At 59.5% G+C, this 56,867-nt stretch carries 54 protein-coding genes and 1 pseudogene (2 of these 55 cut by a window edge); 28 read left to right on the top strand and 27 right to left on the bottom strand.

Annotated elements, in window-relative coordinates; translation table 11 throughout:
- The 3 genes from holA to QFW87_RS25850 form a co-directional block, all read left to right on the top strand.
- Positions 1-995, top strand: the 3' portion of a protein-coding gene (gene holA / locus QFW87_RS25840; protein WP_046055544.1) for a DNA polymerase III subunit delta. It extends 43 nt beyond the left edge of the window; only the last 995 of its 1,038 coding nucleotides appear in the window; the start codon falls outside the window, past its left edge; it ends in the stop codon at positions 993-995.
- Between the two features lie 118 nt (positions 996-1,113).
- Positions 1,114-1,278, top strand: coding sequence for an alternative ribosome rescue factor ArfA (gene arfA / locus QFW87_RS25845; protein WP_283189191.1), 165 nt, complete (start codon positions 1,114-1,116; stop codon positions 1,276-1,278).
- A gap of 62 nt (positions 1,279-1,340) precedes the next feature.
- The gene (locus QFW87_RS25850) at positions 1,341-2,663 is read left to right on the top strand and encodes a lytic murein transglycosylase (RefSeq protein ID WP_283189192.1); all 1,323 of its coding nucleotides are present in this window, start codon (positions 1,341-1,343) and stop codon (positions 2,661-2,663) included.
- Between the two features lie 122 nt (positions 2,664-2,785).
- Here the strand turns inward: QFW87_RS25850 and QFW87_RS25855 are convergent, their stop codons facing one another.
- From QFW87_RS25855 to QFW87_RS25915, 13 genes are all read right to left on the bottom strand, one after another.
- Positions 2,786-3,736, bottom strand: coding sequence for an LD-carboxypeptidase (locus QFW87_RS25855; RefSeq protein WP_283189193.1), 951 nt, complete (start codon positions 3,734-3,736; stop codon positions 2,786-2,788).
- A 177-nt stretch (positions 3,737-3,913) separates the two neighbouring features.
- The gene (lipA, locus tag QFW87_RS25860) at positions 3,914-4,912 is read right to left on the bottom strand and encodes a lipoyl synthase (protein ID WP_162247454.1); all 999 of its coding nucleotides are present in this window, start codon (positions 4,910-4,912) and stop codon (positions 3,914-3,916) included.
- A 25-nt stretch (positions 4,913-4,937) separates the two neighbouring features.
- On the bottom strand, positions 4,938-5,585 hold the full coding sequence (gene lipB, locus QFW87_RS25865) for a lipoyl(octanoyl) transferase LipB (RefSeq protein ID WP_283189194.1): 648 nt from the start codon (positions 5,583-5,585) through the stop codon (positions 4,938-4,940).
- Entirely contained in the window at positions 5,585-5,860 is a 276-nt protein-coding gene (locus QFW87_RS25870) for a DUF493 domain-containing protein (RefSeq protein ID WP_283189195.1), read from the bottom strand. Before QFW87_RS25870 ends, lipB begins: the two co-directional genes overlap by 1 nt.
- Before the next feature lie 80 nt (positions 5,861-5,940).
- Positions 5,941-7,098, bottom strand: a complete 1,158-nt coding sequence (locus QFW87_RS25875) for a D-alanyl-D-alanine carboxypeptidase family protein (protein WP_283181799.1) — start codon at positions 7,096-7,098, stop codon at positions 5,941-5,943.
- Positions 7,099-7,278: 180 nt separating this feature from the next.
- Entirely contained in the window at positions 7,279-8,292 is a 1,014-nt protein-coding gene (locus QFW87_RS25880) for a septal ring lytic transglycosylase RlpA family protein (protein WP_283181800.1), read from the bottom strand.
- The gene (gene mltB, locus QFW87_RS25885) at positions 8,292-9,302 is read right to left on the bottom strand and encodes a lytic murein transglycosylase B (RefSeq protein ID WP_283181801.1); all 1,011 of its coding nucleotides are present in this window, start codon (positions 9,300-9,302) and stop codon (positions 8,292-8,294) included. Before mltB ends, QFW87_RS25880 begins: the two co-directional genes overlap by 1 nt.
- 17 nt (positions 9,303-9,319) lie before the next feature.
- Positions 9,320-10,423, bottom strand: a complete 1,104-nt coding sequence (rodA, locus tag QFW87_RS25890) for a rod shape-determining protein RodA (RefSeq protein ID WP_283184636.1) — start codon at positions 10,421-10,423, stop codon at positions 9,320-9,322.
- A gap of 31 nt (positions 10,424-10,454) precedes the next feature.
- Positions 10,455-12,350 (bottom strand): penicillin-binding protein 2, encoded by a 1,896-nt coding sequence (gene mrdA / locus QFW87_RS25895; RefSeq protein ID WP_283189196.1) that lies wholly within the window; start codon positions 12,348-12,350, stop codon positions 10,455-10,457.
- A 10-nt stretch (positions 12,351-12,360) separates the two neighbouring features.
- On the bottom strand, positions 12,361-12,828 hold the full coding sequence (gene rlmH, locus QFW87_RS25900) for a 23S rRNA (pseudouridine(1915)-N(3))-methyltransferase RlmH (RefSeq protein ID WP_283189197.1): 468 nt from the start codon (positions 12,826-12,828) through the stop codon (positions 12,361-12,363).
- 9 nt (positions 12,829-12,837) lie between these two features.
- On the bottom strand, positions 12,838-13,332 hold the full coding sequence (rsfS, locus tag QFW87_RS25905) for a ribosome silencing factor (protein ID WP_033054148.1): 495 nt from the start codon (positions 13,330-13,332) through the stop codon (positions 12,838-12,840).
- A 72-nt stretch (positions 13,333-13,404) separates the two neighbouring features.
- A complete protein-coding gene (nadD, locus tag QFW87_RS25910) occupies positions 13,405-14,094 on the bottom strand; it encodes a nicotinate-nucleotide adenylyltransferase (protein WP_259696405.1) in 690 nt (229 codons plus the stop codon).
- A gap of 1 nt (position 14,095) precedes the next feature.
- Positions 14,096-15,367: a glutamate-5-semialdehyde dehydrogenase gene (locus tag QFW87_RS25915; RefSeq protein ID WP_283189198.1), complete on the bottom strand. Its 1,272-nt coding sequence runs from the start codon at positions 15,365-15,367 to the stop codon at positions 14,096-14,098.
- A 189-nt stretch (positions 15,368-15,556) separates the two neighbouring features.
- Here QFW87_RS25915 and QFW87_RS25920 point away from each other — a divergent pair, with 189 nt between their 5' ends.
- Complete coding sequence (locus QFW87_RS25920; RefSeq protein ID WP_283181805.1) at positions 15,557-16,252, top strand: DNA-3-methyladenine glycosylase; 696 nt, start codon at positions 15,557-15,559, stop codon at positions 16,250-16,252.
- Positions 16,253-16,296: 44 nt separating this feature from the next.
- Positions 16,297-17,613, top strand: coding sequence for a bifunctional DedA family/phosphatase PAP2 family protein (locus QFW87_RS25925; protein ID WP_283189199.1), 1,317 nt, complete (start codon positions 16,297-16,299; stop codon positions 17,611-17,613).
- Here the strand turns inward: QFW87_RS25925 and QFW87_RS25930 are convergent, their stop codons facing one another.
- The 3 genes from QFW87_RS25930 to QFW87_RS25940 are packed head-to-tail and all read right to left on the bottom strand — an operon-like array spanning position 17,614 to position 19,290.
- Positions 17,614-18,204: an LON peptidase substrate-binding domain-containing protein gene (locus tag QFW87_RS25930; RefSeq protein WP_017341006.1), complete on the bottom strand. Its 591-nt coding sequence runs from the start codon at positions 18,202-18,204 to the stop codon at positions 17,614-17,616.
- 10 nt (positions 18,205-18,214) lie between these two features.
- Entirely contained in the window at positions 18,215-18,931 is a 717-nt protein-coding gene (locus QFW87_RS25935; protein ID WP_283181807.1) for an LrgB family protein, read from the bottom strand.
- A complete protein-coding gene (locus QFW87_RS25940; RefSeq protein WP_129440876.1) occupies positions 18,928-19,290 on the bottom strand; it encodes a CidA/LrgA family protein in 363 nt (120 codons plus the stop codon). Before QFW87_RS25940 ends, QFW87_RS25935 begins: the two co-directional genes overlap by 4 nt.
- A 195-nt stretch (positions 19,291-19,485) precedes the next feature.
- Here QFW87_RS25940 and QFW87_RS25945 point away from each other — a divergent pair, with 195 nt between their 5' ends.
- The 3 genes from QFW87_RS25945 (at position 19,486) to QFW87_RS25955 (ending at position 22,441) form a co-directional block, all read left to right on the top strand.
- On the top strand, positions 19,486-19,941 hold the full coding sequence (locus tag QFW87_RS25945; RefSeq protein ID WP_123367685.1) for a MaoC family dehydratase: 456 nt from the start codon (positions 19,486-19,488) through the stop codon (positions 19,939-19,941).
- Between the two features lie 112 nt (positions 19,942-20,053).
- Positions 20,054-21,772, top strand: coding sequence for a C13 family peptidase (locus tag QFW87_RS25950; protein WP_283189200.1), 1,719 nt, complete (start codon positions 20,054-20,056; stop codon positions 21,770-21,772).
- A gap of 27 nt (positions 21,773-21,799) precedes the next feature.
- Positions 21,800-22,441: an oxidoreductase gene (locus QFW87_RS25955; RefSeq protein ID WP_283181809.1), complete on the top strand. Its 642-nt coding sequence runs from the start codon at positions 21,800-21,802 to the stop codon at positions 22,439-22,441.
- 155 nt (positions 22,442-22,596) lie between these two features.
- Here QFW87_RS25955 and QFW87_RS25960 read toward each other — a convergent pair whose 3' ends face one another.
- The 4 genes from QFW87_RS25960 to QFW87_RS25975 all read right to left on the bottom strand — a co-directional run bounded on the left by QFW87_RS25960 (position 22,597) and on the right by QFW87_RS25975 (position 27,033).
- Positions 22,597-22,881: a YceK/YidQ family lipoprotein gene (locus QFW87_RS25960; protein ID WP_283181810.1), complete on the bottom strand. Its 285-nt coding sequence runs from the start codon at positions 22,879-22,881 to the stop codon at positions 22,597-22,599.
- Entirely contained in the window at positions 22,874-23,506 is a 633-nt protein-coding gene (gene ubiX / locus QFW87_RS25965) for a flavin prenyltransferase UbiX (RefSeq protein ID WP_283181811.1), read from the bottom strand. The genes QFW87_RS25960 and ubiX overlap by 8 nt, the downstream gene beginning before the upstream one ends.
- Positions 23,503-24,852 carry a UDP-N-acetylmuramate:L-alanyl-gamma-D-glutamyl-meso-diaminopimelate ligase gene (mpl, locus tag QFW87_RS25970; protein ID WP_283189201.1) on the bottom strand — a complete coding sequence of 450 codons (1,350 nt, stop codon included), beginning with the start codon at positions 24,850-24,852 and terminating at the stop codon, positions 23,503-23,505. The genes ubiX and mpl overlap by 4 nt, the downstream gene beginning before the upstream one ends.
- Positions 24,853-25,119: 267 nt before the next feature.
- Positions 25,120-27,033, bottom strand: a complete 1,914-nt coding sequence (locus tag QFW87_RS25975; RefSeq protein ID WP_283189202.1) for a sigma-54-dependent Fis family transcriptional regulator — start codon at positions 27,031-27,033, stop codon at positions 25,120-25,122.
- 432 nt (positions 27,034-27,465) lie between these two features.
- Here QFW87_RS25975 and QFW87_RS25980 point away from each other — a divergent pair, with 432 nt between their 5' ends.
- The 9 genes from QFW87_RS25980 (at position 27,466) to QFW87_RS26020 (ending at position 36,724) form a co-directional block, all read left to right on the top strand.
- Positions 27,466-28,986: an aldehyde dehydrogenase family protein gene (locus QFW87_RS25980; protein WP_033054129.1), complete on the top strand. Its 1,521-nt coding sequence runs from the start codon at positions 27,466-27,468 to the stop codon at positions 28,984-28,986.
- Between the two features lie 117 nt (positions 28,987-29,103).
- A complete protein-coding gene (gene eat, locus QFW87_RS25985) occupies positions 29,104-30,552 on the top strand; it encodes an ethanolamine permease (RefSeq protein WP_283181814.1) in 1,449 nt (482 codons plus the stop codon).
- A gap of 53 nt (positions 30,553-30,605) precedes the next feature.
- Positions 30,606-32,000, top strand: coding sequence for an ethanolamine ammonia-lyase subunit EutB (locus QFW87_RS25990; RefSeq protein ID WP_283189203.1), 1,395 nt, complete (start codon positions 30,606-30,608; stop codon positions 31,998-32,000).
- A gap of 8 nt (positions 32,001-32,008) precedes the next feature.
- Complete coding sequence (eutC, locus tag QFW87_RS25995) at positions 32,009-32,833, top strand: ethanolamine ammonia-lyase subunit EutC (protein ID WP_283181816.1); 825 nt, start codon at positions 32,009-32,011, stop codon at positions 32,831-32,833.
- 118 nt (positions 32,834-32,951) lie between these two features.
- Positions 32,952-33,413 (top strand): GNAT family N-acetyltransferase, encoded by a 462-nt coding sequence (locus tag QFW87_RS26000; RefSeq protein ID WP_095130795.1) that lies wholly within the window; start codon positions 32,952-32,954, stop codon positions 33,411-33,413.
- 218 nt (positions 33,414-33,631) lie between these two features.
- Entirely contained in the window at positions 33,632-34,288 is a 657-nt protein-coding gene (locus tag QFW87_RS26005; RefSeq protein WP_283181817.1) for a DedA family protein, read from the top strand.
- A 6-nt stretch (positions 34,289-34,294) separates the two neighbouring features.
- Positions 34,295-35,107, top strand: coding sequence for a zinc-dependent peptidase (locus QFW87_RS26010; RefSeq protein WP_283189204.1), 813 nt, complete (start codon positions 34,295-34,297; stop codon positions 35,105-35,107).
- Positions 35,108-35,220: 113 nt separating this feature from the next.
- Entirely contained in the window at positions 35,221-35,748 is a 528-nt protein-coding gene (gene ppa, locus QFW87_RS26015) for an inorganic diphosphatase (RefSeq protein ID WP_028620880.1), read from the top strand.
- 223 nt (positions 35,749-35,971) lie between these two features.
- Positions 35,972-36,724, top strand: a complete 753-nt coding sequence (locus QFW87_RS26020) for a S24 family peptidase (protein ID WP_283189205.1) — start codon at positions 35,972-35,974, stop codon at positions 36,722-36,724.
- 589 nt (positions 36,725-37,313) lie between these two features.
- Here QFW87_RS26020 and QFW87_RS26025 read toward each other — a convergent pair.
- Positions 37,314-37,658 (bottom strand): hypothetical protein, encoded by a 345-nt coding sequence (locus QFW87_RS26025; RefSeq protein WP_283189206.1) that lies wholly within the window; start codon positions 37,656-37,658, stop codon positions 37,314-37,316.
- 50 nt (positions 37,659-37,708) lie between these two features.
- On the opposite strand from QFW87_RS26025, the gene QFW87_RS26030 reads away from it, so the two are divergent.
- The 4 genes and pseudogenes from QFW87_RS26030 to QFW87_RS26050 all read left to right on the top strand — a co-directional run bounded on the left by QFW87_RS26030 (position 37,709) and on the right by QFW87_RS26050 (position 40,843).
- Positions 37,709-38,371 (top strand): restriction endonuclease, encoded by a 663-nt coding sequence (locus tag QFW87_RS26030; protein WP_283189207.1) that lies wholly within the window; start codon positions 37,709-37,711, stop codon positions 38,369-38,371.
- Positions 38,372-38,537: 166 nt separating this feature from the next.
- Positions 38,538-39,117: pseudogene (locus tag QFW87_RS29875) on the top strand (DarT ssDNA thymidine ADP-ribosyltransferase family protein).
- A complete protein-coding gene (locus tag QFW87_RS26045) occupies positions 39,114-39,758 on the top strand; it encodes a DUF4433 domain-containing protein (RefSeq protein WP_283189210.1) in 645 nt (214 codons plus the stop codon). The pseudogene QFW87_RS29875 and the gene QFW87_RS26045 overlap by 4 nt, the downstream one beginning before the upstream one ends.
- Positions 39,755-40,843 carry a macro domain-containing protein gene (locus tag QFW87_RS26050; protein WP_283189211.1) on the top strand — a complete coding sequence of 363 codons (1,089 nt, stop codon included), beginning with the start codon at positions 39,755-39,757 and terminating at the stop codon, positions 40,841-40,843. Before QFW87_RS26045 ends, QFW87_RS26050 begins: the two co-directional genes overlap by 4 nt.
- A gap of 133 nt (positions 40,844-40,976) precedes the next feature.
- Here the strand turns inward: QFW87_RS26050 and QFW87_RS26055 are convergent, their stop codons facing one another.
- Genes QFW87_RS26055 through QFW87_RS26080 form a run of 6 tightly spaced genes read right to left on the bottom strand, consistent with a single transcriptional unit; the run spans position 40,977 to position 51,170 of the window.
- Positions 40,977-41,792, bottom strand: a complete 816-nt coding sequence (locus QFW87_RS26055; RefSeq protein WP_283189212.1) for a DUF2135 domain-containing protein — start codon at positions 41,790-41,792, stop codon at positions 40,977-40,979.
- A 3-nt stretch (positions 41,793-41,795) separates the two neighbouring features.
- Positions 41,796-43,415, bottom strand: a complete 1,620-nt coding sequence (locus QFW87_RS26060; RefSeq protein ID WP_283189213.1) for a DUF2300 domain-containing protein — start codon at positions 43,413-43,415, stop codon at positions 41,796-41,798.
- A gap of 1 nt (position 43,416) precedes the next feature.
- Positions 43,417-47,982, bottom strand: coding sequence for an alpha-2-macroglobulin (locus QFW87_RS26065; protein WP_283190956.1), 4,566 nt, complete (start codon positions 47,980-47,982; stop codon positions 43,417-43,419).
- Positions 47,979-48,596, bottom strand: coding sequence for a DUF1175 family protein (locus QFW87_RS26070; RefSeq protein ID WP_283190957.1), 618 nt, complete (start codon positions 48,594-48,596; stop codon positions 47,979-47,981). Before QFW87_RS26070 ends, QFW87_RS26065 begins: the two co-directional genes overlap by 4 nt.
- A 32-nt stretch (positions 48,597-48,628) precedes the next feature.
- A complete protein-coding gene (locus QFW87_RS26075; protein WP_283189214.1) occupies positions 48,629-50,341 on the bottom strand; it encodes a DUF2138 domain-containing protein in 1,713 nt (570 codons plus the stop codon).
- 37 nt (positions 50,342-50,378) lie between these two features.
- The gene (locus tag QFW87_RS26080) at positions 50,379-51,170 is read right to left on the bottom strand and encodes a DUF2135 domain-containing protein (protein WP_283181823.1); all 792 of its coding nucleotides are present in this window, start codon (positions 51,168-51,170) and stop codon (positions 50,379-50,381) included.
- Positions 51,171-51,173: 3 nt separating this feature from the next.
- On the opposite strand from QFW87_RS26080, the gene QFW87_RS26085 reads away from it, so the two are divergent.
- From QFW87_RS26085 to dxs, 7 genes are all read left to right on the top strand, one after another.
- A complete protein-coding gene (locus QFW87_RS26085) occupies positions 51,174-51,311 on the top strand; it encodes a hypothetical protein (RefSeq protein ID WP_283189215.1) in 138 nt (45 codons plus the stop codon).
- Between the two features lie 136 nt (positions 51,312-51,447).
- Complete coding sequence (locus tag QFW87_RS26090) at positions 51,448-52,575, top strand: Fic family protein (RefSeq protein WP_283181824.1); 1,128 nt, start codon at positions 51,448-51,450, stop codon at positions 52,573-52,575.
- Between the two features lie 112 nt (positions 52,576-52,687).
- The gene (locus QFW87_RS26095) at positions 52,688-53,995 is read left to right on the top strand and encodes an AAA family ATPase (RefSeq protein WP_283189216.1); all 1,308 of its coding nucleotides are present in this window, start codon (positions 52,688-52,690) and stop codon (positions 53,993-53,995) included.
- A complete protein-coding gene (locus tag QFW87_RS26100; RefSeq protein ID WP_283189217.1) occupies positions 53,988-54,578 on the top strand; it encodes a hypothetical protein in 591 nt (196 codons plus the stop codon). Before QFW87_RS26095 ends, QFW87_RS26100 begins: the two co-directional genes overlap by 8 nt.
- Before the next feature lie 103 nt (positions 54,579-54,681).
- A complete protein-coding gene (locus tag QFW87_RS26105) occupies positions 54,682-54,924 on the top strand; it encodes an exodeoxyribonuclease VII small subunit (protein ID WP_056743654.1) in 243 nt (80 codons plus the stop codon).
- The gene (locus QFW87_RS26110; protein ID WP_283189218.1) at positions 54,921-55,808 is read left to right on the top strand and encodes a farnesyl diphosphate synthase; all 888 of its coding nucleotides are present in this window, start codon (positions 54,921-54,923) and stop codon (positions 55,806-55,808) included. The genes QFW87_RS26105 and QFW87_RS26110 overlap by 4 nt, the downstream gene beginning before the upstream one ends.
- 92 nt (positions 55,809-55,900) lie before the next feature.
- On the top strand, positions 55,901-56,867 hold the 5' portion of the coding sequence (gene dxs, locus QFW87_RS26115) for a 1-deoxy-D-xylulose-5-phosphate synthase (protein ID WP_283189219.1). 932 nt of this gene lie beyond the right edge of the window; only the first 967 of its 1,899 coding nucleotides appear in the window; it begins with the start codon at positions 55,901-55,903; its stop codon lies beyond the right edge, outside the window.

Below are 56,867 nucleotides of genomic sequence, written 5' to 3' on the forward strand. Positions count from 1 at the left end.
CCCTCGCGCCGGTCTACATCATCAGTGGCGATGACCCACTGCTGTGTCAGGAAGCCGCCGACGCCATTCGTGCCGCCGCCCGCCAACAGGGATTCGACGAGCGCCAGGTCTTCGCCGCCGACGCCAGTTTCGACTGGGGAACGTTGCTGCAAGCCGGCGCGAGCATGTCTCTGTTCGCCGAAAAGCGCCTGCTGGAACTGCGTCTGCCGTCCGGCAAACCCGGAGACAAAGGCGCTGCCGCGTTTATCGAGTACTGTTCACGGCCCGCCGAAGACACGGTGTTGCTGATCAGCCTGCCGAAACTTGATGGCAGTGCGCAGAAAACCAAGTGGGGCAAGGCGCTGGTCGAAGGTCAGCAGACCCAGTTCGTGCAAATCTGGCCGATAGAGGCCAACCAGTTGCCTAGCTGGATCCGTCAACGGTTGTCCCAGGCCGGGCTTTCCGCCAGCCAGGACGCTGTCGAACTGATCGCCGCACGGGTCGAGGGCAACCTGCTGGCAGCAGCCCAGGAAATCGAAAAGCTCAAACTGATGGCCGAAGGTGGTCAGATCACCGTCGAAACTGTGCAAGCGGCCGTCGCTGACAGTGCGCGCTTCGATGTCTTTGGCCTGACCGATGCGATTCTCAACGGCGAAGCGGCTCATGCCCTGCGCATGCTCGAAGGGCTGCGCGGTGAAGGCGTCGAACCACCCGTGATTCTCTGGGCGCTGGCCCGGGAGCTGCGCCTGCTGGCCAACCTGTCACTGCAATACAGCCAGGGCGTGCCACTGGACAAAGCCTTTAGCTCTGCCCGACCGCCGGTCTGGGACAAACGCAAACCACTGATGAGCAAAGCCCTGCAACGCTACTCGGCGCAACGCTGGGCGCAGCTATTGCTGGAAGCTCAGCGCATCGATGCACAGATCAAAGGCCAGGCCGCCGGTTCGCCGTGGATGAGCCTCAGTCGATTGTCGTTGTTGATGGCGGGCCAACGCCTGACCTTGCCTGCCGAGTAAACACGCCAGCTGCTATGTTCGATCGGAGAAAGGTCCTACGCAATGTGGGGACTAGACAGATCACCGACTTCGGCCGATGATTTGCCCCGCAAAACCCACACACTTGCGAGAAATCATCATGAGCAAAAAGCCATCGAAGCGTGGCCCCAACAAGGCCAAATCCATCATCGCCCAGCCACTGTTCCGCAGCCGTCAGGAACCCGCCGGCAAGGGCAAAGGCAGCTACCGCCGCGAAGCCTTCCAGTCTAATAGCTGGGAGGCTTCTTACTTTCTGGCGGCCTGAAAGGCAAGCGCTCGCTCAACATGTTAAGGTCTGCACCTGATTCGTACTCTCTGGACCCGTGCATGCCCCTTTGTATTTCCCGTCGTTGGCCCCTGCGCCAACTGATAGCTGCCTCCAGCCTCATTTTGCTTGTTGCCTGCGCGGAAAAACCCACCGCAGCCGACGCCAAGCCGCTTCAGACCCTACCCGTCGCGACAGCCCCTGCGATCATTCCGCCTGTGGTTCCGACCGGTGAAAACCTCGACATCCAGCCCACCCAGACCTTCGCCGAATGGCAGGCGGGTTTCCGCAAGGACGCTCTGGCCGCCGGTATCCGCGCCGACCTGTTCGACCGCGCCTTCGCCAATGTCAGCCTCGACACCAGCGTGATCCGTGCCGACCGCAGCCAGCCAGAATTCTCCCGTCCGGTGTGGGAATACCTCGACGGCGCTCTTTCGCCGCTGCGGGTACACAAAGGCCAGGCGCTGGTCAGCCAGTACGCCGACATCCTGCAAAGCATCGAACAGCGCTACGGCGTCGATCGTCAGGTACTGGTCTCGGTGTGGGGCATGGAAAGTAACTTCGGGCAGTTCCAGGGCAACAAGTCGGTGATTAATTCCCTGGCGACCTTGGCCTATGAAGGTCGGCGTCCCGGGTTTGCCCACGCGCAACTGATCGCCGCCCTGCAGATCCTGCAACAGGGTGATATCGAGCCTGAGAAAATGCTTGGTTCCTGGGCCGGCGCCATGGGCCAGACCCAGTTCATCCCAACCACCTACAACACCCACGCCGTGGACTTCGATGGCGATGGTCGCCGCGACATCTGGGGCAGCCCTGCCGACGCGCTGGCCTCGACGGCGCACTACCTGCAAAGCTCAGGCTGGCAAAAAGGCCAGCCGTGGGGCTTTGAAGTGCAGCTTCCGGGCAGTTTCAACTACGCCCTGGCCGATGGCACGATTCGCAAGAGCGTCGCTGAATGGCTGCAACTGGGTGTCACCCTGCCCAATGGCGGCCTGGTTCCGCCAGGCTCCGAACACCTGTCAGCCGCCCTGTTGCTGCCGGCCGGTTACCGTGGCCCGGCGTTCCTGGTCCTCGACAACTTCCGCGCGATCCTCAAGTACAACAACTCGTCGTCTTACGCCTTGGCCGTTAGCCTGTTGTCGGAGCGTTTCAACGCCGCCGGCCTGATCAACGGCACATGGCCGAAAGATGATTTGCCGCTGAGCCGTACCGAGCGGATCGAACTGCAAAGCTTGCTGAGCGCGCAGAACTATGACGCTGGCAATGCTGACGGCATTATCGGCGCCAACACCCGCAAGGCGATCCGCAGCGCCCAGCAGTCGTTTGGCTGGCCGGCGGATGGGTATCCGACGCACAAGTTACTCGAAGGCCTGCGTAACCGCTAAAAAAGCTTCGCGAGCAGGCTCGCTCCCACATTTGATCTTCAGTAAATACAGCATTTGTATTCGACGCAGATCAGTGTGGGAGCGAGCCTGCTCGCGAAGACTGACTATCAGACGACCAAGCTCTAAGCCTTGACCACCACATCCTGCTCCAACACCAACTCCTTGTTCCCCGCATCCAGCCTCACCAGCGCGCCCATCGGTAACGTCAGGTTCGGATCGCAATGCCCGCTGCGCCACCCGGCCAGCACCGGGATGCGCAACGGCTCAAAGGTCTGCTTGAGCAAACACTCCAGCGCACCCCCATCTACCCCCGCCACATCCCCCACCAGAACCCCGCGCAGTTTGTTCAACGTGCCCGCCAGACGCAGATGAGTCAGCAGCCGGTCAATGCGATACAGCGGCTCGTTAATGTCCTCGATGAACAGGATGACGCCCTCGGCATCCATCTCATACGGTGTGCCCATGGTCGCGGCGATCAGCGACAGATTGCCCCCCAGCAAACGCCCGTGAGCGATACCAGGCTCGATTGTGGTCAACGGGTAGGCCACCGGGTGCGCCAGCACGCTACCGGCCTTCACCTGTCCTCTGAGCATGTTGAAGAACGAAGACTCGGTAGGTTTTTGCTTGTCACCCAGCAGGTCGGCGTTGAGCATCGGGCCATGAAAGGTCACGAAGCCCGCATAACGGCTGATCGCCAAGTGCAGCGCAGTGATGTCGCTGTAGCCGATGAACGGCTTGGCATGGTTGCGCAGCAGTTCAAAGTCGATGCGATCCAGCAACCGCGGTGTACCGTAACCCCCACGCAAGCAAATGATGGCGTCGACCTCACTGTCGGCGAACGCTGCGTGCAGGTCATTGAGCCGTACATCATCACTGCCGGCCAGGTAATCATCTTTCTCGTACACGCCAGAGAAAACCCGCAGTGAATATCCGCGAGCGCGCATCCAGGCGATGGCTTTATCGGTGTCCAGCGCTGCGGGACCGGCGGGCGCGATGACGCCAATCAGCCCTTGCGACGGCAAGGCCGGAACGGGTGCGTGAGGACAAAGGGTGTGGGTCGGTCGAACGGTCATCCATGAATCTCCCTGCGTGAAAGCGTCAAGCACACAGTAGTCAGGAACGGGGACAAACAGAAGAGGGTCAGTCGCCCCGCAGGTTGCAGGAAAAGACGGTCATGCCCGTAGGGCAAGGCAAAAAAATGCCCGCAAGGCCGGATAAACGTTGCGGGCGCCTTTTTTACTGGCAGCTGATCAGGACGACATCAGCTCAGCTTTAACCAGTTTCGCCTGCTCATCGGCGTGGTACGAGGAACGTACCAGCGGGCCGGAAGCGACGTTCTTGAAGCCCATCTTATAACCTTCCTCGGCGAACCAGGCGAACACGTCTGGATGCACAAAACGCTGCACCGGCAAGTGGCTGCGGGATGGTTGCAGGTACTGGCCCAGGGTCAGCATGTCGATGTCGTGTTCGCGCATACGCTTCATGACTTCGATGACTTCTTCGTCGGTCTCGCCCAGACCCAGCATCAGGCCGGACTTGGTCGGAATGTGCGGCATCATCTGCTTGAAGCGTTGCAGCAGGGTCAGCGACCACTGGTAATCCGAACCCGGACGCGCAGCCTTGTACAGGCGCGGCACGGTTTCCAGGTTGTGGTTGAACACATCCGGCGGCTCGGCAGCGGTGATTTCCAACGCAACGTCCATGCGGCCACGGTAGTCCGGAACCAGGGTTTCGAGCTGCACATTCGGCGACAGTTTGCGGATCTCGCGGATGCAGTCGGCAAAGTGCTGGGCACCGCCGTCACGCAGGTCATCGCGGTCAACCGAGGTGATCACCACGTACTTGAGTTTCAGGTCGGCGATGGCGATGGCCAGGCTTTCCGGCTCGTTGGTGTCCAGTGGCTTCGGACGACCGTGGCCAACGTCGCAGAACGGGCAGCGACGGGTGCAGATGTCACCCATGATCATGAAGGTCGCGGTGCCGCCGGAGAAGCATTCGCCCAGGTTCGGGCAGGATGCTTCTTCGCAAACGCTGTGCAGCTTGTGTTTGCGCAACAGGGCCTTGATGCGGTCGACTTCCGGGGAAACCGGGATACGCACGCGAATCCAGTCAGGTTTCTTCGGCAGTTCGGTGGTCGGAATGATCTTCACCGGGATACGTGCAACCTTCTCGGCGCCGCGCAGCTTGACGCCGGCTTCAACCTTGGCACGCGGGGCCGGACGCTCGGTGACATCCAGCGTCGGGATCATGGTTTGCACTGCATCAGTAGTCATATCAGTCGATTCCGCCCGTTAGGGTCGTCTGCTCAGCATAGTCGAGGTGTTTGACGAGCTGCGCGCGCAGCCGGGCACTTACCTCGGCAAATTCAATCGATCCTGCGTGTTCGCTCAGCTGGGTCATCGCCAGCCCGGCGTAGCCGCAGGGATTAATTCGTCGAAACGGTTCCAGGTTCATGTCCACATTCAGGGCCAGTCCATGAAAGGAGCAACCGTGGCGGATCCGCAGACCCAGAGAAGCGATTTTTGCCCCATTGACGTAGACACCCGGTGCGTCCGGCTTGGCCACTGCGGTTACGCCATAGCTGGCCAGCAACTCGATCAGGCATTGTTCCATGCGGCTGACCAGGTCACGCACGCCGAAACCCAGCTTGCGTACGTCGAGCAACAGGTAGGCCACCAACTGGCCGGGACCGTGATAAGTCACTTGACCACCGCGATCAACCTTTACTACCGGAATATCTCCCGGGAGTAACACGTGCTCCGCCTTGCCGGCCTGCCCTTGGGTGAACACCGGTGGGTGCTCGACCAGCCAGATCTCGTCCGCGGCATCGCTGCCGCGTTCGTTGGTGAAGCGTTGCATGGCATGCCAGACCGGCTCGTAAGCCATCTGGCCGAGCTCGCGAAAGCCCACCGCGGCAGACATCACAGCACCATGTGCACGAAACCGGTCGCCCGCAACTCGCTGTTGATGTCGTACAGCTGTTCTTGACCGGTGGCGATGATGTGCATCTGGATAGTCGTGTACTTGCCGTTGGTACTCTGGCGCTCGGCCAGGGTCTTGTGGTCAACGGTCGCGTGTTTCTCAAGGATTGCGATGATCTTGTCCTTGAAACCCACGCCAGTGTCGCCGATCACCTTGATAGGGTAATCCGCGCAGGGGAATTCGATTTTTGGCGCCTTTACTTCGTTGTCTGTCATGGCGTAACGGCCTCGTAAGCCGTGGCAACGGACATGGCCCCGTTCCGGATTGGAACAGGGCCATGCAGGTCCACACTAATTCAGTTGAACAAGCCGTAGAAGAATAGACGGATGCTATCCCACATGCGGCGGAAGATACCACCCTCGTCGACCGCGTCCAGAGCGATCAGATCAGCGCTATGCACGACTTTGTCGTCCAGCTTCACTTCGACTTTACCGATTACGTCGCCCTTGGCGATTGGCGCAATCAGTTGCGGGTTCATGGTCATGCTGGCGGCGAGCTTTTTCAGCTGGCCTTTTGGCAGGGTCATGGTCAGGTCTTGAGCCAGGCCGGCCTTGACTTGATTGGTGGTGCCTTTCCAGACAGGAGCCTGAGCCAGCTCGGCGCCTTTCTGATAGAACGTCTGGGTTTCGAAGAAGCGGAAACCGTAGGTCAGCAGCTTCTGGGTTTCGGAAGCGCGAGCCACTTCGCTGTTGGTGCCAAACACCACGGCGATCAGGCGCATGCCATCACGTACAGCCGAAGACACCATGCAATAGCCGGCTTCGTCGGTGTGGCCGGTTTTCAGGCCGTCGACCGTCTTGTCGCGCCACAGCAGCAGGTTACGGTTAGGTTGTTTGATGCCGTTCCAGAAGAACTCTTTCTGCGAGTAGATCGCGTAGTGAGCCGGGTCTTCGTGGATGATCGCGCGAGCCAGCACGGCCATGTCGTGAGCCGACGAGTAGTGCTCAGGGTTCGGCAGACCGGTCGGGTTCATGAAGTGGCTGTTGGTCATGCCCAGATCGGCCACGGTTTTGTTCATCATGTCAGCGAAGGCGTCTTCGCTGCCGGCGATGTGCTCAGAGAGCGCAACGCTGGCGTCGTTACCCGACTGAATGATGATGCCGTGCAGCAGGTCGCTGACAGTGACTTGCGAGCCGACCTTGATGAACATCCGCGAACCGCCGGTACGCCAGGCGTTCTCGCTGACGGTCACCGGATCGTTTTCACCGATCTGGCCACGACGGATTTCCAGGGTCGCGATATACGCGGTCATCAGCTTGGTCAGGCTGGCCGGAGGCAGACGCTGGTCACCGTTGTTCTCCACCAGCACGTTGCCGCTGCTGGCATCCATGAGTACGTAGGCTTTGGCGGCCAGTTGCGGTGGCGACGGCATCATCTCGACCGCGAAAGCGGCAGGCGAGAGGAGCAGCGGGACTAGCAGGCACAGGCGTTTGGCAAAGGTGGTGATGTTCATCCGTCTCTCGAAATCGCTAATGGAAACTGCCCAAGGGCAAAACTAATCAGATGACCTTCTAACGGGTCATCGCGTGTTCAGCTGTTCACTCAGACCCTTGCCGGGCTTTTGTTCTTCAACGAGCCAACAACCAGGTCCACCCCCCAAACCGCAAGCGAACCGTCAATCAAGTACTACGTATTACTCGGCAGTGACCAGGCTCGGCGAACCGAGATTGGCCAGGCGCACACTGTTCTGCACTTGCTGGATTTCACCCGGCGAGCCGATCGGCCCCAGGCGCACCCGATGCAGCGTCTGTTGATTGCGCACGATCGAACTGATGAACACCGGAGCGCTCACCATCCCGCTGAGCTTCGATCTCAGGAGTTCTGCAGCGTCCGGGTTGGCGAACGCGCCCACCTGCAGATACTGGCCAGAGGCTGCTACAGAAGCGTTTTTTTTTGCATCGATCGGCACAGGCACAACGGCAGCGGCGTGCTGCTGCGGCGGTGGCGTCCATTGTTCGACGGTGCCGGCCGAAGCCGTAATCGTCGGGGCGCTATTTTGCGAGATTTGCGGCTCGTTAAGCATCAAAGGCGCCGGACGGCCTTTGGCTGCCCACCATTGCTGCGGGTCGATGCCTTCGACCTTGACCCGCGCGGTACCGGTTTCGGCATAGCCGAGCTTCTTGGCAGCCGCGTAGGACAAGTCGATGATTCGATCCGAGTAGAACGGCCCGCGGTCGTTGACTCGCAGGACTACGCTCTTGTTGTTGTCCAGGTTGGTCACCCGAACGTAACTTGGCAGTGGCAAGGTCTTGTGAGCAGCACTCATGCCGTACAGGTCGTAAACCTCGCCATTGGCGGTGTTCTGACCGTGGAACTTGGTGCCATACCAGGACGCAGTGCCCGAGGCGACGTAGGACTTGGATTCCTGCTGCGGGAAGTAAGTCTTGCCCAGCACGGTGTACGGATTGGCTTTATAAGGACCGCTGTGCAAGGTCGGCGTGGCGTCCGGGATGCGCGAGACGTCGACATCCCACCATGGCGCGCCATCCTTGTGCGCGCGGTTGATATCCAGGCCTGGCGTTGCGCGCACGGCGGTGGGAGAAGACTTTTGCGCCGGCGCGCGGCTGGTCGAACAACTGGCGACCAGCACCGCCAACGCGGCGAATGCCATCAGCTTCAGGGGTTTATTCATAGGCAATGCCCGCATTACTTGACGCCCCGTGCTTGGACCAGCTGTTCAGACAGTTGATGTACGGCCATGGCGTACATCACGCTGCGGTTATAACGCGTGATCGCGTAAAAATTCGTCAGGCCCATCCAGTATTCGGGGCCATTGTCACCTTCCAGGCGGAAAGCCGTGACCGGCATATCATCGCGCAGCGCATCATGACTTGACCACCCCAGCGCCCGCAACTCCCCGACGGTTTTAGTCGGTTCGATGCCTGTGGTCAAACCTTCGTCCACCTGATCGCCACGCACATCGGCGCGGCTGACCACCGGTTCGCCGGCTACCCAGCCGTGACGCTTGAAATAACTGGCGACGCTGCCAATGGCATCGTCCGGATTGGTCCAGATATTAATGTGGCCGTCACCGTCGAAGTCCACCGCATAGGCACGAAAGCTGCTCGGCATGAACTGCGGCAAACCCATCGCGCCAGCGTAAGAGCCTTTGAGCGTCAGCGGATCGACCTGCTCTTCCCGGGCCAGCAACAGGAACTCACGCAATTCCTTGCGGAAAAATTCGGCACGGGGAGGATAGTCGAAACCCAGGGTCGACAAGGCGTCGATTACCCGAAAATTGCCGGTATTGCGGCCGAAAAAGGTCTCAACGCCGATGATCGAAACAATAACCTGCGCCGGCACGCCGTATTCCCGCTCGGCACGAGCCAGTAGCGCCTCGTGCTGACGCCAGAAGTCCACACCACGGGCGATGCGCGCGTCGGTGATGAACATCGGGCGGTACTCGTTCCACTGCTTGACCCGCTCGGCAGGTTTCGAGATCGCGTCCAGAATCGACTGCTTGCGCTCGGCTTCGCGGAACACGCCCATCAGTTGTTCACCGGCGAAACCGTAGTCGCGGGTCATTTCACCGACGAATTCGGCCACCTGGGGTGAGCCTTCGTAATCGCCGGCCAACGCATCCTGCGCTGTGCCAAGGATGCTCACCAGGCCGACCCATGGCGCATATCGAGTCGCCCAGCCACGCATTACTTGCATTGAAATCTTCACCTTATTCAAACCTGAGCGATCCACTTACGATGGGTATGGATCGACATCAAAACCCCAAACGCTGACAGCAGCGTCACCAGCGAAGTTCCTCCGTAGCTAATGAACGGCAACGGCACCCCCACAACCGGCAACAGGCCACTGACCATACCGATGTTGACGAAAACGTAAACAAAAAACGTCATGGTCAGACTGCCCGCGAGCAATTTGCCGAACAATGTCTGGGCCTGAGCGGTAATCACCAGTCCGCGGCCGATCAACAACAGGTAAATCAGCAGCAGTGCACAAATACCCACCAAGCCGAATTCTTCGCCCATGACCGCAATAATGAAGTCGGTGTGGCTTTCCGGCAGGAAGTCCAGGTGCGACTGAGTACCGAGCAACCAACCCTTGCCGAACACACCGCCGGAACCGATGGCGGCTTTCGATTGAATGATGTTCCAGCCAGTGCCCAGCGGATCGCTTTCGGGGTCGAGGAAGGTCAGGATTCGCTGCTTCTGGTAGTCATGCATGATGAAGTACCACATGCCGACCGCCACTGGCACAGCCGCGGCAATCACGCTGAGAATCCAGCGCCAGCGCAGGCCGCCCATGAACAGAACGAACGCGCCACCGGCGAGGATCAGCAGCGAAGTGCCGAGGTCGGGCTGACGCACGATCAGGATAAACGGCAAACCGATCAGAAACAGGCTGACGCCCACATGCTTGAGCTGCGGCGGCAAGGTGCGCTTGGACAGATACCAGGCGATAGTCGCCGGCATCAGAATCTTCATGAATTCCGAGGGCTGGAAGCGGATCACCCCGGGAATGTTGATCCAGCGCGTAGCGCCCATGGCGTTGTGGCCCATGACGTCCACCACCACCAGCAACAGCACGCCGAGCACATAACCGACTGGCACCCAACGGGCCATGAAGCGCGGTTCAAACTGCGCAATGACGATCATCGACACCAGGCCGATGCCGAACGAGGTGGCTTGCTTGGCCAGCAGATCCCAGCTCTTGCCGCTGGCCGAATACAGCACGAACAGGCTGCCAGCGGCGAGGGTCAGCAGCAGGATCAGCAACGGACCGTCGATGTGCATGCGTTGCAACAGCGTCGCGCGGCGACGCATCACATCCTCGCTGGAGAGGATGCGATCGAAATTACTCTTCACGGGCCGTAGCCTCCGCACTGATAGGGCTGGCGTATTCGCCCTTCAACCGACCGTCCTGGTCCAGAAGCCAGGCGTCCATGATTTGACGCACCACGGGCGCTGCGACGCCGGAACCGGACTCGCCGTTCTCGACCATCACCGACACCACGATTTGCGGGTTGTCGGCTGGTGCGAAGCCGACGAACAAGGCGTGGTCACGATGGCGCTCCTGAACCTTGGAGCGGTCGTACTTCTCGCCCTGCTTGATCGCGACGACCTGGGCCGTACCACTTTTGCCCGCGATGCGGTATTGCGAACCGATCGCCGCTTTGCGTGCCGTACCCCGGGCACCGTGCATCACCTGTTGCATGCCGTGGTTGACCTTGGTCCAGTCGGACGGGTCACGCAGGATGATGTCCGGCATCGGGTTTTCATCCTTCGGCCGCTCGCCTTCGACGGTCTTGGCCAGGTGCGGACGGTTCCAGACACCCTTGTTCGCGACCAGCGCTGTGGCCTGGGCCAGCTGCAACGGAGTGGACTGCATGTAGCCCTGCCCAATCCCAAGAATCAGTGTTTCTCCCGGGTACCAGGCCTGACGTCGGGTTGCACGCTTCCATTCCCGTGTCGGCATCAGCCCCGGTGACTCTTCGAACATGTCCAGCGAGACCTTCTGGCCGATGCCGAACTTGCCCATGTAAGCCGACAACCGATCGATCCCCAGCTTGTGGGCCAGGTCGTAGAAGTAGGTGTCGTTGGACCGCATGATCGCCGTGTCCAGATCGACGTAGCCGTCACCGGTACGGTTCCAGTTACGGTATTTGTGATCGTAGTTGGGCAACTGGTAATAGCCGGGATCGTAGACCCGACTCGACGCAGTCACGACACCAGCATCCAGCCCGGCAATCGCCACCGCCGGCTTGATGGTCGAGCCCGGCGGGTAGAGGCCACGCAGCACGCGGTTGAACAGTGGCCGGTCGATGGAATCGCGCAGCTCGGCATAGGCCTTGAAGCTGATGCCGGTGACGAACAGGTTCGGATCGAAACTCGGCGCACTGACCATCGCCAGCACTTCGCCGGTTTTCGGATCCAGCGCGACCACCGCACCACGACGTCCGCCGAGTGCAGCTTCGGCCGCTTCCTGCAATTTGATGTCCAGGCTCAGGACAATGTCCTTGCCGGGAATCGGATCGGTACGCTTGAGCACGCGCAACACGCGGCCTCGAGCATTGGTCTCGACTTCTTCGTAACCCACCTGACCGTGCAGCTCGGGCTCGTAGAAACGCTCGATACCGGTCTTGCCGATGTGGTGGGTGCCGCTGTAATTGACCGGATCGAGCGACTTCAGCTCTTTCTCGTTGATCCGCCCCATGTAACCCACCGAGTGCGCAAAGTGCGGGCCCTGCGGATAGTGACGCACCAGCTGCGCGACCACTTCCACACCCGGCAGACGGAACTGATTCACCGCAATGCGGGCGATCTGTTCTTCGGTCAGCTCGAACAAGATCGGCACCGGCTCGAACGGCCGGCGCCCCTGACGCATGCGCTTCTCGAAGATCACCCGGTCCTCGGGCGTCAGCTCCAGCACTTCGACAATGACGTCGAGCACTTGCTGCCAGTCGCCGGAGCGTTCGCGGGTCATGCTCAAGCTGAAGCTGGGCCGGTTATCGGCCACCACCACGCCATTGCGATCGAAGATCAACCCGCGCGTCGGCGGAATCGGTTGCACATGGACGCGGTTGTTTTCCGACAGGGTCGAGTGGTACTCGTATTGAATCACCTGGAGGAAATACAGCCGCGCGATCAGCACACAGATCAGCAACACCACCGCAATTGCCCCGAACACGACGCGGCCACGCACCAGACGGGCGTCTTTTTCGTGGTCCTTGATGCGGATCGGCTGGGGCATGAGGGCAGAACTACTTGTGGTAAGGGTGGCCGGACAGGACTGTCCAGGCACGATACAGCTGTTCGCCGATCAGGATTCGCACCAGCGGGTGCGGCAACGTCAACGGCGAGAGCGACCAGCGCTGATCGGCCCGGACACAGACTTCCGGCGCCAGCCCTTCGGGGCCGCCGACCATGAAATTCACCGTGCGCGAGTCCAGCCGCCAGCGATCGAGCTCGACCGCCAACTGCTCGGTGCTCCAGGGCTTGCCGTGGACTTCGAGGGTCACAACGCGCTCGTTCGGCCCGACCTTGGCCAGCATGGCTTCGCCTTCCTGACGGATGAAGCGCGCCACGTCGGCGTTCTTGCCACGGGTGTTGAGCGGTATTTCCACCAGTTCCAGCGCCAGCTCGGACGGAAGACGCTTGGCATATTCATGCCAGCCTTCTTCCACCCACTTGGGCATGCGTGAACCGACGGCGATCAGTCGCAGTCGCACAGCGATCCCTTATTGCTGGTCTTTGTTGAGCTTGACGAAGTGCTCATGGGTGTTTTCCGGGCTGTGGTGAGCCGCGTTCAGAGCACGGCTCTGTTCTGCACCGGACCACAGACGCTCCAGGTCGTAAAATTGACGAGCCGAAGCAGTCATCATGTGCACGATGACATCATCCATATCCAGCAGGACCCAGTCGCTGTCGCCCTTGCCTTCTTCACCCAGCGGCTTGACGCCCAAGGCTTTGACCGCCTCGCGGACCTTATCCAGCATCGCGCCGATCTGGCGGTTGGACGTACCGGTAGCGATGATCATGAAGTCAGTGATGCTCTGCTTTTCACGAACGTCGATTACCTGAATGTCCTGGCCCTTGACATCTTCCAGGGCCGCTACGGCAACCTTGACCAGCTCTTCGCCGCGCAGCTCAGGGCCGGTTGGAACTTCTACTGGCAGCGGGGCGCTCTTGAACGTGCCTTTGCGCTTTACTTTAGTTACGTCTTTGTTCGTCATATAAAACTCGTTTTGCTCGTATGTTCGGGCGCTTCGGTACACGCGTTCACGTGTTTTGAAGCGCGCCCTTTTTCAGTTCGACGCACGGTAGAGACCGTGCGCATCGATGTAGGCCAGGACCGCGTCGGGCACCAGGAAACGTACCGACTTACCGCTGGCCAGCAGTTGACGGATCTGGGTGGCGGATACCGCGAGCGGTGTCTGCCAGACGAATGCAATCTGTCCGCTCGGCCCTTTGAGGGCCAGCGGGTCGCTCACCGAGCGTGCCGCCAACAGATTGCGCAAGGCATCCGGCGGTTCGCTGTCGGCATCCGGGCGTTGCAGCACCAGGATGTGGCAATGCTGGAGCAACTCTTCCCAGCGGTGCCAAGTGGGCAGGCCGCAAAATGCGTCCCAGCCCAAAAGTAGAAAAACCTGGTCTTCGGCGGCCAGTTCGGCGCGCATCAGTTCCAGGGTGTCGATAGTGTAGGACGGTTTGTCCCGCTGCAATTCGCGGGCGTCCACCACCAACGGCGCCACACCGGCCACCGCGCACTCGACCATCGCCAGACGGTCTTTCGCCGACACCTGCGGCGTACCGCGATGAGGCGGTCTGGCACTGGGTGTCAGACGCAGCTCATCGAGCGCCAGCGATTCGGCGACTTCCAGCGCACTGCGCAAATGGCCGATGTGCACTGGGTCGAAGGTTCCGCCCAGCATGCCAATGCGTCGAGGCGCAGGCTCGCTGGCGGTTACCGGGGCTGACAGGTCGAGGTCGCCCAAGTCAGTCCGACGCCTGGCCGCGCAACTGGCCATCACCGACCACGATGTACTTCTCGCAGGTCAGACCTTCAAGACCCACCGGGCCGCGGGCGTGCAGCTTATCAGTAGAAATGCCAATCTCGGCACCCAATCCGTATTCGAATCCATCGGCGAAGCACGTCGGGGTGTTGATCATTACCGACGACGAATCGACTTCCGCGACGAAACGTCGGGTGTCAGCAAGGTTTTCGCTGACGATCGAATCGGTGTGATGGGAGCCGTACTTGTTAATGTGTTCGATGGCCTGGTCCAGTCCGTCGACCACACGGATCGAGAGAATGGGCGCCAGGTACTCGGTGTTCCAGTCTTCTTCAGTGGCCGCCACCGCATCGATGATCGTCCGGGTGCGTTCGCAGCCGCGCAGTTCGACGCCTTTTTCGCGGAACTGTGCAGCCATCGACGGCAGGAAATCCTTGGCGACTGCCTGGTCGACCAGCAGGGTTTCCATGGCGCCGCAAATACCATAGCGGTAAGTCTTGGCATTGAACGCGATGCGCTGGGCTTTCGGCAGGTCGGCGTGAGCACTGACGTAAACGTGACAGATGCCGTCCAGATGCTTGATAACCGGCACGCGGGCGTCACGACTCACGCGCTCGATCAGGCCACGGCCGCCACGGGGCACGATAACGTCGACGTATTCAGGCATGGTGATCAGTGCGCCAACGGCGGCACGGTCAGTGGTTTCGACCACTTGCACCACGGCGGCAGGCAAATCGGCTTCAGCCAGACCGCGCTGGATGCAGGCGGCAATGGCACGATTGGAATGAATCGCCTCGGAGCCGCCACGCAGGATGGTCGCGTTGCCGGACTTCAGGCACAGGCTGGCGGCATCGATGGTCACGTTCGGCCGGGATTCGTAGATGATCCCGATCACGCCCAACGGCACGCGCATCTTGCCGACCTGAATGCCCGACGGCCGAAAGCTCATGTCGCGGATCGCGCCGACCGGATCCGGTAGAGCCGCCACCTGACGCAAACCGACGATCATGCCGTCGATGCGTTCCGGGGTCAGCGCCAGACGCTCAAGCAATGCAGGCTCAAGACCATTGGCGCGGCCAGCGGCCAAATCCAGTTCATTGGCAGCCGTCAGCTCGGCGCGTGCGGCGTCCAACGCATTGGCAGCAGCCTGCAAGGCGCGGTTTTTCTGCGCGGTGCTGGCACGGCCGATGACGCGAGAAGCTTCGCGGGCAGCGCGACCCAATCGGGTCATGTATTCAAGAACGGACTCAGTCATGGTCTGGAGTGGTCTTTGCTAAGGTCTTGGTAAAGAGTAAAGCGGCAGATTATAGCTGTCGCGTCCCTCGACTAACAGCGGTGACGGGCGGATGGTCGAAATGGAGGGCAATTTGCCGACGTTCAGCCGTGATTAAGCTGCAAATTGTTATCATCACGACTCAATCAGCCCTGATAAACGCCGTTCTTCATGACCAACCTGACTGTTCCCACGTCCGCAATGAGCCCGCCCGAGGGGCTCGGGGATGCATTTTTCGACAGAGATGCTCAAACGCTGGCCCGGGATTTACTCGGCAAAGTCATTCGTCACCGGGTCGGCGACCTGTGGCTCAGCGCCCGTATTATCGAGACCGAAGCCTATTACTTCGAAGAAAAAGGCAGCCACGCCTCCCTCGGCTACACAGAAAAACGTAAGGCTTTGTTTCTGGATGGCGGCCACATCTATATGTATTACGCCCGGGGCGGCGATTCCCTGAACTTCAGCGCCCAGGGTCCGGGCAATGCTGTGCTGATCAAATCCGCCTATCCGTGGGTCGATGACTTGAGCGGGCCGGCGAGCCTGGCGCAGATGCTGTTGAACAATCCCGACGCCCAGGGTCGCCCTCGCCCCTCGCAAAAGCTTTGCGCCGGACAGACTTTGCTCTGCAAAGCGTTGGGCCTGAAGGTGCCGGTCTGGGACGCCAAGCGCTTCGACCATGAAGTGCTGCTGGTGGAAGATGTCGGCCCGGCGCCCGTTCACATCATACAAACCACGCGCCTGGGCATTCCCCACGGCCGCGACGAGCATTTGATGTACCGCTTCGTCGATGCGGCTTACGCGCCGTATTGCACGCGCAACCCGCTGCGACGGGGGCAGGTCGAAGGTCGCGATTATTTTTTGCTGTGAATACAACTCCTGCGGGGGTCAATTAATAAGAGGGAGTTGTTTTTATGGGCCCATGGCTCGATAGCGTGACCGGTTGGTTGACGGTCAATCCGCAGTGGTTGGCCGCGGCAGTGTTCATAGTGGCTTGCGTTGAATGCCTGGCGATTGCCGGGCTGATCGTGCCCGGCACGGTGCTTCTATTTGCCGTGGCGGTACTGGCCGGCAGCGGTGCGCTGTCGCTGGGCGAAACGCTGTTGCTGGGGTTCCTCGGCGGTGTGCTGGGCGACATCATTTCGTACTTCCTCGGGCGACATTTCCATCAGAACATCCGGCGCCTGCCAGGATTGCGCCATCATCCGGAATGGATCGCCGGGGCCGAGGCATATTTCCAGCGCTACGGTATCGCCAGCCTGCTGGTCGGGCGCTTCATCGGCCCGCTGCGGCCGATGTTGCCGATGGTCGCGGGGATGTTCGACATGCCCTTCCCGCGCTTCGCTGCCGTCAGCCTGCTGGCCGCCGCTGGTTGGACCGTTGCCTATCTGCTGCCCGGCTGGGCCACGGGGGCGGCAATTCGCTTGCCGCTGCCGGAGGGATTCTGGCCTGAGGCCGGAATCGTCGCCGGCAGCATCGCCCTCATGCTGGGCTTGAGCATCACCAGCAGCATGCGCCGTCATCGCAAAGCGACGATGCTGATTACCGGAATGAGCTTTCTGATTCTGGCGGGACTGTTTATCGGCTATCCGCACCTGACAGCCCTCGATCAGGGTGTGATGACTCTGGTGCAGGAGCACCGCAGCCCGATGCTCGATGAAGTGGCGGTGACGTTCACGTTGATCGGCGAGTTTCGCAACATGCTGTTGTTCAGCGCCCTGTTAACGGGTTTGCTGTTGCTCACCCGGCAATGGCGCCAGGCGATTTTCGCCGGTAGCACCCTGCTGTGCACCGCGCTGGGCAACACCGTGACCAAACACTTTTTCGCCCGCGTACGCCCGGAAGTGTTGAGCGACCCTCTGACCAGCTACAGCATGCCCAGCGGCCACGCCTCGGGCTCTTTTGCGCTGTTTCTGACGCTGGCCGTGCTGGCTGGTCGCGGGCAACCACCGCGCATGCGTCTGACCTGGCTGCTATTGGGTTGCTTGCCCGCGCTGGCGATTGCCCTGTCCCGGGTGTACCTGGGCGCGCACTGGCCAACGGATGTGCTGGCCGGCGCCATACTGGCGGCGTGCGTGTGTGCCGCGAGCTTGTGGCTGAGTCAGCGCCCGGCGCCGCTCAACGCCATGCCACCGAAGGTCTGGTGGCTGGTGTTGCCGGCGATGGTAGCGCTGTTCGGGTTCTTTGCGTTGCGGCACTTACCGCATGCGATGTTGCGGTATGCCTACTGATCAGGCAAACAACTCACCTTGCAACTCATCCAGCAGCGCCTGAATCGCATCCAGTCGCTGCTGCGGATCATCGAGTTGCAGCAGGTCGATCTTGTCCAGTTCGGCAAACGGCAACAGATACGCCAACTGATTGGCCAACGACTGCTGCCCGGTTGCTTCGGTGCCCATGTTCAATGCTTCGACCATTGGGTGTTCGGCCAAGGCTTTGAGCAGTGCAACCAAGTCGGCGTCCTCGTCCTGCAGCGGTTGCTCAGGTTCGTCCTCCAACCACTCGACCTCGGCGACGGTCAGCTGATCGCGCTGAACCTCGGTGCGCAACACGTGGAAGCGCCGCCCGCCCTGCACCCGAATGCCCAGCAAGCCATTGTCCTGCTGTTTGAAATCAGTGATCAGCGCCTCGCATCCGACCAGCGCGTAGCCCGCCGGGGCGATGCCGACTTCTTCGCCGTCGAGGATGCACACCACGCCGAAGCCGCCGCCCTGTTTCATGCAGCGACTGATCATGTCCAGGTAGCGCGCCTCGAAAATCTGCAAGTCGAGGATGCAGCCAGGAAACAACACCGTGTTCAGCGGAAAAAGCGGCAAGCTCATAGACATTTCCTTACACCACCATCGACACCGCCAACGGCAGGAAAACTGCCGTGGCCACGCCCATCAGACTCATCGCCAGCGCCGCGAAGGCGCCGCATTCTTCACTTTCCTGCATTGCCACCGCAGTGCCTACCGCGTGCGCCGTCATGCCCAGTGCCATACCGCGCGCCTCAGGACTGTGCACACCCAGCCTGGTCAAAAGACTCGGCCCGAAGATCGCCCCGATCACCCCGGTAATCAACACGAACACTGCCGCCAGCGCCGCGACGCCACCGATCTGCTCTGCCACCAGCATGGCAATCGGCGACGTCACCGACTTCGGCGCCATGGTCATCAGGATCATATGTTCGGCACCAAACGACCAGCCCAGCAATACGCCCATGCCGGTGGCGACGACGCCACCTATCACCAGCGTAGTAAATATCGGCCAGAACAACTGCCGAATGCGTCGCAGATTGAGGTACAGCGGCACAGCCAGCGCAACGGTCGCAGGCCCGAGCAGGATGCTGAGGATCTCGGTGCTCTTGCGGTACTCGGCATAGGTCAGGCCGCAACCCACCAATACGCCGATCACCAGCAGCATCGAGACCAGCACCGGTTGCAGAAAGATCCAGCGGGTTTTCTCGTACGCCGCCAGCACCAGCTGATAAGCACCCAGCGTAATGCCGATGCCGAACAACGGATGATGAATCACCGACGCCCAGGCGCCGTGCCAGTCGAAGATCATTGGCCGTCCTCACGATGAGCGTGACGCTTGACCATGCGCTGCATCAGCACGCCAGCGAAGGCCAGGGACAGCAACAGGGACAACACCAGCGCACCGACGATGGCCCAGAAATCTGCGGCAATGTCTTTAGCGTAAACCATCACACCTACGGCTGGCGGCACCAGCAGCAACGGCAGGTAACGCAGCAGACTGCTGGCCGCGAGGTTCAGCGGTTCGCCGACCTGGCCACGGCTGATCAGGAATACCAACAGCAACAGCAGGCCGACAATCGGCCCCGGCAGCACCGGTAAAAACAAGTGGTTGATGGCTGTGCCCAGCAATTGGAACAGCACCAGCCAGGTCAGGCCACGTAACAACATCCGTCATCTCCCGCCAATATCATCCCGCACAAGCGGGCCGAGCATTATAAGCACGCCAACGCTATAGACCGGCATTCGCCAAAATCATGGTCAGTTGACCGGAGCCATTTGCCATGTTGATCTAAAGTGGTAATCCGGGAGGTCAAATCCCCCCACCTCAAAACTATAAAACCGATGAACCCAAGGAGAGTCTCAATGCCCTATGTTCCAGTTGCAGAGCTCAAAGATTATGTCGGCAAGGAACTCGGACGTTCCGAATGGCTCACCATCGATCAGGAGCGCATCAACCTGTTCGCCGAAGCCACAGGGGACTATCAGTTCATCCACGTCGACCCGGTCAAAGCCGCGCAAACGCCATTTGGCAGCACCATTGCACACGGTTTCCTGTCGCTGTCGCTGATCCCCAAACTGATGGAAGACATCCTGATCCTCCCTGAAGGGGCGAAGATGGTGGTCAACTACGGTCTGGATACCGTGCGTTTCATCCAGCCAGTGAAGGTCAATTCCCGGGTACGACTCAAGGTCGACATGAACGAAGTCATCGAGAAGAAACCCGGCCAATGGCTGCTCAAGGCCACCGCCACGCTTGAGATTGAAGGCTCGGACAAACCGGCCTACATCGCCGAGCCACTGTCTCTCTGCTTCGTGTAACCCATCCCGGATGCGAAGCAGCTCACGCTGTTTCGCGCCCTCTCCTGTTTCCTGGCTATATAAGGTCAAACAGCTGCGGCATACTCGGTCGCCTAATTGCCCGGATCCCGCTATGCGCCCACTTGCACTCCTCGCTCTGACCCTGTTGCTCACCGCTTGCGGCGACGGCGAATCGCTGTTGCCCCCCGACGCCCGCTTGCCGGACGGCGGACGCTATCGCGGTGAACTGGTCAACGGATTGCTGCAAGGCCAGGGCCGTATCGATTACCCGAACGGCAGCTGGTACGCCGGCGACTTCGACAAGGGCCAATGGCATGGCCAGGGCGAATGGCACGGCAGTAACGGCGAAGTCTATCGCGGGGGATTCAATCTAGGGCTGTTCGACGGCAAGGGCACACTGACCACCAGCGGCAGCAGCTTCACCGGCGGTTTCAAAGCCGGTCGACGGGACGGCGAAGGCACCCTCAAAGAAAACGGTATGACCTACCGCGGTGAATTCAAGGCCGATCAATATTCAGGGCTCGGTCGTCTCGAACTCGAAGACGGCAGCTCGTATCAGGGCCAGTTCGCCCACGGCAAACCCAACGGCGAAGGCCAACGGGGCGACGCCAGCGGCAATCAGTTCACCGGGCATTTCGTCGACGGTCAGCTCGAAGGCAACGGGACTTTCAACAGCGCCGATGGCGATATCTATATCGGCGGCTTCAAAAACAACCAACTGCACGGCAAGGGCCGCTACGAGAACGCCGACGGTGATGTCTGGCTCGGTCAATTCAAGGAAGGATCGCTGAACGGCAAGGGCGAGCTGATCGGTGCCGACGGTAGCCATTACATCGGCCAGTTCAGCGACTGGCGCTTCACCGGCCAAGGTCGATTGAACCTGTCAGACGGCAGCTTCTACATCGGCCAGTTCGACGGTGACAGTTACTCGGGGCACGGCACCCTGGTGCTGACTGACGGCACGGTGCAAAACGGTACGTGGGTCAATGGCCAGCGTGTTCGCGATGCCGATGGCAAGCTGCTGCCCGACAGCCTGGAACTCGGTTTGCTGGCCCAGGGCCGTTTGCTCGACGATGCACTGTCCAACGTGCCGGCTTCGACCCCCGCAGTCGAGTTGTACACCTTGACCCTGGGTGGTGACGGCAAGCAAAGCGTGTTCCTGCGCGAATCCGATTACGTCAGCAACATGCTCAGCAGTCGCTTTGGTGCGTTTGGCCAGATCCGCCTGGTGAACCATCGCGACCACCTCGTCGACCGGCCGATGGCCACCCGGGAAAACCTGCGCCGCGCCGCCGCCGCCCTGGCCGAACGCAGTGGCCCGGAAGACTTGATCTTCATCTACCTGACCAGCCACGGCACCAGCGAACACGAACTGGTGCTCGACCAGCCGCGCATGGAACTGTCCGATCTACCGGCCGATGAACTTGCCGCAGTTCTCTCTCCGCTGAAAAACCGCGACAAGATCATCGTGATTTCGTCCTGCTACTCCGGTGGCTTCATTCCCGCCCTCAAAGATGAACGCACCCTGATCATGACCGCCTCGCGCGCTGACCGCGTGTCCTTCGGTTGCTCGGAAGAAGCCAACTTCACCTACTTCGGCGATGCGCTGTTCGCCCAGGCACTGAACCAGACCGACGACCTGGAGCAAGCCTTCAAACTGGCGAAGGCCACCGTCGCCGAACGTGAACTGGCGGACAGCTTCGAAGCCTCTGAACCGCAGATCTGGGCGCCGAAAACCGTTCTCTCTCACTGGCAGCTGTTACGCAAACAGCAGGCACGAAAAGCACTACAAAGTGTCTCCGTCAGCAGCAAGGACGCAAAGAGCAACTAAGCTGAATAGTATCAAGGGGGAAACACTATGTACTTGACGCCTCAGCACGTACTGCTTGCCGGAGCTACCGGTTTGACCGGTGAACATTTACTTGATCGCCTGCTCAATGAGCCCACGATCTCACGAGTATTGGCGCCCTCACGCCGGCCATTGGCCGAGCATCCCCATCTGGAAAACCCGGTCGGCGACCCTGCGGTGTTTCTGCCGCAATTGAATGGTCGCGTCGACATCGCCTACTGCTGCCTGGGCACCACCATCAAGAAAGCCGGCTCGGAACAGGCGTTTCGCGCGGTGGACCTGGACATGGTAGTGGCGTTCGCCAAACGTGCACGGGAGCTGGGCGCACGGCACCTGATCGTGATCAGTGCACTGGGGGCTGATCGCAGGTCCCCTATTTTCTACAACCGGGTCAAAGGCGAGATGGAATATGCATTGCGCGCGCAGGACTGGCCGCAACTGACCATTTGCCGACCTTCGCTGCTGCTAGGCGAGCGTATGGAACCGCGTATGGCTGAGCAATTCGTTGGGCCTTTGTCCCGCTTGATCCCCGGTAAATACCGCGGCATCGAAGCCTGCCAACTGGCCCGCGCCATGTGGCGACTGGCGCTCGAAGAGCAGGATGGGGTACGGATTGTGGAGTCGGATGAATTGAGGAAGTTGGGCAAATAATGCTGCGCCTGAAATGACGCCTTCGTCGGATCGCCGCCCGGACCAAGCCCGCTCCCACATTTGATCGGCGGTGTCACATAATTTGTGTCTGCTGAAGATCTAATGTGTGTGCGGGCTTGTTCGCGAAGGGTGCGCCCCCCACTCAGAGCCGAACGCTACAACCCGCCCGTTGCCTGAAAACTTACCCCGATCACCGTGAGCACCGACAGCGGCAACAGCAGCGTGTCGAGCAACGCACTGGCCGGCAGGTCGACACCGGGGTAGCTCGGGGCTTCGGCGCCGAAGCGGTCCATGGCGCAGCAGCCGCCGTTCATGGCATACAAATCCAGACGCGTCCCCGAGTACACCACTGGCGCCCCTGGCTTGGCGGCATCAAGCGTTCGCGCCGTGGCGCAGCCAGCCAATTGCAGCGCCAGCACCATCGCCAGCAGCTTATTCATCGCTGGTCAGATGGTGTTCGCCCCAACGCGGCAGCATGTCCTGGGGAATATTCAGCAGATTGAGAATTCGCGCCACGACGAAATCGATCAAGTCGTCGATGGTTTGCGGCTGATGATAAAAACCGGGCGACGCCGGCAAAATCGTCACGCCCATGTTCGACAACTTGAGCATGTTCTCCAGATGGATACTCGAATACGGCGTCTCACGCGGCACCAGAATCAGCTGACGACGTTCCTTCAAGGTGACGTCGGCGGCACGCTCGATCAGGTTGTTGCAGGCCCCCGTCGCAATAGCCGACAAGGTCCCGGTGGAACACGGCACCACCACCATCGCCGCTGGCGCGCCGGAGCCCGAGGCTACTGGCGACATCCAGTCTTCCTTGCCGTACACCCGAATCTGTCCGGCGGCAGCCCCGGTGTATTCGGTGAGGAAGGCCTGCATCATCTGGGTTTTCGGCGGCAACGTAACGTCAGTCTCGGTGGCCATCACCAGTTGCGCAGCCTTGGAGATCATGAAGTGCACCTCGCGGTCTTCACGAATCAGGCAGTCAAGCAGGCGCAAACCATATTGGGCGCCGGAAGCGCCGGTCATCGCCAGCGTGATGCGTTCCGGGCCGTTGTTCATTGCAGCGCCTCGGCGAGTTTGCCGTGCAGGCCGCCGAAGCCGCCGTTGCTCATGATCACCACGTGAGTGCCGGGCTGGGCCTGGCTCTTCACGCGCTCGATGATGCCTTCCAGCGAATCGCTGACGATCGACGGCACCGTACACAACGCAGCAGTCGCCCCCAGATCCCAACCGAGGTTGGCCGGCGCATACCAGATCACCTGATCGGCATCGATCACGCTTTCCGGCAAGCCGTCGCGATGAGCACCGAGTTTCATAGAGTTGGAGCGCGGCTCGATGATCGCAATCAACGGTGCATCGCCGATGCGCTTGCGCAGGCCGTCGAGGGTCGTCGCAATAGCCGTCGGGTGGTGGGCGAAGTCGTCGTAGATGGTAATGCCACGGACCTCCGCGACTTTCTCCATCCGGCGTTTGACGCTTTTGAATGCGCTAAGAGCAGCGATGCCCATAGACGGCACAACACCGACGTGACGCGCCGCAGCCAACGTGGCCAGCGCGTTGGCGACGTTGTGTTGGCCGGTCATGTCCCACTCGACCACACCTTGGGCAACACCTTCGAACATCACTTCGAATTTCGAACCGTCTTCGCTGTGCAGTTTGACCTGCCACTGACCGCCGGCACCGGTGGTTTGCACCGGGGTCCAGCAGCCCATCTCGATCACTCGCTGCAATGCAGGCTCGGTGGTCGGATGGATCACCAGGCCTTCGCTCGGGATAGTCCGCACCAAATGGTGGAATTGCCGCTCGATGGCTGGCAGATCGGGGAAGATGTCGGCGTGATCGTATTCCAGGTTGTTCAGGATCGCCGTGCGCGGGCGGTAGTGAACGAACTTGGAGCGCTTGTCGAAGAACGCGCTGTCGTACTCGTCGGCTTCGATCACGAAGAACGGCGTGTCGCCCAAGCGAGCGGACACCGAGAAGTTTTGCGGCACGCCGCCGATCAGGAAACCCGGGCTCATGCCCGCATGTTCCAGCACCCAGGCGAGCATGCTGCTGGTGGTGGTTTTGCCGTGGGTACCGGCGACGGCCAGCACCCAGCGACCTTGCAGCACATGATCTGACAGCCATTGCGGGCCGGAGACGTACGGCAGGCCTTTGTTCAGCACGTATTCGACAGCCGGGTTGCCGCGGGACATGGCATTGCCGATCACCACCAGATCCGGTGCCGGATCGAACTGCGCCGGGTCATAGCCTTGGGTCAACTCAATGCCCTGAGCCTCAAGCTGAGTGCTCATCGGCGGATAGACGTTGGCATCGGAGCCCGTCACGTGATGGCCCAGCTCTTTGGCCAGAACAGCCATCGACCCCATGAAAGTGCCGCAGATACCAAGAATGTGAATGTGCATTAGTCGACCTCGTAAAACATGGCCGCAGGTTAGCGTAGGGTGGGAAAATTCGCACTCTTTAGCTGATGGCTTGAGATCCACCCTTCACCCCAGCCCTCCCGAAACGTCGGACCGCCCCACAGGGGAGAGGGGGAAAGGGAGCAGATCTCCATGGTTTTCGCAACCTGAGCTCGGCTCGTCATTTCAGGTCGATGTACCTCCAAGAACACCTCGATCAGTCCCCTCTCCCTCCGGGAGAGGGTTAGGGTGAGGGCTGGATCTAACGGTCTACCGCTCAATTCCATGTTTACGCAATTTTCTATAAAGGGTGTTACGACTGACGCCCAACTGTTCCGCTGTATGAGTCATATGCCAACGTGTCTGCTCCAGCGCATTCAGCAACGCCAGCCGCTCAGCGTCATCCAGCGGATAGTCCGACGGCTCTTCAACGGCAACAACCGGAACCGGTCGGGCCTGACGAATCATCACCGGCAAATCCTCCAGCCCTATCCGCCCGCCATCACACAGCGCCGCCAGCGTGCGCAGCACATTGCGCAACTGCCGCACGTTCCCCGGCCAGGCGAAGGCCAGCAACGCCTGGCGTGCCGGACCGTCAATCAATACGGTTTCCCCACCCGCCTCTTCGGCCAGCAAAAAGTCGAGCAATTGGGATTTATCACTGCGATCACGCAGCGCCGGCAGTGCAACTTCCAGCCCGTTGAGCCGGTAATACAAATCCTCGCGGAAGCTGCCGTCCTGCACCCGCTCCAGCAGATTGCGGTGAGTGGCGCTGATGATCCGCACATTGACCGATTCCGGCTCGCCGCCGATCGGCACCACCTGACGATCTTCCAGCACCCTTAACAGCCGGGTCTGCAAAGCCAGGGGCATGTCGCCGATTTCATCGAGGAACAGAGTCCCGCCATCGGCCTGCTGCAACTTGCCGCGCATGCCTTCCTTACGCGCCCCGGTAAAGCTGCCGCCGCGATAGCCAAACAGCTCGCTCTCGATCAGGCTCTCGGGGATGGCTGCGCAGTTGAGGGCGACGAAGGCTTTTTCTGCTCGCCGGCTGGCCTGGTGGACGGCTTTGGCAAACGCTTCCTTGCCGGATCCGGTTTCGCCGTTGATCAGTAGCGGTACGTCCCGCTCGAACACGCGCAAGGATTTGCGGAAGTCTTCCTGCAACCCCGTGTCACCCAGACAAATGCCCGACAAGCGCGAAGGCTCGGCGATCACCGGACTTTGCACCACCGGCACCGGAATGCTGCGTGGCTGCCCGCGCAACACCGCAAACAGACTCCGCCCGTCGCGCGTGCGCAACGGCCAGCTGGCGCTGGCATTGACGCTTGCGCGGCCGAGCAATTCATCCAGCGAGCAGTCAAAAAACGCCTCCACCGGCTTGCCCAGCAGCCCACCGCGAATATGCCCCAACAGGTTCAGCGCACTCTGGTTGACCGCACTGATCCGCCCTTCCCCGTCAAACGCCAGTAACCCTTCGCTGAACAACCCGACGGATTCGGCCTGAAGGTGAAAACGCAGCAACCACTGATTGTCGAAATAGCGCAGGAAATAGCAGCTCTCGATCATCTTCGCCGAAAGATTGACCAGGGCCATGGTGTGGAATTGGCTCTGACGCGAGACCTCGTGGCGCGCCGAGGACACGTCGAGCACCGCCAGCAGTTCGCCATGCGGGTCGAACACCGGGCTCGCCGAGCACGTCAGGCCCGTGTGGCGGCCGCGAAAGTGTTCATCCTGGTGAATGGTCAGCGACTGGCGCTCCACCAGGCAGGTGCCGATGCCGTTGGTGCCTTCGCACGCTTCGCTCCAGTCCGCACCGAGCCAGAGGCCGGCGCGTTCGAAAATCTTCCGCTCGGCAGGCGCGGTGACGCAATTGAGGATCACGCCGCGGGCGTCGGTCAGCAGGACAGCGTGGCCGGCACCGGAGAGTTGCTGATGAAGGCTGGTCATTTCGCTGCCGGCGATGTGCAGCACTTGCTGCAAGCGCTCGCGGCTTTCCAGGACGCGGCCATGTTCCAGCACCGTCGGCGCCATGGTCAGGGCCGGGTCGAGGTGATAGTCCTCAAGACAACGCAGCCAGGAACGGGCAATCGACGGATCGCTGCCGGGGCCGTGCAGGTGGGATTTTCCCTGAGTGACGGTCAGGACTTGCTGGGCATGGCGACTCAAATGGTTGTCGTGCATTTCTTATTGTTCTCCCCGCAGAGTCTGGTCCGCTTTTCCGTGTAGCAGCTGCCGAAGGCTGCGTCCGGCTGCGAAGCAGTCGTAAACCTGTGTCCCGTATGCATTGCCGAAAACGAGGCGAGCGCTTCGCACTCGGACGCAGCCTTCGGCAGCTGCTACACGAAGCAAAATTGCGTGAGCCGAGCATCCTCCAGCGCGACGCGCATTGCAATGCTGGCGAGACCGACCCGTCACACGTTGTGTCAGAAGCGGTACAAAGTGTCATCAGGGCTGTACCGAAACCGTCACAGACAGAGTCCGTCGGTCCGACAAAAACCGCGTAAGGCCTTGATTTGCCTGACCTGCAAGGCAGTGGCCCGACCTTTGCTCTACGCTTATAACAAGCGCACATGCGCTCTCCCTTATAAGCACAAAAGCCAAGGAGAAATCACCATGCGTTACGCTCACCCCGGTACTGAAGGCGCTATCGTTTCGTTCAAGAGCAAATACGGTAACTACATCGGCGGCGAGTTCGTCGCGCCTGTCAAAGGTCAGTACTTCACCAATACCTCGCCAGTGAATGGCCAACCGATTGCCGAATTCCCGCGCTCCACGGCCGAAGACATCGAAAAGGCCCTGGACGCTGCCCACGCGGCCGCCGATGCCTGGGGCGCCACGTCCGCCCAGGCTCGCTCGCTGGTGCTGCTGAAAATCGCCGACCGCATCGAACAGAACCTCGAAGTCCTGGCAATCACCGAATCCTGGGACAACGGCAAAGCCGTGCGTGAAACCCTCAACGCCGACATCCCGCTGGCAGCCGACCACTTCCGTTACTTCGCCGGTTGCATCCGCGCCCAGGAAGGCAGCGCCGCCGAGATCGACGGCAACACCGTGGCCTATCACATCCATGAACCGCTGGGCGTGGTCGGGCAGATCATCCCGTGGAACTTCCCGATCCTGATGGCCGCCTGGAAACTCGCCCCGGCCCTGGCGGCCGGTAACTGCGTGGTGCTCAAGCCTGCCGAACAAACCCCGCTGGGCATTACCGTGCTGATGGAGCTGATCGGCGACCTGCTGCCGCCGGGCGTGCTGAACGTGGTGCAAGGCTTTGGCAAAGAAGCCGGCGAAGCGCTGGCCACCAGCAAACGCATTGCCAAGATCGCCTTCACCGGCTCGACCCCGGTCGGCTCGCACATCATGAAATGCGCCGCCGAAAACATCATTCCGTCCACCGTGGAGCTGGGTGGCAAGTCGCCGAACATCTTCTTCGCCGACATCATGCAAGCCGAAGAAACCTTCATCGAAAAAGCCGCCGAAGGCCTGGTGCTGGCGTTCTTCAACCAGGGCGAAGTCTGCACCTGCCCATCCCGTGCATTGGTGCAAGAGTCGATCTACGACGACTTCATGAAAGTCGTGATGAAAAAAGTGCTGTCGATCAAACGTGGCGACCCGCTGGACACCGACACCATGGTCGGCGCCCAGGCGTCCGAGCAGCAATTCGACAAAATCCTTTCGTACCTGGAAATCGCCAAGGGCGAAGGCGCCGAGCTGTTGACCGGCGGCAAGGTGGAAAAACTCGAAGGCAACTTGGCGACCGGGTATTACATCCAGCCGACTCTGCTCAAGGGCACCAACAAAATGCGCGTGTTCCAGGAAGAAATCTTTGGCCCGGTGGTGAGCATCACCACCTTCAAGGACGAAGCCGAAGCCCTGGCCATCGCCAACGACACCGAGTTCGGCCTGGGTGCCGGTCTGTGGACCCGCGATATCAACCGCGCCTATCGCATGGGCCGCGCCATCAAGGCCGGTCGTGTGTGGACCAACTGCTACCACCTGTACCCGGCGCATGCCGCGTTCGGCGGTTACAAAAAATCCGGCGTCGGTCGTGAAACCCACAAAATGATGCTCGACCATTATCAGCAGACCAAAAACCTGCTGGTGAGCTACGACATCAATCCGCTGGGCTTCTTCTAAAAGCGTCTGTCGCAGGCAAGCCACTCTCCTTCTGGGAGTGAGCTTGCTTGCACATTGCGCCTTCGCGCCAACCCGGCAAACACGCCGGTCAAAAACAATAAGAACAGGTGAACCCCTATGTCTAGCGATCAAGCCAGCGTGCAGCCGGCTACCTCCTCGGTCGACTTCGAAAAGGTCGGCTCCGACTATTTCCAGCAACGGGAACTGAAAAAAGGCGCGGCAGGCTGGGTCCTGCTAGTGGGCCTGGGCGTGGCCTACGTCATCTCGGGCGATTACGCAGGATGGAACTTCGGACTGGCCCAGGGTGGCTGGGGCGGCATGTTTCTCGCCACGTTGCTGATGGCGACCATGTACCTGTGTATGTGCTTTTCCTTGGCGGAACTGTCGTCAATGATCCCTACCGCCGGTGGCGGCTACGGTTTTGCCCGCAGTGCGTTCGGCCCTTGGGGCGGGTTCCTGACCGGAACCGCGATCCTGATCGAATACGCGATCGCCCCAGCGGCGATCGCGGTGTTTATCGGCGCCTATTGCGAATCACTGTTCGGCATCGGCGGCTGGATGATTTACCTGGCGTTCTACATCATCTTTATCGCCATTCACATTTTCGGGGTCGGCGAAGCCCTGAAACTGATGTTCGTCATCACCGCCGTCGCCGCCCTGGCGCTGGGAGTGTTTCTGGTGGCGATGGTGCCGCACTTCAGCGTCGCCAACCTGCTCGACATCCCGGTGACCGAGGCCAAGGGCGCCAGCAGCTTCCTGCCGTTCGGCTACGTCGGCGTGTGGGCAGCCATTCCCTATGCGATCTGGTTTTTCCTGGCTGTTGAAGGTGTGCCACTGGCGGCAGAAGAAACCAAAAACCCGAAACGCGACCTGCCACGCGGGTTGATTGGTGCAATGCTGGTGCTGGTGACCTTTGCCCTGCTGATTCTGGTGATCGGCCCTGGCGGTGCGGGCGCCAATGCTTTGATGACCTCGGGTAACCCGTTGGTCGAAGCGCTGAGCAAGGCCTATGGTGGCTCGACCTGGATGGGCCACTTCGTTAATTTGGTGGGCCTGGCCGGGTTGATTGCCAGTTTCTTCTCGATCATCTACGCCTACTCGCGGCAGATCTTTGCACTGTCCCGCGCCGGCTACCTGCCGCGCAAACTGTCAGAAACCAACAAAAGCAAGGCTCCCGTATTGGCACTGATTATTCCCGGCATCATCGGATTCGGCTTGTCACTGACCGGTCAGGGTGACTTGCTGATTCTGGTGGCGGTGTTCGGCGCGACCATTTCCTACGTCCTGATGATGGCGGCGCACATCACACTGCGCATTCGGCGCCCCAAAATGGATCGCCCATACCGCACGCCGGGCGGTATCTTCACCTCGGGTGTCGCGCTGGTGCTGGCTTGCATCGCCGTGGTGGCGGGTTTTCTGGTAGACCCGCGTGTAGTGATTGGCGCTGCGATCATCTATGGAGTGTTAATTGCTTACTTTGCCTTCTACAGTCGGCATCACCTCGTAGCAGGCACGCCCGAAGAAGAATTCGCGGCTATTCAGAAAGCTGAAGAAGCCCTGCACTAAAAGGGCCGAAAATTACGGCGCAGACCCCATCTGCGCCGTCACGGAGAATCTGTATGGCTAGTTTTGCTCACACTGTCGGTGGCCTGATTTATCGCTTCGAAAGCCTCAAGGAGGTGATGGCCAAGGCCAGTCCGGCACGCTCAGGGGATTTCCTGGCTGGCGTCGCGGCACTTAACGATGGCGAGCGCGTTGCCGCGCAGATGGCCTTGGCTGACATCCCGCTCACTCATTTCCTACAGGAAGTGCTGATTCCTTATGAGGCCGATGAAGTCACCCGACTGATCATCGACACTCACGATAAACAAGCTTTCGCGGCTGTCAGCCACCTCACTGTCGGCGGCTTTCGCGACTGGCTGCTCAGCGATGCCGCCGACGAACAGAGCCTGCGCGCCCTCGCGCCAGGTCTGACCCCGGAAATGGCCGCTGCCGTGTCGAAGATCATGCGCGTGCAGGATCTGGTGCTGGTGGCGCAGAAAATCCGTGTTGTTACAAAATTCCGCGGAACGATGGGTTTGCGTGGGCGGTTATCCACACGCCTGCAACCTAATCACCCCACCGATGAACCGGCCGGCATCGCCGCTAGCGTTTTGGACGGCCTGCTGTACGGTAACGGCGACGCGATGATCGGCATCAACCCGGCCACCGATAGCATCGCCTCGATCTGCGCCATGCTGGAAATGCTCGACGCGATCATTCAGCGCTACGAGATTCCGACCCAGGCCTGCGTGCTGACTCATGTCACCACGTCCATTGAAGCGGTGAATCGCGGTGTTCCGCTGGACCTGGTGTTCCAGTCGATCGCCGGCACCGAAGCGGCCAACGCCAGTTTCGGCATCAACCTGAACGTGTTGCAGGAAGGTTACGACGCCGGTTTGAGCCTGAATCGCGGCACGCTGGGCCAGAATCTGATGTATTTCGAAACCGGTCAGGGCAGCGCCCTGTCAGCCAACGCCCACCACGGCATCGATCAACAGACCTGCGAAACCCGCGCCTACGCCGTTGCGCGACATTTCAAACCGTTCCTGGTGAACACCGTCGTAGGATTCATCGGCCCGGAATACCTCTACAACGGTAAACAGATCATCCGCGCCGGCCTCGAAGACCACTTCTGCGGCAAGCTCCTGGGCGTGCCCATGGGTTGCGACATCTGTTACACCAACCACGCCGAAGCCGACCAGGACGATATGGACACCCTGCTGACCCTGTTGGGCGTGGCCGGGATCAACTTCATCATGGGCATCCCCGGCTCCGATGACATCATGCTCAACTATCAGACCACCTCGTTCCACGACGCCCTTTACGCCCGTCAGACCCTGGGCCTGAAACCGGCGCCGGAATTCGAACAATGGCTGGCAAGAATGGGCATTTTCACCCAGGCAGACGGCAAGATTCACTTCGGCGACAGCCTGCCGCCGGCTTTCCGCCAAGCGATGGCGCAACTGGGATGAGTGTTGAAATGGATAAACCACCCGTTGATCCACAGAACCCGTTGCTGGAACTGCGTCGCCTGACGCCGGCGCGGATCGCCTTGGGAAGAACCGGCACCAGCATGCCGACCAGCGCGCAGCTGGATTTCCAGTACGCCCACGCTCAGGCGCGGGATGCGGTGCACTTACCGTTCGACCATGTGGGGCTCAGCTCACAACTGGCTGAACGCGGGCGTGCCAGTCTGCTGCTACACAGCGCCGCTACGGACCGGAACAGTTATTTGCAACGCCCCGATTTGGGGCGAAAGCTGAGTGATGATTCGGCGCAGACACTGCGCGATTACGCATTGGCCAATCCCGGCGGTGTCGATCTGGCAATTGTCGTTGCCGATGGGTTGTCGGCGCTGGCCGTTCATCGCCATACCCTGCCGTTTCTGGCGCGGATGGAAGATCAGATTGTGAGTGACGGCTGGTCCGTCTCACCGGTCATTCTGGTGGAACAGGGTCGGGTCGCCGTAGCCGACGAAATCGGTGAACTGCTGGGTGCAAAAATGGTGGTGATCCTGATCGGCGAACGCCCTGGCCTCAGCTCCCCGGACAGCCTGGGGCTGTATTTCACCTATAATCCAAAGGTCGGGCTGACGGATGCCTATCGCAACTGCATCTCCAACGTCCGACTCGAAGGCCTGAGTTACGGCATGGCGGCACACCGTTTGCTGTATTTGATGCGCGAGGCCTGTCGGCGGCAGTTGTCAGGGGTCAATCTGAAGGACGAAGCTCAAGTTCAGACACTCGAGTCGGACGCTGGAGCAGGCATGAAAGGTAATTTCCTACTGAGTTCGTCGGATGCCTGAACCGTTTCCGCATTGCGTTTCTGACCCAGTTTCAGGCAGGATCGAAACACGGCCGCCCGAGTGAGAACCGTTCGCCGTCACAGTACGTGAAGACAGCCACTTGAAGACGAGACCTACCATGCGGATTATTCAAGCGACGCTCGAACACCTGGACCTGCTGACCCCGTTGTTCGTCAAATATCGCGAGTTTTATGGCTCCCTGGCTTATCCGGACTCGTCCCGGGCGTTCCTTGAAAAGCGCCTGCGTCGCAAGGAGTCGGTGATCTACCTGGCCCTGGCCGATGACGACAGCAACAAACTGATGGGTTTCTGTCAGTTGTATCCGAGCTTTTCGTCCCTTTCGCTGAAGCGCGTGTGGATCCTCAACGACATCTACGTCGCCGAAGAGGCCCGCCGCCAGTTGGTGGCCGACAACCTCATCCGCACTGCGAAGAAAATGGCCAAGGAAACCAACGCTGTACGCATGCGCGTTTCCACCAGCAGCAATAACGAAGTCGCGCAGAAAACCTACGAATCCATCGGGTTCAAGGAAGACACCGAGTTCAAGAACTACGTGTTGCCGATCAGCGACGAGCTATAAGCCGAAAAGATCGCAGCCCTTATGGGTACGGCCAGAGGCTGCGATCTTCTCTCACTGCGCTCCGAAATCCCCCGCTACAAACTCAACGCGCTTTTCACCTCTCAGCCCGTATAATGCCGACCTTTCCGGCTTGTAAGAAAAACTACACCCGTCTGTAGCCTTTCGCGAAGTCATCCGCACAGGCCTGCCGAGTCGGGCCGTCACCTCAGGTGCTCTCCATGGATTTCAACCCGCTCGATCTTATCCTGCATCTCGATGTTTACCTCGATTTGCTGGTAAACAACTACGGGCCATGGATTTACGCCATTCTGTTCCTGGTGATCTTCTGCGAAACCGGTCTGGTGGTCATGCCGTTCCTGCCGGGCGACTCCCTGCTGTTCATCGCGGGTGCCGTTGCGGCCGGTGGCGGCATGGACCCGGTGCTGCTGGGCGGCCTGCTGATGCTGGCGGCGATCCTTGGCGACAGTACCAACTACGTGATCGGACGAACGGCGGGTGAGCGTTTGTTCAGCAACCCGAACTCGAAAATCTTCCGCCGCGACTACCTGCAGCAAACCCACGACTTCTACGACAAACACGGCGGCAAAACCGTAACCCTGGCGCGTTTCCTCCCCATCATCCGCACCTTTGCACCGTTCGTCGCCGGCGTCGCCAAAATGCCTTACCCGCGTTTCTTCGCCTTCAGCGTCCTCGGCACTATTTTGTGGGTGGGTGGCCTGGTGACCCTGGGTTACTTCTTCGGCAACGTACCGTTCATCAAGCAAAACCTGTCGCTGCTGGTCGTGGGCATCATCCTGCTGTCGTTGGTACCGATGATCATCGGCATCATCCGCAGCCGCTTCGGCAACGCCGCGTCCAAAACTCAATCGCGCTGATTCACCATGTGGTCCCTTAGCGCCTGGCGTCGCCAGCGCACCTTGGCCAAACACCCGATTGCCGACGACATGTGGCAGCGGGTGCGTCATCACTTGAGTTTTCTCGATGGCATTAGCGCCGCCGAAGACCAGTGGCTGCGCGAAGCCAGCGTGCTGTTCCTCCAGGACAAACACTTGACCGCCCTGCCCGGCGTCGAACTCCACCAGGAACAGCGCCTGCTGCTTGCCGCCCAGGCGCAGTTGCCGGTGCTGCACCTGTGCGATCTGAACTGGTATCAGGGTTTCCACGAAATCGTCCTCTATCCCGACGACTTCCTCAGCCCCCAACGCCATCGCGATGCCAGCGGCGTCGAACACGAATGGGACGGCGAACACAGCGGCGAAGCCTGGCAGCAAGGCCCGATCATCCTCGCGTGGCCCGGCGTGATGGCCAGCGGAGGCTGGGAAGGCTACAACCTGGTGATCCACGAACTCGCGCATAAACTCGACATGCTCAACGGCGACGCCAACGGCCTGCCGCCACTGCACGCCGACATGCGGGTCAGCGACTGGGCCAAGGTCATGCAAGAGGCCTACGACGACCTTGATCGGCAACTGGACCGCAATCCCGACGCTGACACCGCCATCGACCCGTACGCTGCGGAAAACCCCGCCGAGTTCTTCGCGGTCACCAGCGAATACTTCTTTAGCGCCCCGGATTTGCTGCACGAGGCGTATCCTCAGGTCTATGAACAGCTGAAGCTGTTTTATCGTCAGGACCCTCTGGCCCGGCTGCGGCAACTTCTGGCCGAAGACCCGGTCTATCAGGCACACGACTAAGGTCTCTACGACCTCTGGTACATGGCGTCGACGAAGGAATATGCCTATAATCGCCGCCACTTTTTGGTCAATCCGGCCAAGTGTTTTTGGTCAACTAACGGGGGCACCGCCCAATGAGCTACAGCAAGATTCCGGCTGGCAAAGACCTGCCGAACGACATCTACGTCGCGATCGAGATTCCGGCCAACCACGCCCCGATCAAATACGAAATCGACAAAGACAGCGATTGCCTGTTCGTTGACCGTTTCATGGCCACCCCGATGTTCTACCCGGCCAACTACGGTTTCATCCCGAACACCCTGGCTGACGACGGTGACCCCCTCGACGTGCTGGTCGTGACCCCTTACCCGGTTGCTCCAGGTTCGGTCATCCGCGCCCGTCCGGTCGGCATCCTGCACATGACCGACGACGGCGGCGGCGATGCCAAAGTCATCGCAGTCCCACACGACAAGCTGTCCCAGCTGTACGTCGACGTGAAGGAATACACCGATCTGCCACCTCTGCTGCTGGAACAGATCAAGCACTTCTTCGAGAACTACAAAGACCTCGAAAAAGGCAAATGGGTGAAGATCGAAGGTTGGGGCGACGCAGAAGCCGCTCGCACCGAGATCATGAAGTCGGTTGCTGCCTATAAAGGCTGATAGCCGCCTCTCACGAACGGCTATAACGAAGAACCCCGGTTGATCCGGGGTTTTTTGTGGGCGTTTGAACACCATATTCAACAGCACATTTAACTGGCGGGCAAACCGGTTTTTTCTTGTTTAATTTTTACAAAAGACGTCTTACATCAGGACTTAAATTTCACGCCAGATTTGAACGTTTTGTTGAATCAAAGCCTTATGCCGCACGGCTAGACTCGTGTTTATGAAAAAGAACAAAACCTGCGGCCCACGATTCAGAATGCTTCTGAAAGAGTTACAAATCACGACAACGAGATTTGCCGAATTCCTGGGTATTTCCGACCCTCAAACTGTCCATAACTGGTATACCCGCGGGGTTCCTGACTACCGCATGGAAGATGTCGCCAGAAGACTGTCCGTGAACACTGAATGGCTGAAAACCGGCGAAGGACCGCAAGACGCCAGGGCATTGCATCTGATCGATGCATCCGGCAACACCTTCGACGCCCAGTCAATCCGGGGCACCTATCGGGTCATCGACCCCATCGATATCGAACTACCCTTTTACAAAGAAGCGACCACTGCCCCCGGCTCCGACAAAACCCATGTCATCAAAGACCCCAGCGAATCGATCCGCCTGCCGCGCAGCGATCTTGACTCCCTGGAAATCAACCACGCCGATGCCATCTGCGCCCGCATGGTTGGCAACAGCATGGCCGAAAAAATTGAAGATGGCTCCATCGTCGCCATCGACCGCGGGCTCACGCAAATTGTTGACGGAGAGATTTACGCAATCGAGCACGACGGCATGTTGCGAATCAAATACCTGAGCCGGGTACCAGGCAACGCGATACGCATGCGCAGCCACAACAGCTCCGAATACCCGGATGAAGTCTTCAGACCTCCGCAAATCGAAGAACAAAACATAAGGGTTCTGGGATGGGTGTTCTGGTGGTCGACCCTGAATAAACGCAGGCCACCCATTCCTTTTCTGTAAACACATAACTGTGTAGCAGCTGGCGAAGCCTGCGTTAGGCTGCGGAGCAGTCGTGAATCTGGTATCCGCGGTGTACCTGAAACACCGGGTTAGATGGTTTTACGACTGCTGCGCAGCCTAACGCAGGCTCCGCCACCTGCTACACGTAACCGCAATCGCTCTAGGTCGCACACCATGCTGGGAATTCCCCCAAAAAATCAGTATGCTGCGGCCCACATTTGCGCATCGACCCGCCTCGCGGCTTCAGATCGCACCGACAAGGCAGATGATTTTCTCGCCGAGTCCCACAGCCGGACGCAAGATCCGGGTGTACGTTTTGAAGGCTGGCGCGGTTTACCAAAAATGATCCAAGCCAGTCCCCGAGAAGCCGGCCACAAGCCGGCTTTTTAATGCCTGCGAAAAAGTGAGCCTCAACGATTAGCGAGAAAGATCAGCATCCCGCGCTGATGGCTTCCTGGTCATAATTTCCAGGCACGAAACGCCGCAGTGGATCACTCAGAATAGCCGTCAGAGTCTTACCAAATTCGGCGTGCTCGGTTGTGAGTTTCTGGGCGACACCCAATGCCGCTTTCTGCTCACCCAGCTCCGATTACGCCTGAACCCGACCTTGCCCAGACGCCAACCATGACCTATAGCTCATGGATAGCTCAAACGCGTGCAGATACTCTCTTTTGTCTGCTGTCAGTTTTCGGACCACACCATGAAAGTAACTCTGAGCAACAGAGCACTGATTTTCAGCAGTCAGTAGTTTGTGCTGAATGATTTCATTCGAACTGTAATTACTCAACTCAGCAAGCGTACCCATCGCAGCGTTCACAGGGGCGAAATGAGCAAGCCCCTGTTTCTCCTCAAGCCACTCTTGCTTAGCATTTACATCATTTACATCATTTACATCATTTACATCATTTACATCATTTACATCATTGCCGGTCACATTTAACTGCCAGTGCCAAACGCGGGTATTGGAAATTGACTGACGCGGGCGTGGCCTACGCCAAGGAACATCCAGCCCCGATGCCGTCCGATGAAGTGGAGCATTTAGCCATTGGCTATATGAATGTGAAGCTGAAGGTTGCCCCCGACGACGCCCCGCTCGATGACGAAACTCCTGTTGAACCTGACGTGACCTTCGCGACCGCCAGCCCGGATGATCGGCTTGAACAAGCTCTCCAGGAATTGCGCGACGCTACGGCGGCTGACCTTTTGGATAACTTGTTACAGGTCAGCCCCAACCGCTTCGAAGTGATCGTGCTGGACGTGCTTCATCGCCTGGGATACGGCGCCAGTCGCAATGACCTGCAGCGTGTCGGCGGCTCAGGGGATGCCGGCATCGATGGCATCATCTCGCTTGACAAGCTGGGATTGGAGAAGGTTTACGTTCAAGCCAAACGCTGGCAGAACATAGTGGGACGCCCTGAGTTGCAGGCATTCTACGGTGCGCTTGCCGGGCAAAAAGCCAAACGCGGGGTTTTCATCACAACCTCTGGTTTCACGGCAAACGCTGTCGACTTCGCTAAATCGGTGGACGGGATTGTGTTGGTGGATGGCGCGCGACTGGTGCATCTGATGATGGATCATGAGGTGGGCGTTACATCGCGATTGCTGCGGTTGCCGGCGCTGGATCGTGATTATTTTGACGAAGAGTGAGAGATCGGTTTTGGGCAAACCGGCCACTTCCCCTGCAACACTTGTGGCCTAAGGTGATGGCACACTAGAATCACGAAGTACGCCCGACTTGGAAGGTCGCGGTTAACGCGCAGAAGAGATAGGGCTAAAGCGGGTTTAGATAGTTGTGCAGGTCAAGGAGACCACGATGCCAGACGTCAGAAATATCAAGGAACAAAAGCTTCTATACCACCTCACTTCGGTTGAAAACCTGGATGGCATTTTTCAGGGAGGTCTAAAGCCTCGCGCTGAACTCACCGACTTCAAAGATGTAGCTGACAGTGAAATTCTGAAGAAGCGCAGCCCTTGAGCTTGACAGCTATGTGCCCTTTCACTGGTTCGCTGCAAATCCATTTGACGGAAGTGTGCAACGTAACAACCCTGATGTGAAATTCGTCCTGATCTCCGTTTACAGGACTATCGCGAAACAAAACGGTTGGAAGGTCATTCCCCGCCACCCTCTGACAAACGATTCAATCCAGTTACTCGATTACGACGAGGGTTTCGAAGCCATCGAGTGGGAGGTCATGAACAGCCGGGAGTATCACGATGCGCACTGCAAAAGCATCTGCATGGCGGAATGCTTGGCGCCTGGCATTGTGAAACCAAACGCCTTCTTCAAAATCTTCACTCCTAACGAGGAGGTCGAAACACTCTGCGTGGCTAAAATGCGCGAGGCCGGTGTTAATGTACTCACCGGCGCGAATCAGAGAATGTTTTATCAATGAACTACACCAGTCTGAATCCAGAGAAGGCTCTGATTTGGCGTATCATCCACCGCGATAACCTGCCTTGGATTCTGGACAATGGGCTGCATTGCGCGAACTCGAAGGTGCTGGCCCCCCAGTACGTGAATATCGGCAATGTCGATTTGATCGACAAGCGCCGATCTCGCCGTGTACCTATCGCACCAGAGGGTTTTTTGGCCGACTACGTACCCTTCTATTTCACACCCTTCTCTGTGATGATGAAAAACATTCACTCCGGGTGGAGCGTTCAGCAGCGAAAAAACGACGAGATTGTAATTCTCGTCTCCAGTCTCTACCGCGTCGAAGAGCTGGGCCTACCGTTTGTCTTCACAAACGCACACGCCTACCCGGATTGGACAGACTATTACAGTGATCTGGCGAATCTCGGCGAGATCGATTGGTCTATCCTTCAACGGCGCGACTTCAAACGTGATCCTGATGACCCTCGAAAGATGGAGCGTTATCAGGCCGAAGCGCTGATTCACCATCACCTACCGATTACAGGACTCCTTGGCATCATGTGCTACTCCGATGCAATGAAAGAACGCATTGAGCAAGACGTGGCCGCTAGAGGCCTGACGTTGTCTGTTCATGCGCGCTCGGGATGGTATTTCCAATGATCAGATTTACCCAAGGCAACCTTCTGGAAGCCAAAACCGAAGCCCTCGTCAACACGGTGAATACCGTAGGTGTGATGGGCAAAGGTATCGCGTTGATGTTCAAAGAGCGCTTCGCGGAGAACTACCGTCTGTATTCGGCGGCCTGCAAGGCTGGCGCGGTAGAGACAGGAAAGGTTCACGTAACGGCAGTCAACGAGCTCGACGGTCCTCGCTGGATCGTAAATTTCCCTACCAAACGTCACTGGCGATCGCCGTCGCAGATGGCGTGGATAACCGAAGGCTTGCAAGATCTGCGTCGCTTCCTGATTGAAAACGACGTGAAGTCCGTGGCAGTTCCACCGCTAGGTGCGGGCAACGGTGGTTTGAAGTGGCCAGAAGTTCGCGAACAGATTGTTGATGTCCTGAGTGATCTGGACGTCGATGTGTTGGTATTCGAACCTTCCAACCAGTATCTGAATGTCGCCAAACGTAGCGGCGTGGAAAAGCTTACGCCTGCTCGCGCACTCATTGCGGAACTGGTTCGACGCTATTGGGTTCTAGGCATGGAATGCAGCCTGCTGGAGATTCAGAAGCTGGCCTGGTTCCTGGAGCGTGCTATTGAGAAGCTACCGGACACTGAAAACCCCCTGAATCTTAAGTTTGTTGCTCATAAATATGGGCCGTATGCCAATCGGTTGGAGCATCTGCTCAATAACCTGGATGGCAGCTACCTGCATTGCGACAAGCGCATCAGTGATGCGGGTATCAGTGATGTGATCTGGTTTGACCAAGATCGCAAAGCCTTTCTGCAAACCTATCTCAAGACCGAAGCCAAGGAGTATTCCCAAGCATTGGAGCGCACCGCAGAGTTAATCGACGGTTTTGAATCGCCCTTCGGTATGGAATTGTTGGCGACAGTGGATTGGCTGCTGAATCAGGAAGGTGTATCCCCTACCGTTCCAGCTGTTCGCGAAGCGTTGAGTCATTGGGATGGTGGAGCCAGCGCAGCAGCTCGCAAGAGCAAACTGTTCGACGATCAAGCACTTGATATTGCGCTCACTCGTCTTACCTCCAGTAGTTTCGGCCCTGTAATGGCTTCCTGCTAACTCCTCAGGACACCGATACACTCAACAATTTGTCTCACCACCGGTGAGACAAATTGTTGTCTATAACGACAGGTCGAACGCAAGGCGGATCGGAGCCAGGAATTGAGTCAGCATTGCTGTCAAAATCACTCCATCACGGATAACTAAACCCCTTAACCAACGTCAACTCCCCCACCGCCCGCATCGGCACCAGAAAAGTCTCCATCTTCTCGTTCGGCGTCCCTTCCTCTGTAATCACCGTCACTTGCGCTGTCGTCAGCGCCTGAACCGCGTCCTCCTGTCCTTCCTCATCACTGCGATACCCACCCCCAAAGTAATTCACATACACCAGGTATTGGCCTTTTATCGGCGCAGGCATGGCGAAGATTTCCGGGCCGTATCCCGTCGTCACGTCAACATCAAGCGCACCACCGTTAGGAACAACGCGGTCGCCGTACCAGATATGGGCGCCGTCGGGTGTGATGAGGTGCAAGTCGAGGTCGGTGCCATCACTGTCCCAAGCCAGTAGCACCCGCAACTTCGCCGGAGTGGCCCCGCCGCTGGCGTTCAGGAATTGCGTGCGATGCCGCTGCTGGCCATCGGGGCTGCGGACTTCGACGCTGTTGCTGCCATTGGGGAATGAGAACGGGCGATCAAAGCGACCAGCGGGGTCAATCTTCAGTGGCATGCTGACGCCGTTGACGATCAACCGGCCCGGCTCACCAGACTTGGGGGTGGCGTTGATCTGACCGGTGATGCGTGCAGTGTTGGCCTGCCCCACCGGGTTGTTCACCGAGGAGGCCGGGTAGTTAACGATCTGGCGAAAGTTTTCGCCTTCGCCTTCAGGCGCACCGGTGCGCCAGCCGCCAACGGGTGTGTGGAGTTTGGCGGCGCTTTCGGCGGCGAACGTCGTCGGCCATACGCAAAAGGAGCAGAGGAACAGGAAGACCTGTGGATAACGGAGTTTCATGGCCTATTCCAGCAAGAGGTGGCGGGCGAGCCCTTCGATGTAGGTTTCATCCTGGCCGTTGGGGTGTGCTTCGAAGGCCAGGTGCAGGTATTCGTGGGTCAGGTCGAGGCGGTCTTGCAGCGACAACACGCCGCGCACGTAAATGCGCTGGCGTTCACGGTCGACGTAGGGGCGGCCGAAAGCCAGGCGGCAGACGGCGAAGGTGCTGACTTCGTTGTAGCCAACCTCGCTTTCCAACCGCAGACGCCAGCCGCGGCGTTGGTGTTGCAGCCAGTCTTGCGCGGCGGGGAGCGCTTCGCAGGAAGCGACTGGATTGTCCCAGCGGCTGAGGCTGGCACGCGGATAGGCGTGGAGCAGGATGGCGTCGTAGCGTTGGCCGGCGTTGGCTTGTTCGACGGCTTGCTGCCAGGAGAGCTTGTCCGGGCCGGACTGGTCGGAGTGGTAGGTGACGGTGCTGCCGGCGAGGACCAGGTCGCTGGTCCAGGCGGCGATGTTGCGCGACTCGGCGGTGGCTGGACGTGGGGCGACGCGTTGCCGGCTGCTGCTGTCGTCGATGCTCAGGCAGTCGCCGCTGCGGGTGGCGTTTTGCAGCAGATACGTGCGGATCGCGACGACCAGGGCTTTGGCGGCTTCGGCGGGTTCGGGTTTGGCTTCGCGCTGGAGGACACGGGCGACGTATTCTTCGCGGTCCAGACGGGCGATCAGTTTGTCTTTGACCAAAAACAGTTCGCCGTCGCTGTGGATATCGAGTTGGTTGCCGTTGGTGAATTCGACGCGGTAATCGCCCAGCAAGGGCCCGGACTCAACAACACGATCCCCCGCCAGAACACGCCCGATGGGATAGCGTGAAAACAGCCCCACCTCGACACACCGTCCTGCATCCAAAGGCCAATCCACCGGCAACACCGAAGCCAACGCCCCACCGTAGTGACGCAAGACCATTTGACTGGTCCCACGCCCACCGGCCCAAATCGGCGTACCGTCCGCCGTCCACCCAGCAAACCCACCCTGACGCGACGAAGGGTCCTGATCCCCCAACCAGCTCCAGGTTTTCACCCGCAACCGGCCACCGAGTTCGCCCACGACATTGCCGTCAGCCGCATTCAACACCACATCCAGCAACACCCGCCGCGCTTGATCCTGCGCCGGCATTACGGCCAGCATTCGCAGCAACTCAGTCACTGAAACTCGCGTGGAAGGCTGCAACGAAGCCAAATCCAGCAACCACTCCGGTGCCTGCCGCGCCTGCCAATACGCACGCCAGTCAGCGCCAGCAATGCCCAACCGCTGCGGCTCAAAGTACAACCCGCACGACTTCACCAAGGCCTGATCGCGCTCAATCTTGCCGCCCGCCGTGCAGCAGTAAACTTCCTCTTTCGACTGCCCGCGACATTCGTAAGCCGGCTCATGGGCGTTGGTATCCACCAGCCAGCCGTACACAAACAACTTCCACACACTGCCCAGCGGAGTCTGCACATCAGCAGGCAACGACTCGCGCGCGATCACCTGAGTCCGGCTCAACGACAGCAACTCACCTTTAAAAGCCAGCCGCAGCGGCTCCTCCTGCGCTGTCGCCAGCGCAGGAATCAAGAACAGCAGCCACCAGACCAGAGGTCGGGTCATGTCAGTTGACCGTGACCTGGCCGAGGGCCGGTTTTTGCTCTTGCGCCTGATGCTGTGGCGCATAGACCTGAGTGAAACGCACCGGCGGCAGGTTGAACTGGCCTTTCTGCGAGAAGCGCACCAGATGACGCAGACGCAACTCGCCACTCAAGGCGTCGACCGGAATGGCATAGGCCATTTGCCCCGGCTCGAAACGCGCTTTCTCCAACGCGGACGGTTCGGTGCCGGCCTTGCCCATGAGCTTGATGCCCCACGTGGTGCGCTCGACATCGGCGCCCGGTGGCAGCGGCACTTCGAGCATGCCGTAGCGCAACGGTTTGGCGGCTTTGCTGGTGATGATCACTTCGTCCAGATACAGGCTGTCGCTGGACAACGGTTTGGTGCCGACCGCTTCCAGTTTGAAGGTGAAGGCTTCGTCGCCCGGCACCAGACGCGACAGGCGACGGGTGATGGTCACGGCCATCGGATCAACCGGTGGTTGTTTGGTCTGGAAGCTCAAAGCCGCTCGCAACGGACGCTCTTGCGTACCGGTCAGCGACAGCACCGCAGGCACTGGCGAAGAACCCTGCCACGTCCAATAAACCTCACCGGTATTACCGTGTTCTTTCTTCCAGCCTTCACCCGGTGCCAGTAAGAGGGTGGGCGAAGCCTGCTCGATGCTGCGTTGCAACCAGGTCAATGACAACGCACGTTCCAGAGTCGATTGCTGTGGCAGCAAACGCTGCAACAACGCTGCCGCGTGAGCCTGATCAAAGGCTTGCAGCGACAGGTTCAAGGCTTCGGAAAACGGTTGAGAGCTGACGGCCAAACGCTGTTGCGCATCCGCCAGTTGACGATTGAATGCGTCCGGCAGAATCACCTTCGATTGCTTCGCCAAAGAGGCCGTCAGCGCACGAGCGGCTGCCAGACCCAGCGCCGAATCCGGATCGCTCATGACGATGCTGTCTTCGCCATCGTCCATCAGGTTCGCCGCATTGCCCTCGCCCGCTTTCGCCAGATCATCCATCAAACCGCTGAGCAAGGTGTTCACCGGCAATTGCATCTGCTTGGCGAACGACAGGATCAGCGCGCGCTGCAACAGCGGCGTGTTGTTGGCCTGCTTCGAATAGACCTCCAGCACCCGCTGCCAATGCTCCGGCGGCAGGCTCAACTCCAACGCTTTGCTAGCGTGCCAGTCGGCGTAGTAAGCGTAAGCGGTGAGGAACGCATCCGGCTCGCCGTCCATGCCCCACCAGGTGAAGCTCGCCGCAGGCCCGGCCATTTGCACCAGACGCAGACGGCTGTTTTGCATGATCAGGCGCAAGCGATCGCGGATTTGCGGATTCGACGATAAGGCCGGATACGCAATGCTCAGCGGCAGCAAACGACTGGCCGTTTGTTCGACGCCGCCGTACGGATAACTCAACAGATCGTCGAGTGCCGAGCGGAACAGCGCTTGCGGACTGTCATCCAGACGCAGGCGAATATCCGTCGCATCCGCTGGCAAGGTCAGCGGCGTATCACCGCTGGCCACGTCCAGGCTTTGACTTTGGGTCACTTGCCAGCCTTCGCCGGTCGCGGTCAGTCGCACAGCCAAAGCATCAGCCGTTTTACCGTCCTGCACCAGCTCAGCCGTCCACTCGCCACTGGCCAACGCGAACGCTGGCAGCGCGATGTAGTTGATGCCGTTATTCAGCGTCACGGGGACGCGTTGTTCGGTACCGCCGAAATGAATCACCAGCTCAGCCTTGACCGGTTTTTCCGCTTGGCTGAAAGCAAACACACCCAGATCAGGTTTGTCGCCGTTGCGGAATTTGGTCGGGCCGCTCCACTTCAGGTACAGCGGTTTTTCCGAGCGTACAAATTGCTTCTTCTGCCCGACCTGACCGTCATCGGCGATGGCCCGGGCGGTGATGCGCCAGCGGGTCAGCGAGTCCGGCATCTTGAAGGTGAAACGGGTTTTGCCGGTGGCGTCGGTGATCAACTCCGGCTGCCACGCGGCAGTGTCGACGTCTTCACGACGCGGCCGCTCCAGCACTTTCACGCCACGCTCGCTACGGTTAGCTTTGCCCGGCGCGCCAGGGCTGCCCGGCAATGCCACGTCGTAGCTGATGAACGACAGACTGGCGCTGGTGCGCACGTTGTTGCGACGCGGGTGGTAGAAAAACTGGTCGATGGTCGGCGCGACTTCCGGTTGCAGCGCGTAGACCATTTCGTCCACCACGCTGACCGTCAGGTGTGCCGGGATCGGCTTGCCAGCGAACTGCGTGGTCAAGTCCACCGACACGGTATCGCCCGGCTGATACGACTCTTTGTCGGTGGCAATCGCCACGTCGATTTGCGGCGCGATCACCTTGATGCCCGCGTTCTGGAAGCTGTACTGACCGCCCTTGGTGTAAAGCACCGAGAACGTCAGGTTCGGCGCAAAACTATCCTTCACCGGGATCCGCGCGCGGTACTGAGTCTCGCTGAGTTTCTCCAACTTCAGCCAGTCGCCGCCCTTGGACAGCAGCGCTGTGGCCTCGACCTTGTCGCGCTCGAGCGACAGCAGTGCATCGCTGATCGGCTCAGGGAACGTGATCAATGCCAGGGCTTCGTCGCCGGCCTTGTACTCGGGTTTATCGAGGACGATTTCCACGGTGCCCGGCACGGCTTTGACGCCGTCGCCCGTGACCGAATGACCGGTGGCACCCACCACGCGGCCATGGTCATCCTTCAACGTCAGGTTGTAAGTACCCGGACGGTCGAAGGCCAGGGTGAAGCCTTTGTCTTTCGCGGCGAGTTTGCCTTCGCCAACCGTCTGGTCTTCCAGACGCACCCAACTGTAGCTGCTTGGCGTGACTGCTTTACTTTGCTCGCTGCCGCCTTCATTCAAATAACTGAACGCAACCTTGTCGCCCACCGCACTGAAACGCTGAGGCGCGCGCAGGCTGAAACTCGCCGCGCCGCGGTCGATGAGGATTTCCTTGGTGGTCTTGACCCGATACGCCGCGCCATCGCTGGCGAACACGGTGAGCATGTAGCGACTCGGCTTCTCGGCAGCCGGCAGATCGAGCGTCGCGTTGCCCTTGGAGTCGGTGGTCAGTTCGGTGCTGGTCAGTTCCACCGGGAATTGCCCGAGGTATTGCAGTTCATTGTCGACCATCGACAGCTGTTGGGCGCGCAGGCTCAGGCTCAACTTGGCGTTGGCCACCGGTTTGCCGTCCGGGTACAGCAGCACGAGGTTGCCTTTCACCGGTTCGCCGGTGCGGTAATCCTGCTTGGCCAGGTTCAGGGATATTTCGAAGTGCGGCTTGATGTATTCGGCGACACGGAAGGCACTGCTGTAGGCCTGATCCTTGTAGCTGAAACGCAGCTCGTAACCGCCCGCTACCGCGTTGTCCGGCAACTGGAACCGACCTTGAGTGCCAGCCTTGGAATCGAGTTTCAGCGCCAGTGATTGCAGCGCCGTGCCGGTGGCATCAAGCACGGTCACGTTGACGTCGGCAGCAGTCGGCAACACCGAGTCACGGGCGTTCTTGAACTCACGACCAACGATCTTCAGCGACACCCAATCCCCCGGCCGGTACAGCGGCCGGTCGGTGAAGGCATAGAGTTTGGTGTCGTAGATTTCGCTGTCGTAATAGAAGTTTTCGGAGACAAACACCCCGCCCTCTTCGTCCTCGCCGATCACGAACGAACGCTCCGGGCTGACGTGTTTCAAGCGCAGCAAACCATCGGCATCGGTCGCGCCACTGCTCATCACGCCCAGCCCATCGGTCCACAGCACGTTGACCTTCGGCACCGAACTGCCTTCGTGTTTGCGCGCGGCCCACACCAGCAATTCATCACCGGCAATCTTGCTCACGGCTACGGTGTTGGAGACGAAGACCATGGTGGTCGCACGGTACTTGCCGATCAGCGCTTCCACCAGATACAGACCCGGTTTGAGGTTGCCCAACGGGATGTAAACGTTACCCGGCGCAACGCTGACGAACTCACTGGAAGAACCGGCCAGGTTCACGCCTTCCGGCGGCTGGATCGGTTTGGCTTGCCACAGCGGATAACGGAATTGGCTGACCACCGGCAGGCCCGGAATCAGTGCAAATTGCGGCTGCGCGTCGTAAGGCGTTGGCGCGACCATCGCGGCGCCCATCTTCAGCTCTGGCACTTCCTCGGTGACTTGCTTACGCGATTCGTAGGAGAACGCTCGCTGCATCACGCGACGGGATTTGCGGTACCAGTTGTCCCACAGGTACGCGAGGGTGTTCGACAGGCCTTCGCCCTTGAACTGGCCGTCGCTGACCACGCGGTGCAGGTTCTTCTGGCGCTTGAGGAAATCCAGCGGCTTGTCGATGCGGTACACGCGAATGTCCGCGCCGCCGTAAGGCTCCATGCGAAACCGTCGGTAGTCGCGCCCCGGCGCTTCGAGGCGAACCATCGCCTGTTCATCGCTGGCAAAACTGCTGTCGGCCAACAGAAAAAAGCTTTCACCGGCCACCGGCGTGTAGCCGCTTGGCTCGACGGTGTCTTCGGCGTTGACCGCCGAAAAAGGCAGCACTAAGACCAACAGCAGAGGCAGAAAACGCAGCATGCGGGCACCGATCATTGGGAGAGAAAGTTCAGTCGATAGACGCCGATGAAGTTGGGGTTGGCTGCGTCGGGTATCCATCGGGTGTCCTTCCATGTCATTAGTTGCTGCAGGCTTGCGGAGCGCATGCCGTTGTCAGTCGGGGGGGGTGGGGGGGAAGTGGTTGAGCCGGTGTGATAGACGATGTAGCGGCCCATCCAGATCATCAGGTGCTGGTCGTCGCCCTGATCGAAAAACATCAAGTCGCCGGGCCGGGCTTGCGCCAGATCCCGGCCGACCAAATGACTGTTGAACTGAATCAGTTTGATCGCGTTGACGTACGGCCCGACCTTGCCACCTCCCTGCTGCCATTGCTGGGCGAGGCCGCGTTGGGCCTCGCTCAGTTGCAGTTCCGGCGGCAGGTAACGGTTGGACAGGCCATTGCTGCGCAGCCATTTGTCGTCATGAACTTTCAGCGCTTCGTTGGCGGCGAAACGGACCAGGCCCGCGCAGTCCTGCTGATACCAACGCGGGCTCGGACCTTGGGTCAGTTGTTCCTGGGCGATGCGCACGAACCAGGCACGGAATACCTGGGATTGCTGCACGTCCAGCGGCGGCGCCTCAGTGGCAAATGCCCGGGTGCCCAGCAACATCGCCAGCAGGCCGAGGCCTCGGATAAGTGCTGTCACAGGGCTTTCCATTCCAGCGGCAGCCACTGCCAGTGGCCGTCGGGTTCGCTGCCTTCAGGCAAGGTCAGGGCGTATTTGCCGTAACCGCCGAGTTTGCGCAGTTTCGGGATCAGGTAGGTTTGCGCGGCGTTGTAGAACACCGGTTCCATGTCCTGCGGCAGGCTGTCGAGGGTTTCCTGTTGCATCAGTTGCGCCATCGAATCCGGACCGAAGTAGACCGGCATCAGCAGGTCTTTTGGCACCACGTCGGCCATCGGCGGGAAGCGTTTGTCGAGAGTACCGAGGGCTTTATCCACGAGTTTGTCGTCGAGGGAAAACAGCAGCGTCGAACCGTGGCGCGCCAGGCTGACTTTCATGAACGCCTTGCCGGTGATCGCGTCCGGTTGCTCGGCATCCTTGGCCTTGTAAGAACCGAAGTTGGAGCTGACCTGACGCTGCCATTGGTGGGTTGGGCCTTCCTGTTTCTCGACCACCGGGAACGCGTGCTCTTCGACGTTGCCTTCGTAAGCACCGACCATCGAGCCGAACAGGTTGCCCAGATCGCCGTCGAGTTTGGCGCTGTCATCATCGTTCAGGCTGGCCACCAGCAACGGCGTGTACAACCGCGAATCAGCGTACCAGCACAGGCCGGCGGCACCGGCCATGTGTTCGGTCAGGGCCTGGGCCACCGACTCTTCGGCGCCGAGTTTTACCAGCAATGGTTTCTGTTGTTCGGCAGCAAGTGGCAAGGCGACACAGGCACTGGCGCCCATCGGCATGGCTTGCCAGATCGGTTTGAAATCGAAGTCCGGCTGGTTGTCCAGTTCATCCATGGCCAGGAAGCTGTGCCAACCCTTGTCGTCCATGTCGAAACGCAGCCCGGCGAAGTTCGGGATGAAGCGCTGATACCCCATGGCCAGAACGCTGGAATTGACCGAGAGGCGTTGTTTCACCTCCGGCGCACGCGGTTGCAAGCCGAAGGCTTCGGGGAACAGTTTGTCGCCGTTGAGCAATGCGGCGATGGCCTTGGTCGAAACGCTGCCTGCCTCTTCCGATGAGCTGCTTTGCGGATCGTAGAGTTTGGTCGGGTTGGACAGCACCACCAGTTTGTCGCCGTGGGAGGCGAACACCAGGGCTTTGCTGGCGTTGTAGTTGAGTTGATAAAGCGCCACATCGTCAGCGCCGACTTTCACGTCGCCGAGCTTGGTCAGCTGCGAATCATCCAGCGCCACTTTGGCCAGCGGCTCCAGCACCTTGGCCAGCCCACCGCGATCCATCACCAACAGGAAATCCTTGAGCCGACCATCCGCCCCACGCCACAGCGCCACGTCTGCCGGTTGATCAAAGAGCTGCTCGATCAAACTGTCCTGCAACTTCAGGTCATGTTCGTAAATGATCCGCCGCAGGCTGCCGATCAAGCCGAGACGATCGGCATGCGCTTCGTAATAGAAGACGAAATCTTCGGTCAGGGTTTCCTTGAGGAACGGCACCGTCAGCAAGTCCTTGGGCAATTGGCTCAAGGAATGGGTTTCGAGCAGACCGTCCGGCCGGCTCATGCCCAGTTTGTCGCTGGCCAACGCCGCCGGGGGCGCCTTGGGTTTGAGCATTAACCAGCCCAACCCGACCGCGACACCGGCCACCAGGACCAGCCCGATCAGCAGCGCCGGCCAGCGGCGAGGAGTTTTGGCTGCTGGCGTTTCGGCGGCCGGAGAAACAGTGTTATCGCTCATGTTCACAAAACCCGATGTCATCCGTGGAGCGGGATGCTTAATAGTTGAAAGTCTTGACCAGCAGCAGGTCACCGATGGCCCGCAGGGGCACGATGAAGGTCTCGCGTTTTTCGTCGACGGTGTTTTCGTTGAGCACCAGGTTGATCTGCGAGGTGATCACCTCGTTCTGGTTGCTGGTCTCATCGAAGTTATAGCCGCCACTGCCGAAGTTGCCCCAATAGTTCACGTAAACCAGATAGGTGCCATGCATCGGCGCGGTCATGGTGAACATTTCCGGGCCGGGGCCATCGACGCCGTCCGGGTCCAGCCCGCCGCCGTTGCTCATCGCCGGGCGAGCCCAGAACGCGTGCTGGCCGTCGGGAGTAATGATGTGCAGATCGAGTTCGGCTTTCGGGTCGTCCCAACCCAACACCACGCGAATCCGCGCCGGGGTGCGCAGGTTGTTGGCTTCATAGAATTGAACGCGCTTGAGCGATTTGCCCTCGGCGCTGCGCACTTCGACGCTGTTGGAACCCGCGCCGAACGCATACGGCCGGGCGAAACGCCCCTGGTCGTCGGTGTACAGATTCAGCGGGTTGCCGTTGACGGCCAGGGTGTGCGGCCCTCGCTGGGTGCCGATGGCCTTGAGCTGGCCCTGGATCATGGTGCGATTGCGCTGCACACCGCGATCGATCGGTGGCGTGGGATAGGCGACTTGAGGATTTTCAGTGCGGTCCAGCAGGCCGGAATAACGCCAGCCACCCACGGGTTCCGACACCTCGGCCGAAGGCTCGGCCAACGCCGCGGTCGCGCAGACGAGCCCCATCAGCAATAGAAGAAATGAACGCATGTGATGCCTCCTGCCATGCATAACGAAACCTTGCGCCCGATCCTCGGCGCGTTACAGATCCAAAAACTGCGTTTCGTCAGAAAGACCCATGACTATCGGGTCGTAGAAGGCGCGAAGATTAGCCATTCGGCGGTTTTTTAACAATCGGCTACATCTATATTGCGGTGGGATTCACGCTGGCAAGTGGACGGTGAGCCGAATAGGCGTCATATTCGGCTCACCGCATGAGCCGAATAACGTTTCTATTCGGCTCACCCACTCCAAGAGCACCGAGTTCATGGCACCTCACTGGATCTGGCAGCAGCCCGATTGGCCGAATTTCAACTGGCAAGCCGAGCGCCTGACACCGCTATTGCGCGAGTGCGTGCAGGCCCAAGGTCGGTTGATGGGCATGGCCTGTTCAGTGGGCAGTTCGCTGAGCGCTCAGAGCGAACTGGATGCACTGTTGCAGAACATCGTGACGTCTTCGGCTATCGAGGGTGAACAGCTGAATGTCGGCTCGGTCCGCTCATCGCTGGCGCGGCGTTTGGGCCTGGAACAGGTCAATGGCAATCAAGTCAGCCAACGCAGCGAGGGGCTCGCGCAATTGATGCTTGATGCCACCCAGCATTTTGCGCACCCCCTGACGTTGGAGCGATTGCTGGAATGGCATAGTTGGTTGTTTCCGGATCAGGACACTGACTTCGCCGTACGGCCGATCCGTGTCGGAGCATTGCGCGGCGACGAGCCGATGCAGGTGGTGTCCGGGCGTCTAGACAGGCCGACCGTCCACTTCGAGGCACCGCCCCGCCAAGGTCTTGAACAGCAACTGAACACCTTCCTCGGCTGGTTTGAAGCCAGCCGGAGCCAGGAAGCACTCGATCCATTGCTGCGGGCCGGCATTGCGCACTTCTGGTTCGTCACCCTGCACCCCTTCGATGATGGCAACGGTCGCTTGACGCGAAGCATTACCGATCTTGCGTTGGCTCAGGGTGAGGCGCAGGCGATCCGTTTCTATGCCATGTCCGCAAGCATTCTCGAGGATCGCTCCGGCTATTACCGGGTACTGGAAACCAGCCAGAAGGCGACGGCGGATATCACCGAGTGGCTGGAATGGTTTCTGCAAACGCTGCTGCGCAGCTTGCAACAAGCCATGACCCGGATCGAAAGCGTGCTGGGCAAGGCGCGTTTCTGGCAGGCGCACCGAGAATCAGGGCTAATGGCCGAGCAGGCCAAGGTACTCAATCGCTTGCTCGATGGGGAGGGCAGCATCAGCGCGGCACAGTATCAAGCGGTGGCGAAAGTATCCAAGGCCACTGCGACTCGTCATCTGGCTGAGTTGCTGGAGAAGGGTTGCCTGAAACGCTTGCCCGGAGGTGGGCGCAGTACGCGTTATCAAATTGATGATTCAGACCCAATTCAATGATGAGCAACTCTCCAGTTTCAAACAAAGATTTTGACTGGAGCTCAATGTCATCTCATGGTCAACTACGGCCAGAAAAACCGTCGGCAAGGACGGTAGAACCAGAGGTAAGCCTGTGAAGCTGCGCAAACTGAAACTCAAGGATTTCCGTCGATTTGAAGACATTGAAATCGACTTCCATCCTGAACTGACGGTAATTGCCGCACGTAACGGACAAGGTAAAACTACCATTCTGGAAGCCATTGCCACCGCTCTCGGCCCCTTTGTGGGCGCATTCGATATGGGAAAGTCCAAGCACATCGAGCGTACCGACGCTCGTTATGTTCGCTTGGGCAACAGTTTTGAAAATGAGCAAAGGTTTCCGGTCGTCATTGATGCGGCTCTTGATACTCCAAGCATCCAGTGGCAGAGAGCCCTGCATGGCCCCAAAAGCCGTACGACAACCAAAGAAGCGGCTCCTCTGGCCAACTGGGGTAAGAATCTACAAGAGCTACTGCGTTCCGAAGTAGCGACTGCCTTGCCGCTAATTAGCTACTACCCAGCAGGACGGCTCTGGATCACCCATAACAACAGTTCACGAAAAGCGGTGGTGAGTGCCAGCAGAACCATGGGTTACGAAGACTGCTTATCCTCTGCATCCAACTTTGTGCAAATGCAGCAGTGGATGCGCAAGGCGACAATGGCACTGCTCCAACAACAAGAGCTACCAGGTTATGAGCAGTCAGACCTGAAACCCAGAATCGCCGGAATTCAAAACGCCGTAAATCTGGTTCTGGAGAATGAAGGGTGGAGCAACTTCCATTACAGCCTTGGCTATGAAGATCTCGCGATGTCTCACCCTGATCACGGGCTGCTGCCCATCAGTCTGCTCAGTGATAGCGTTCGCGCGATGATCTCGTTGACCGCCGACATGGCATTTCGCTGTGCGCGTTTGAATGGTCAATTTCAGGATAAAGCCCCGCTGCTGACTGAAGGCATTGTTCTGATAGATGAAGTCGACCTGCACCTTCACCCCGCTTGGCAGCAACAAGTGCTCGCAGCCTTACGTAAAGCGTTCCCAAAGATCCAGTTCATCGTCAGCACACATAGTCCACAGGTATTGACTACCGTGAACCGCGAACAGATCCGCGTGATTCACAAGGATGAGCAAGGCTGGATTTCTGAACAACCGGCAATGAGCCCTTTGGCACAGGAATCGGGAGACGCACTGGCAGGGGTCATGAATGTGAGCACCCGCCCTCCTATGGACATAGTTGAAACAGCTCACGAATATGAACAATTGTTCCGGGACGGCGCAGGCACCAGTCCACAAGCCAAACAGTTGAAAAAGGAGTTGGACGACGCAGGTTATGAAATTTCCGAAGCTGATATGACGCTCTGGACGTTCCTTGCAGCGCAAGTTAGGAAGGCGCGTAATGATTGAGTTGGCTCATAACCCTGTAACACCGCAGGCGCTTATGGATTTCAACGCGGCTCATCCACATGCGGGGCCAGGCGACTTCGATGGAAATGCCTTTCACTTAGTGAAAAAAATCGTGAAGGCGAGCCTCCATTACGGTCAAGGCGGGCTTTGCGTTTATTGTGAAACGCCACTCGAGCCTGATTCAGGACAAATTGACCATATCAAACCTAAGCGCGGCAACGATGGGCACCCTCACTTGACGTTCACTTACACCAACTATGCGCACGGGTGTATCCGATCAGGTGGGTGTGGACAACGAAAAGGAGACCGGGTCCTTCCGATTGAACCTGCACCCGGCTGTAACGAGCGGTTCTCGCTGTCATCGGATGGCTCGCTGGAACCTATGCCCACTCTTAACCGGAGGGAAAAGCATGTGGTTCGCCAAACGAGAGACATGCTTGGGCTTCAAAGTGCTGCGCTCGTTCGTGAACGTGAAAAATGGATAAACGCCTTTGTCAGCCTCCTGAAGGAACAGCCATTGATTGCGAAAGATTTTCTGAGAGAAGCCCCCTTCCGCCATATTTTGCTTCGTTTGATCAGTTAGCCTCTTCGTCGTGCCAGTGAGTTAACGGGGTCCCGCCCATTTGCCCATACCCCCCATGTCTGCTAGTGTCGCGCCGGTTTAACGTCAACCGGAAATAGCCGCCATGGCCCGCAAAAAAGCTGCACTGGATTTCGAACAATCTCTCGCTGACCTGCAAACGCTGGTGGAGCGTCTGGAGAACGGCGAACTGTCGCTGGAAGATTCGCTGACGGCTTTCGAGCAGGGCATCGGTCTGACCCGCGATTGCCAGGCGGCGCTGGCCCAGGCCGAGCAAAAGGTTCAGGTGCTGCTCGAGCGTGATGGCGAACTGGCCGAGGAACCCTTCGAAGCGGATCAGCCAGAATGATTGCAGCGTATTCGGCGACCAGCCAGGCCCGCGTCAATGCTGCACTGGAAACCCTGTTCAATGCGCCGAGCCCTGAGCTCGCGCGTCTGTACGAGGCGATGCGCTACAGCGTGATGAATGGCGGCAAACGGGTTCGCCCGCTGCTGGCCTACGCCGCGTGCGAAGCGCTGGGTGGCAAGGCTGAGCAAGCCAACGGCGCGGCGTGCGCGGTGGAGCTGATTCACGCTTATTCCCTGGTGCATGACGATTTGCCGGCCATGGACGACGACGATCTGCGTCGTGGGCAGCCAACCACCCACAAGAAATTCGATGAAGCTTGCGCGATTCTGGCCGGTGACGGCTTGCAGAGCCTGGCCTTCAGCGCCCTGCTCGACCCTCGCCTGAGCACCTCGGACGCTGAAATCCGCCTGCAAATGGTCAGTGCTCTAGCGTTATCGGCAGGCCCGGCCGGCATGGTCGGCGGTCAAGCCATCGACCTCGGCTCCGTTGGCCTGAAACTCGATCAAAAAGCCCTTGAATACATGCACCGGCACAAGACCGGCGCGCTGATCGAGGTCAGCGTCAAACTCGGCGCCCTGGCCAGTGGTCGCGCCGAAAAAGACGAACTCAAGTCTTTGCAGACTTATGCACAGGCCATCGGTCTGGCGTTCCAGGTGCAGGACGACATTCTCGACGTCGAAAGCGATACCGAAACCCTCGGCAAACGCCAGGGTGCCGATATCGCACGCGACAAGCCAACCTACCCGGCCCTGCTCGGTCTCGACGCTGCCAAGGCCTACGCCCTGGAACTGCGCGATCAAGCCCTGCATGCGCTGCGACCGTTTGACGCGGCAGCCGAGCCGTTGCGCGATCTGGCCCGTTATATCGTCGACCGGCGCAGCTGATGGCGTATCCGCCAAGTTAAAAGCAACGCGTGGGCAGGGGGCGATGCATCAGGTAAACTGCCGCATCTTTTATACCTATAACGATTCGCCTGATGCCCACGACGTTTCATGAGATTCCCCGCAAGCGCCCGACCACGCCCCTGCTCGACCGTGCCAACACGCCGGACGGCCTGCGCCGGTTAGGCGAAGCCGAGCTGGAAACCCTGGCCGATGAGTTGCGCCTGGAATTGCTCTACACGGTCGGTCAGACCGGCGGGCATTTCGGTGCCGGCCTGGGCGTCATCGAGCTGACTATCGCGTTGCATTACGTGTTCGACACCCCGGATGACCGGCTGGTGTGGGACGTGGGTCATCAGGCCTATCCGCACAAAATCCTTACCGGCCGTCGCGAGCGCATGGGCACCCTGCGCCAGAAGGACGGCGTCGCGGCCTTCCCGCGTCGTTCCGAGAGCGAGTACGACACCTTTGGCGTCGGCCACTCCAGCACGTCGATCAGCGCAGCGCTGGGCATGGCCATTGCCGCCCGCCTGCAAAACAGTGATCGCAAGGCGATTGCCGTGATCGGCGATGGCGCACTGACCGCCGGCATGGCCTTCGAGGCGCTGAACCATGCGCCGGAAGTGAACGCCAACATGCTGGTGATCCTCAACGACAACGACATGTCGATCTCGCGCAACGTCGGCGGGCTGTCGAATTATCTGGCGAAGATCCTTTCCAGCCGCACTTACGCGAGCATGCGTGAAGGCAGCAAAAAGGTCCTGTCGCGCCTGCCCGGCGCTTGGGAAATCGCCCGTCGCACCGAAGAATACGCAAAAGGCATGCTGGTCCCCGGCACGCTGTTTGAAGAGCTGGGCTGGAACTATATCGGCCCGATCGATGGCCACGACCTGCCGACCCTGATCGCCACCTTGCGCAACATGCGCGATCTCAAAGGCCCGCAGTTCCTGCACGTCGTCACCAAGAAAGGCAAAGGCTTCGCCCCGGCGGAAGTCGACCCGATCGGTTACCACGCGATCACCAAACTCGAACCGCTGGACGCTCCGGCCGCCGCGCCGAAGA

The organism is Pseudomonas sp. PMCC200344 (assembly GCF_030053095.1).
Classification (GTDB): Bacteria; Pseudomonadota; Gammaproteobacteria; order Pseudomonadales; family Pseudomonadaceae; genus Aquipseudomonas; species Aquipseudomonas svalbardensis.

What these genes read in the sequence shown, in the direction of transcription:
- QFW87_RS25955 (WP_283181809.1), top strand. Translation starts at nt 21,800, where the DNA reads ATGTACTTGACGCCTCAGCACGTACTGCTTGCCGGAGCTACCGGTTTG.
- QFW87_RS26010 (WP_283189204.1), top strand. Translation starts at nt 34,295, where the DNA reads ATGTGGTCCCTTAGCGCCTGGCGTCGCCAGCGCACCTTGGCCAAACAC.
- mltB (WP_283181801.1), bottom strand. Translation starts at nt 9,302, where the DNA reads ATGCAAGTAATGCGTGGCTGGGCGACTCGATATGCGCCATGGGTCGGC.
- QFW87_RS25940 (WP_129440876.1), bottom strand. Translation starts at nt 19,290, where the DNA reads ATGTTGTTACGTGGCCTGACCTGGCTGGTGCTGTTCCAATTGCTGGGC.
- QFW87_RS26080 (WP_283181823.1), bottom strand. Translation starts at nt 51,170, where the DNA reads ATGCGTTCATTTCTTCTATTGCTGATGGGGCTCGTCTGCGCGACCGCG.
- QFW87_RS26085 (WP_283189215.1), top strand. Translation starts at nt 51,174, where the DNA reads ATGCCTCCTGCCATGCATAACGAAACCTTGCGCCCGATCCTCGGCGCG.
- QFW87_RS25980 (WP_033054129.1), top strand. Translation starts at nt 27,466, where the DNA reads ATGCGTTACGCTCACCCCGGTACTGAAGGCGCTATCGTTTCGTTCAAG.
- QFW87_RS26100 (WP_283189217.1), top strand. Translation starts at nt 53,988, where the DNA reads ATGATTGAGTTGGCTCATAACCCTGTAACACCGCAGGCGCTTATGGAT.
- eutC (WP_283181816.1), top strand. Translation starts at nt 32,009, where the DNA reads ATGGATAAACCACCCGTTGATCCACAGAACCCGTTGCTGGAACTGCGT.
- QFW87_RS25880 (WP_283181800.1), bottom strand. Translation starts at nt 8,292, where the DNA reads ATGCGGGCATTGCCTATGAATAAACCCCTGAAGCTGATGGCATTCGCC.
- QFW87_RS25915 (WP_283189198.1), bottom strand. Translation starts at nt 15,367, where the DNA reads ATGACTGAGTCCGTTCTTGAATACATGACCCGATTGGGTCGCGCTGCC.
- mpl (WP_283189201.1), bottom strand. Translation starts at nt 24,852, where the DNA reads ATGCACATTCACATTCTTGGTATCTGCGGCACTTTCATGGGGTCGATG.
- QFW87_RS25990 (WP_283189203.1), top strand. Translation starts at nt 30,606, where the DNA reads ATGGCTAGTTTTGCTCACACTGTCGGTGGCCTGATTTATCGCTTCGAA.
- QFW87_RS26005 (WP_283181817.1), top strand. Translation starts at nt 33,632, where the DNA reads ATGGATTTCAACCCGCTCGATCTTATCCTGCATCTCGATGTTTACCTC.
- QFW87_RS26070 (WP_283190957.1), bottom strand. Translation starts at nt 48,596, where the DNA reads ATGTTGCTGGGCACCCGGGCATTTGCCACTGAGGCGCCGCCGCTGGAC.
- QFW87_RS26000 (WP_095130795.1), top strand. Translation starts at nt 32,952, where the DNA reads ATGCGGATTATTCAAGCGACGCTCGAACACCTGGACCTGCTGACCCCG.
- QFW87_RS25855 (WP_283189193.1), bottom strand. Translation starts at nt 3,736, where the DNA reads ATGACCGTTCGACCGACCCACACCCTTTGTCCTCACGCACCCGTTCCG.
- QFW87_RS26045 (WP_283189210.1), top strand. Translation starts at nt 39,114, where the DNA reads ATGAACTACACCAGTCTGAATCCAGAGAAGGCTCTGATTTGGCGTATC.
- QFW87_RS25870 (WP_283189195.1), bottom strand. Translation starts at nt 5,860, where the DNA reads ATGACAGACAACGAAGTAAAGGCGCCAAAAATCGAATTCCCCTGCGCG.
- QFW87_RS26090 (WP_283181824.1), top strand. Translation starts at nt 51,448, where the DNA reads ATGGCACCTCACTGGATCTGGCAGCAGCCCGATTGGCCGAATTTCAAC.
- QFW87_RS26055 (WP_283189212.1), bottom strand. Translation starts at nt 41,792, where the DNA reads ATGAAACTCCGTTATCCACAGGTCTTCCTGTTCCTCTGCTCCTTTTGC.
- QFW87_RS25850 (WP_283189192.1), top strand. Translation starts at nt 1,341, where the DNA reads ATGCCCCTTTGTATTTCCCGTCGTTGGCCCCTGCGCCAACTGATAGCT.
- QFW87_RS25950 (WP_283189200.1), top strand. Translation starts at nt 20,054, where the DNA reads ATGCGCCCACTTGCACTCCTCGCTCTGACCCTGTTGCTCACCGCTTGC.
- QFW87_RS25945 (WP_123367685.1), top strand. Translation starts at nt 19,486, where the DNA reads ATGCCCTATGTTCCAGTTGCAGAGCTCAAAGATTATGTCGGCAAGGAA.
- lipA (WP_162247454.1), bottom strand. Translation starts at nt 4,912, where the DNA reads ATGATCCCGACGCTGGATGTCACCGAGCGTCCGGCCCCGCGTGCCAAG.
- QFW87_RS25875 (WP_283181799.1), bottom strand. Translation starts at nt 7,098, where the DNA reads ATGAACATCACCACCTTTGCCAAACGCCTGTGCCTGCTAGTCCCGCTG.
- QFW87_RS25975 (WP_283189202.1), bottom strand. Translation starts at nt 27,033, where the DNA reads ATGCACGACAACCATTTGAGTCGCCATGCCCAGCAAGTCCTGACCGTC.
- QFW87_RS25925 (WP_283189199.1), top strand. Translation starts at nt 16,297, where the DNA reads ATGGGCCCATGGCTCGATAGCGTGACCGGTTGGTTGACGGTCAATCCG.
- lipB (WP_283189194.1), bottom strand. Translation starts at nt 5,585, where the DNA reads ATGTCTGCCGCGGTGGGCTTTCGCGAGCTCGGCCAGATGGCTTACGAG.
- QFW87_RS26060 (WP_283189213.1), bottom strand. Translation starts at nt 43,415, where the DNA reads ATGACCCGACCTCTGGTCTGGTGGCTGCTGTTCTTGATTCCTGCGCTG.
- ubiX (WP_283181811.1), bottom strand. Translation starts at nt 23,506, where the DNA reads ATGAACAACGGCCCGGAACGCATCACGCTGGCGATGACCGGCGCTTCC.
- ppa (WP_028620880.1), top strand. Translation starts at nt 35,221, where the DNA reads ATGAGCTACAGCAAGATTCCGGCTGGCAAAGACCTGCCGAACGACATC.
- QFW87_RS25930 (WP_017341006.1), bottom strand. Translation starts at nt 18,204, where the DNA reads ATGAGCTTGCCGCTTTTTCCGCTGAACACGGTGTTGTTTCCTGGCTGC.
- eat (WP_283181814.1), top strand. Translation starts at nt 29,104, where the DNA reads ATGTCTAGCGATCAAGCCAGCGTGCAGCCGGCTACCTCCTCGGTCGAC.
- rodA (WP_283184636.1), bottom strand. Translation starts at nt 10,423, where the DNA reads ATGCGTCGCCGCGCGACGCTGTTGCAACGCATGCACATCGACGGTCCG.
- QFW87_RS25920 (WP_283181805.1), top strand. Translation starts at nt 15,557, where the DNA reads ATGACCAACCTGACTGTTCCCACGTCCGCAATGAGCCCGCCCGAGGGG.
- QFW87_RS26020 (WP_283189205.1), top strand. Translation starts at nt 35,972, where the DNA reads ATGAAAAAGAACAAAACCTGCGGCCCACGATTCAGAATGCTTCTGAAA.
- QFW87_RS26110 (WP_283189218.1), top strand. Translation starts at nt 54,921, where the DNA reads ATGATTGCAGCGTATTCGGCGACCAGCCAGGCCCGCGTCAATGCTGCA.
- QFW87_RS26075 (WP_283189214.1), bottom strand. Translation starts at nt 50,341, where the DNA reads ATGAGCGATAACACTGTTTCTCCGGCCGCCGAAACGCCAGCAGCCAAA.
- QFW87_RS26065 (WP_283190956.1), bottom strand. Translation starts at nt 47,982, where the DNA reads ATGATCGGTGCCCGCATGCTGCGTTTTCTGCCTCTGCTGTTGGTCTTA.
- rsfS (WP_033054148.1), bottom strand. Translation starts at nt 13,332, where the DNA reads ATGACGAACAAAGACGTAACTAAAGTAAAGCGCAAAGGCACGTTCAAG.
- QFW87_RS26105 (WP_056743654.1), top strand. Translation starts at nt 54,682, where the DNA reads ATGGCCCGCAAAAAAGCTGCACTGGATTTCGAACAATCTCTCGCTGAC.
- mrdA (WP_283189196.1), bottom strand. Translation starts at nt 12,350, where the DNA reads ATGCCCCAGCCGATCCGCATCAAGGACCACGAAAAAGACGCCCGTCTG.
- QFW87_RS25960 (WP_283181810.1), bottom strand. Translation starts at nt 22,881, where the DNA reads ATGAATAAGCTGCTGGCGATGGTGCTGGCGCTGCAATTGGCTGGCTGC.
- QFW87_RS25935 (WP_283181807.1), bottom strand. Translation starts at nt 18,931, where the DNA reads ATGATCTTCGACTGGCACGGCGCCTGGGCGTCGGTGATTCATCATCCG.
- arfA (WP_283189191.1), top strand. Translation starts at nt 1,114, where the DNA reads ATGAGCAAAAAGCCATCGAAGCGTGGCCCCAACAAGGCCAAATCCATC.
- QFW87_RS26050 (WP_283189211.1), top strand. Translation starts at nt 39,755, where the DNA reads ATGATCAGATTTACCCAAGGCAACCTTCTGGAAGCCAAAACCGAAGCC.